The organism is Streptomyces sp. NPDC058576 (assembly GCF_042718715.1).
Lineage (GTDB): Bacteria > Actinomycetota > Actinomycetes > Streptomycetales > Streptomycetaceae > Streptomyces.
Genome location: NZ_JBHXPF010000009.1, coordinates 1 through 54,911, shown reverse-complemented (window position 1 = coordinate 54,911; position 54,911 = coordinate 1). Strand labels below are relative to the sequence as shown.

Annotated in this window: 56 protein-coding genes (1 of these 56 running past the window's edge); 27 read left to right on the top strand and 29 right to left on the bottom strand. The window is 71.1% G+C overall.

Annotation, left to right across the window (positions count from 1 at the left end):
• The 3 genes from ACFWRV_RS10045 to ACFWRV_RS10035 form a co-directional block, all read left to right on the top strand.
• A protein-coding gene (locus ACFWRV_RS10045; RefSeq protein ID WP_384331021.1) for a hypothetical protein crosses the window boundary here: on the top strand, window positions 1-1,003 show its 3' portion. Its footprint begins 191 nt before the window's first position; 1,003 of the gene's 1,194 nt are visible here — the last part of the coding sequence; its start codon lies off the left edge, out of view; it ends in the stop codon at window positions 1,001-1,003.
• A complete protein-coding gene (locus ACFWRV_RS10040; RefSeq protein ID WP_384331018.1) occupies window positions 1,000-1,578 on the top strand; it encodes a hypothetical protein in 579 nt (192 codons plus the stop codon). Before ACFWRV_RS10045 ends, ACFWRV_RS10040 begins: the two co-directional genes overlap by 4 nt.
• 241 nt (window positions 1,579-1,819) lie before the next feature.
• On the top strand, window positions 1,820-2,512 hold the full coding sequence (locus ACFWRV_RS10035) for a transposase family protein (RefSeq protein WP_384331015.1): 693 nt from the start codon (window positions 1,820-1,822) through the stop codon (window positions 2,510-2,512).
• A gap of 67 nt (window positions 2,513-2,579) precedes the next feature.
• Here the strand turns inward: ACFWRV_RS10035 and ACFWRV_RS10030 are convergent, their stop codons facing one another.
• Window positions 2,580-3,149, bottom strand: coding sequence for an SMI1/KNR4 family protein (locus tag ACFWRV_RS10030; protein WP_384331012.1), 570 nt, complete (start codon window positions 3,147-3,149; stop codon window positions 2,580-2,582).
• Window positions 3,150-3,511: 362 nt separating this feature from the next.
• Between ACFWRV_RS10030 and ACFWRV_RS10025 the strand changes: the two genes are divergently transcribed.
• A complete protein-coding gene (locus ACFWRV_RS10025) occupies window positions 3,512-3,652 on the top strand; it encodes a hypothetical protein (protein ID WP_384331009.1) in 141 nt (46 codons plus the stop codon).
• Window positions 3,653-3,682: 30 nt separating this feature from the next.
• A complete protein-coding gene (locus ACFWRV_RS10020; RefSeq protein WP_384331006.1) occupies window positions 3,683-4,021 on the top strand; it encodes an SUKH-4 family immunity protein in 339 nt (112 codons plus the stop codon).
• 6 nt (window positions 4,022-4,027) lie between these two features.
• On the opposite strand, the gene ACFWRV_RS10015 is transcribed toward ACFWRV_RS10020, so the two are convergent.
• The 4 genes from ACFWRV_RS10015 to ACFWRV_RS10000 form a co-directional block, all read right to left on the bottom strand.
• Entirely contained in the window at window positions 4,028-4,309 is a 282-nt protein-coding gene (locus ACFWRV_RS10015; RefSeq protein ID WP_384331360.1) for a transposase, read from the bottom strand.
• Window positions 4,310-4,803: 494 nt separating this feature from the next.
• Window positions 4,804-5,877 (bottom strand): MarR family transcriptional regulator, encoded by a 1,074-nt coding sequence (locus tag ACFWRV_RS10010; RefSeq protein ID WP_384331004.1) that lies wholly within the window; start codon window positions 5,875-5,877, stop codon window positions 4,804-4,806.
• 396 nt (window positions 5,878-6,273) lie between these two features.
• Window positions 6,274-6,780 carry an NUDIX domain-containing protein gene (locus tag ACFWRV_RS10005; RefSeq protein WP_384331001.1) on the bottom strand — a complete coding sequence of 169 codons (507 nt, stop codon included), beginning with the start codon at window positions 6,778-6,780 and terminating at the stop codon, window positions 6,274-6,276.
• On the bottom strand, window positions 6,755-8,035 hold the full coding sequence (locus tag ACFWRV_RS10000) for an XRE family transcriptional regulator (RefSeq protein ID WP_384330998.1): 1,281 nt from the start codon (window positions 8,033-8,035) through the stop codon (window positions 6,755-6,757). The genes ACFWRV_RS10005 and ACFWRV_RS10000 overlap by 26 nt, the downstream gene beginning before the upstream one ends.
• Before the next feature lie 223 nt (window positions 8,036-8,258).
• Here ACFWRV_RS10000 and ACFWRV_RS09995 point away from each other — a divergent pair, with 223 nt between their 5' ends.
• The 4 genes from ACFWRV_RS09995 to ACFWRV_RS09980 all read left to right on the top strand — a co-directional run bounded on the left by ACFWRV_RS09995 (window position 8,259) and on the right by ACFWRV_RS09980 (window position 11,337).
• Window positions 8,259-8,597 (top strand): hypothetical protein, encoded by a 339-nt coding sequence (locus ACFWRV_RS09995; RefSeq protein ID WP_384330995.1) that lies wholly within the window; start codon window positions 8,259-8,261, stop codon window positions 8,595-8,597.
• Window positions 8,598-9,101: 504 nt separating this feature from the next.
• Window positions 9,102-9,269 (top strand): hypothetical protein, encoded by a 168-nt coding sequence (locus ACFWRV_RS09990; RefSeq protein WP_384330992.1) that lies wholly within the window; start codon window positions 9,102-9,104, stop codon window positions 9,267-9,269.
• Window positions 9,270-9,358: 89 nt separating this feature from the next.
• Window positions 9,359-10,555, top strand: coding sequence for a JmjC domain-containing protein (locus tag ACFWRV_RS09985; protein WP_384330989.1), 1,197 nt, complete (start codon window positions 9,359-9,361; stop codon window positions 10,553-10,555).
• Window positions 10,552-11,337 (top strand): aldo/keto reductase, encoded by a 786-nt coding sequence (locus ACFWRV_RS09980; protein ID WP_384330986.1) that lies wholly within the window; start codon window positions 10,552-10,554, stop codon window positions 11,335-11,337. The genes ACFWRV_RS09985 and ACFWRV_RS09980 overlap by 4 nt, the downstream gene beginning before the upstream one ends.
• Here ACFWRV_RS09980 and ACFWRV_RS09975 read toward each other — a convergent pair.
• The 4 genes from ACFWRV_RS09975 to ACFWRV_RS09960 all read right to left on the bottom strand — a co-directional run bounded on the left by ACFWRV_RS09975 (window position 11,325) and on the right by ACFWRV_RS09960 (window position 15,186).
• Window positions 11,325-12,185, bottom strand: coding sequence for a hypothetical protein (locus ACFWRV_RS09975; protein ID WP_384330983.1), 861 nt, complete (start codon window positions 12,183-12,185; stop codon window positions 11,325-11,327). The two genes, ACFWRV_RS09980 and ACFWRV_RS09975, sit on opposite strands and share 13 nt — an antisense overlap.
• Before the next feature lie 44 nt (window positions 12,186-12,229).
• Window positions 12,230-13,429, bottom strand: coding sequence for an alanine--tRNA ligase-related protein (locus ACFWRV_RS09970; RefSeq protein ID WP_384330980.1), 1,200 nt, complete (start codon window positions 13,427-13,429; stop codon window positions 12,230-12,232).
• Between the two features lie 328 nt (window positions 13,430-13,757).
• Complete coding sequence (locus ACFWRV_RS09965) at window positions 13,758-14,504, bottom strand: phosphotransferase family protein (RefSeq protein WP_384330977.1); 747 nt, start codon at window positions 14,502-14,504, stop codon at window positions 13,758-13,760.
• A 43-nt stretch (window positions 14,505-14,547) separates the two neighbouring features.
• Complete coding sequence (locus ACFWRV_RS09960; RefSeq protein WP_384330974.1) at window positions 14,548-15,186, bottom strand: helix-turn-helix domain-containing protein; 639 nt, start codon at window positions 15,184-15,186, stop codon at window positions 14,548-14,550.
• A gap of 99 nt (window positions 15,187-15,285) precedes the next feature.
• Between ACFWRV_RS09960 and ACFWRV_RS09955 the strand changes: the two genes are divergently transcribed.
• Window positions 15,286-15,948, top strand: coding sequence for a class I SAM-dependent methyltransferase (locus tag ACFWRV_RS09955; protein ID WP_384330971.1), 663 nt, complete (start codon window positions 15,286-15,288; stop codon window positions 15,946-15,948).
• Between the two features lies 1 nt (window position 15,949).
• On the opposite strand, the gene ACFWRV_RS09950 is transcribed toward ACFWRV_RS09955, so the two are convergent.
• Window positions 15,950-16,492 carry a VOC family protein gene (locus ACFWRV_RS09950; RefSeq protein ID WP_384330968.1) on the bottom strand — a complete coding sequence of 181 codons (543 nt, stop codon included), beginning with the start codon at window positions 16,490-16,492 and terminating at the stop codon, window positions 15,950-15,952.
• Between the two features lie 125 nt (window positions 16,493-16,617).
• Window positions 16,618-17,718, bottom strand: a complete 1,101-nt coding sequence (locus ACFWRV_RS09945) for a citrate synthase 2 (RefSeq protein WP_384330965.1) — start codon at window positions 17,716-17,718, stop codon at window positions 16,618-16,620.
• Window positions 17,719-18,020: 302 nt separating this feature from the next.
• On the opposite strand from ACFWRV_RS09945, the gene pdxH reads away from it, so the two are divergent.
• Entirely contained in the window at window positions 18,021-18,662 is a 642-nt protein-coding gene (gene pdxH / locus ACFWRV_RS09940; RefSeq protein WP_384330962.1) for a pyridoxamine 5'-phosphate oxidase, read from the top strand.
• A gap of 263 nt (window positions 18,663-18,925) precedes the next feature.
• Here the strand turns inward: pdxH and ACFWRV_RS09935 are convergent, their stop codons facing one another.
• Window positions 18,926-20,296 carry a phytase gene (locus ACFWRV_RS09935; RefSeq protein WP_384330959.1) on the bottom strand — a complete coding sequence of 457 codons (1,371 nt, stop codon included), beginning with the start codon at window positions 20,294-20,296 and terminating at the stop codon, window positions 18,926-18,928.
• Between the two features lie 339 nt (window positions 20,297-20,635).
• Here ACFWRV_RS09935 and ACFWRV_RS09930 point away from each other — a divergent pair, with 339 nt between their 5' ends.
• The gene (locus tag ACFWRV_RS09930; protein WP_384330956.1) at window positions 20,636-22,066 is read left to right on the top strand and encodes a PAS domain S-box protein; all 1,431 of its coding nucleotides are present in this window, start codon (window positions 20,636-20,638) and stop codon (window positions 22,064-22,066) included.
• 67 nt (window positions 22,067-22,133) lie between these two features.
• On the opposite strand, the gene ACFWRV_RS09925 is transcribed toward ACFWRV_RS09930, so the two are convergent.
• From ACFWRV_RS09925 to ACFWRV_RS09910, 4 genes are read right to left on the bottom strand one after another with little or no spacing between them, the layout of a single operon-like run.
• Window positions 22,134-23,351 carry an ABC transporter permease gene (locus ACFWRV_RS09925; protein WP_384330954.1) on the bottom strand — a complete coding sequence of 406 codons (1,218 nt, stop codon included), beginning with the start codon at window positions 23,349-23,351 and terminating at the stop codon, window positions 22,134-22,136.
• Entirely contained in the window at window positions 23,348-24,094 is a 747-nt protein-coding gene (locus ACFWRV_RS09920; protein WP_384330951.1) for an ABC transporter ATP-binding protein, read from the bottom strand. The genes ACFWRV_RS09925 and ACFWRV_RS09920 overlap by 4 nt, the downstream gene beginning before the upstream one ends.
• Complete coding sequence (locus ACFWRV_RS09915; protein ID WP_384330948.1) at window positions 24,091-25,149, bottom strand: efflux RND transporter periplasmic adaptor subunit; 1,059 nt, start codon at window positions 25,147-25,149, stop codon at window positions 24,091-24,093. The genes ACFWRV_RS09920 and ACFWRV_RS09915 overlap by 4 nt, the downstream gene beginning before the upstream one ends.
• On the bottom strand, window positions 25,146-25,670 hold the full coding sequence (locus tag ACFWRV_RS09910; RefSeq protein WP_384330945.1) for a hypothetical protein: 525 nt from the start codon (window positions 25,668-25,670) through the stop codon (window positions 25,146-25,148). Before ACFWRV_RS09910 ends, ACFWRV_RS09915 begins: the two co-directional genes overlap by 4 nt.
• A gap of 128 nt (window positions 25,671-25,798) precedes the next feature.
• Here ACFWRV_RS09910 and ACFWRV_RS09905 point away from each other — a divergent pair, with 128 nt between their 5' ends.
• Window positions 25,799-26,485, top strand: coding sequence for a response regulator transcription factor (locus ACFWRV_RS09905; RefSeq protein ID WP_384330942.1), 687 nt, complete (start codon window positions 25,799-25,801; stop codon window positions 26,483-26,485).
• Window positions 26,482-27,678 carry a sensor histidine kinase gene (locus tag ACFWRV_RS09900; RefSeq protein WP_384330939.1) on the top strand — a complete coding sequence of 399 codons (1,197 nt, stop codon included), beginning with the start codon at window positions 26,482-26,484 and terminating at the stop codon, window positions 27,676-27,678. The genes ACFWRV_RS09905 and ACFWRV_RS09900 overlap by 4 nt, the downstream gene beginning before the upstream one ends.
• Window positions 27,679-27,701: 23 nt before the next feature.
• Here ACFWRV_RS09900 and ACFWRV_RS09895 read toward each other — a convergent pair whose 3' ends face one another.
• Complete coding sequence (locus ACFWRV_RS09895) at window positions 27,702-28,457, bottom strand: SIS domain-containing protein (RefSeq protein WP_384330936.1); 756 nt, start codon at window positions 28,455-28,457, stop codon at window positions 27,702-27,704.
• 255 nt (window positions 28,458-28,712) lie between these two features.
• On the opposite strand from ACFWRV_RS09895, the gene ACFWRV_RS09890 reads away from it, so the two are divergent.
• Window positions 28,713-29,405, top strand: coding sequence for a metal-dependent transcriptional regulator (locus ACFWRV_RS09890; protein WP_384330933.1), 693 nt, complete (start codon window positions 28,713-28,715; stop codon window positions 29,403-29,405).
• Window positions 29,406-29,980: 575 nt separating this feature from the next.
• A complete protein-coding gene (locus tag ACFWRV_RS09885) occupies window positions 29,981-30,847 on the top strand; it encodes an alpha/beta fold hydrolase (protein ID WP_384330930.1) in 867 nt (288 codons plus the stop codon).
• Between the two features lie 63 nt (window positions 30,848-30,910).
• On the opposite strand, the gene ACFWRV_RS09880 is transcribed toward ACFWRV_RS09885, so the two are convergent.
• The 3 genes from ACFWRV_RS09880 to ACFWRV_RS09870 all read right to left on the bottom strand — a co-directional run bounded on the left by ACFWRV_RS09880 (window position 30,911) and on the right by ACFWRV_RS09870 (window position 34,152).
• A complete protein-coding gene (locus ACFWRV_RS09880; RefSeq protein WP_384330928.1) occupies window positions 30,911-32,548 on the bottom strand; it encodes a transporter in 1,638 nt (545 codons plus the stop codon).
• Entirely contained in the window at window positions 32,545-33,372 is an 828-nt protein-coding gene (locus tag ACFWRV_RS09875; RefSeq protein WP_384330925.1) for an ABC transporter ATP-binding protein, read from the bottom strand. The genes ACFWRV_RS09880 and ACFWRV_RS09875 overlap by 4 nt, the downstream gene beginning before the upstream one ends.
• A gap of 93 nt (window positions 33,373-33,465) precedes the next feature.
• Window positions 33,466-34,152, bottom strand: coding sequence for a bifunctional DNA primase/polymerase (locus ACFWRV_RS09870; protein WP_384331357.1), 687 nt, complete (start codon window positions 34,150-34,152; stop codon window positions 33,466-33,468).
• A 290-nt stretch (window positions 34,153-34,442) separates the two neighbouring features.
• On the opposite strand from ACFWRV_RS09870, the gene ACFWRV_RS09865 reads away from it, so the two are divergent.
• Both ACFWRV_RS09865 and ACFWRV_RS09860 read left to right on the top strand, forming a co-directional pair.
• Window positions 34,443-35,825, top strand: coding sequence for a transcriptional regulator (locus ACFWRV_RS09865; RefSeq protein WP_384330922.1), 1,383 nt, complete (start codon window positions 34,443-34,445; stop codon window positions 35,823-35,825).
• Window positions 35,826-36,013: 188 nt separating this feature from the next.
• Window positions 36,014-37,621, top strand: coding sequence for a hypothetical protein (locus ACFWRV_RS09860; protein WP_384330919.1), 1,608 nt, complete (start codon window positions 36,014-36,016; stop codon window positions 37,619-37,621).
• 20 nt (window positions 37,622-37,641) lie between these two features.
• On the opposite strand, the gene ACFWRV_RS09855 is transcribed toward ACFWRV_RS09860, so the two are convergent.
• On the bottom strand, window positions 37,642-38,913 hold the full coding sequence (locus tag ACFWRV_RS09855; RefSeq protein WP_384330916.1) for an ABC transporter substrate-binding protein: 1,272 nt from the start codon (window positions 38,911-38,913) through the stop codon (window positions 37,642-37,644).
• A gap of 174 nt (window positions 38,914-39,087) precedes the next feature.
• Here ACFWRV_RS09855 and ACFWRV_RS09850 point away from each other — a divergent pair, with 174 nt between their 5' ends.
• Window positions 39,088-39,534, top strand: coding sequence for a hypothetical protein (locus ACFWRV_RS09850; RefSeq protein WP_103507901.1), 447 nt, complete (start codon window positions 39,088-39,090; stop codon window positions 39,532-39,534).
• A gap of 28 nt (window positions 39,535-39,562) precedes the next feature.
• Complete coding sequence (gene purU, locus ACFWRV_RS09845) at window positions 39,563-40,459, top strand: formyltetrahydrofolate deformylase (RefSeq protein WP_384330913.1); 897 nt, start codon at window positions 39,563-39,565, stop codon at window positions 40,457-40,459.
• A 54-nt stretch (window positions 40,460-40,513) separates the two neighbouring features.
• Here purU and ACFWRV_RS09840 read toward each other — a convergent pair whose 3' ends face one another.
• Together ACFWRV_RS09840 and ACFWRV_RS09835 are read right to left on the bottom strand one after the other, a co-directional pair.
• The gene (locus ACFWRV_RS09840; protein ID WP_384330910.1) at window positions 40,514-42,103 is read right to left on the bottom strand and encodes a zf-HC2 domain-containing protein; all 1,590 of its coding nucleotides are present in this window, start codon (window positions 42,101-42,103) and stop codon (window positions 40,514-40,516) included.
• Window positions 42,100-42,693 (bottom strand): RNA polymerase sigma factor, encoded by a 594-nt coding sequence (locus tag ACFWRV_RS09835; protein ID WP_384330907.1) that lies wholly within the window; start codon window positions 42,691-42,693, stop codon window positions 42,100-42,102. Before ACFWRV_RS09835 ends, ACFWRV_RS09840 begins: the two co-directional genes overlap by 4 nt.
• A 340-nt stretch (window positions 42,694-43,033) precedes the next feature.
• Between ACFWRV_RS09835 and ACFWRV_RS09830 the strand changes: the two genes are divergently transcribed.
• Complete coding sequence (locus ACFWRV_RS09830; protein ID WP_384330904.1) at window positions 43,034-43,408, top strand: STAS domain-containing protein; 375 nt, start codon at window positions 43,034-43,036, stop codon at window positions 43,406-43,408.
• Window positions 43,409-43,582: 174 nt separating this feature from the next.
• Here the strand turns inward: ACFWRV_RS09830 and ACFWRV_RS09825 are convergent, their stop codons facing one another.
• The 4 genes from ACFWRV_RS09825 to ACFWRV_RS09810 all read right to left on the bottom strand — a co-directional run bounded on the left by ACFWRV_RS09825 (window position 43,583) and on the right by ACFWRV_RS09810 (window position 46,124).
• Window positions 43,583-43,912, bottom strand: coding sequence for a contact-dependent growth inhibition system immunity protein (locus ACFWRV_RS09825; protein WP_384330901.1), 330 nt, complete (start codon window positions 43,910-43,912; stop codon window positions 43,583-43,585).
• Window positions 43,913-44,126: 214 nt separating this feature from the next.
• On the bottom strand, window positions 44,127-44,648 hold the full coding sequence (locus ACFWRV_RS09820; RefSeq protein WP_384330898.1) for a hypothetical protein: 522 nt from the start codon (window positions 44,646-44,648) through the stop codon (window positions 44,127-44,129).
• A 66-nt stretch (window positions 44,649-44,714) separates the two neighbouring features.
• A complete protein-coding gene (locus ACFWRV_RS09815) occupies window positions 44,715-45,116 on the bottom strand; it encodes an RNase A-like domain-containing protein (RefSeq protein ID WP_384331354.1) in 402 nt (133 codons plus the stop codon).
• Between the two features lie 225 nt (window positions 45,117-45,341).
• Window positions 45,342-46,124 carry a hypothetical protein gene (locus ACFWRV_RS09810; protein ID WP_384330895.1) on the bottom strand — a complete coding sequence of 261 codons (783 nt, stop codon included), beginning with the start codon at window positions 46,122-46,124 and terminating at the stop codon, window positions 45,342-45,344.
• A 129-nt stretch (window positions 46,125-46,253) separates the two neighbouring features.
• Between ACFWRV_RS09810 and ACFWRV_RS09805 the strand changes: the two genes are divergently transcribed.
• Entirely contained in the window at window positions 46,254-46,775 is a 522-nt protein-coding gene (locus ACFWRV_RS09805) for an EF-hand domain-containing protein (protein ID WP_030709502.1), read from the top strand.
• 61 nt (window positions 46,776-46,836) lie between these two features.
• On the opposite strand, the gene ACFWRV_RS09800 is transcribed toward ACFWRV_RS09805, so the two are convergent.
• Window positions 46,837-48,408 (bottom strand): class I adenylate-forming enzyme family protein, encoded by a 1,572-nt coding sequence (locus tag ACFWRV_RS09800; RefSeq protein ID WP_384330892.1) that lies wholly within the window; start codon window positions 48,406-48,408, stop codon window positions 46,837-46,839.
• A 179-nt stretch (window positions 48,409-48,587) separates the two neighbouring features.
• On the opposite strand from ACFWRV_RS09800, the gene ACFWRV_RS09795 reads away from it, so the two are divergent.
• The 4 genes from ACFWRV_RS09795 to ACFWRV_RS09780 all read left to right on the top strand — a co-directional run bounded on the left by ACFWRV_RS09795 (window position 48,588) and on the right by ACFWRV_RS09780 (window position 52,888).
• Window positions 48,588-49,787: an amidohydrolase family protein gene (locus tag ACFWRV_RS09795; RefSeq protein WP_384330889.1), complete on the top strand. Its 1,200-nt coding sequence runs from the start codon at window positions 48,588-48,590 to the stop codon at window positions 49,785-49,787.
• A 14-nt stretch (window positions 49,788-49,801) separates the two neighbouring features.
• Window positions 49,802-50,959 carry an acyl-CoA dehydrogenase family protein gene (locus ACFWRV_RS09790; protein ID WP_384330886.1) on the top strand — a complete coding sequence of 386 codons (1,158 nt, stop codon included), beginning with the start codon at window positions 49,802-49,804 and terminating at the stop codon, window positions 50,957-50,959.
• Window positions 50,960-50,966: 7 nt separating this feature from the next.
• Window positions 50,967-51,980 carry an acyl-CoA dehydrogenase family protein gene (locus ACFWRV_RS09785; protein WP_384330883.1) on the top strand — a complete coding sequence of 338 codons (1,014 nt, stop codon included), beginning with the start codon at window positions 50,967-50,969 and terminating at the stop codon, window positions 51,978-51,980.
• Between the two features lie 407 nt (window positions 51,981-52,387).
• Window positions 52,388-52,888 (top strand): ATP-binding protein, encoded by a 501-nt coding sequence (locus tag ACFWRV_RS09780; protein WP_384330880.1) that lies wholly within the window; start codon window positions 52,388-52,390, stop codon window positions 52,886-52,888.
• A 27-nt stretch (window positions 52,889-52,915) separates the two neighbouring features.
• Here ACFWRV_RS09780 and ACFWRV_RS09775 read toward each other — a convergent pair whose 3' ends face one another.
• Window positions 52,916-53,842 carry a cyclase family protein gene (locus ACFWRV_RS09775; protein ID WP_384330878.1) on the bottom strand — a complete coding sequence of 309 codons (927 nt, stop codon included), beginning with the start codon at window positions 53,840-53,842 and terminating at the stop codon, window positions 52,916-52,918.
• Between the two features lie 84 nt (window positions 53,843-53,926).
• Here ACFWRV_RS09775 and ACFWRV_RS09770 point away from each other — a divergent pair, with 84 nt between their 5' ends.
• Window positions 53,927-54,841: an SDR family oxidoreductase gene (locus tag ACFWRV_RS09770; protein ID WP_384330875.1), complete on the top strand. Its 915-nt coding sequence runs from the start codon at window positions 53,927-53,929 to the stop codon at window positions 54,839-54,841.
• Window positions 54,842-54,911 lie beyond the last annotated feature (70 nt).

The window sequence follows — 54,911 nt, the reverse complement described above, 5'->3', positions numbered from 1 at the left end:
CTCTCGAGGTCCTGTGCGCCGGTGGTTGTGGGCGTCCCGACCGGTCTTCGTGCTGCACCTCCTCCTTGTCGTTGGCGCCCTGATCATGACCAGGATGACCGTCGGGGTCTGGCCGAGCACTCCTGGTCTGCTCGCCGTTGGGCACCTGTTGGTAATCCCGTGCGCCTGGATAGTCATCGGCTGGGTGGTTGGGCTGCTGTGTCCACGCGCTGTTGCCGCGTTGATCGCTGCGGTCGGCAGCTGGGTGTGGCTCGCCATTCCGCAGTCCATGAGTGCCCCGGCATGGCGGCATCTGAATGGCTTCATACCTGAGAACTCGACCCTCACCGACACTCTGGACCCACTCGTCTACCTTGTTCCCTGGCTGGTCACTGCCGGACTCACTGTGGCTGTCGTGCTAATCGTGGGCGTCCGCCGCAGGCCTTGGCTGGTCGTGGTGAGCGTGGCCGTTCTGGCAGCGACGATCCTCACGGGCAGGAGTCTTGTATCGGACTGGGGGCACAGTCCGCTCGCGCATGCACGTGTCGGCCATACCGTTTGCGTCGGCAAGTCGCCGACGCTCTGTCTGCCCGAAGAGTACGAGGAGAAGGCCTCCAGTCTGCGCGACAGCTCTCTACCCGCACTGGAAGAACTGCGAGCCTCTGGAGTGCCCTCGCCCCGGACGCTGCGACTGGCCTCCGATGAACTCGATCTCGAACCGGGTACCTGGCCCCTGTACTGGTCGCCGGAGAACAGTACTGAGCAACTCCGTGTCGATCTCGCACGGTCGGCCGTCGCCGGCGTCGCCGCACTCCACGGCGTACGTGACTGCCGCCAGCCGTACTTGGCCGACACCTGGGCGCTATTGGTCGTTGGCGTAGACGAAGAAGACGTGCGGGCGAGCGTCCCTGAGCAGGACTGGAAGCAGGTCGAGCGCATCCGTCAACTTCCTGCTGAGCGGCAGGCCCAGTGGTTCACCAAGGCAGCCCAGGACCAGACCCACTGCGTGGGTGAGACGACGTGAAGCTCTACATTTCCGTCGTGCGACGCTGGTGGGCCGTACCTTTGGCCCTCCTGCTGCTGGCAGTGATCTGCTGGATCCTTGGCGGGACAGAAGTCCCCGTACCGGCATTTCTGGGTGGCATGGTCAGTACGCGTCTCCAGTACTTCACCCCGCTCCTCGTTGTCGGGGCCGTCCTCTACTGCCTTGAGCGTCGCCTGGACGCTCCCGAGAGGACAGCAGTCGTGCGCGTTGACCGCTGGGACCTCGCGGCCGTCACGGCCGCTGTGACGCTGTCCCATCTACTGGGCTTCATATTGGGCATGGACATCCCACGAAACCTGATGCTGCTCCTCGCAGTGGCTCTGGTCGTACGACGGGTCAGTAACGAGGCAGCAGCCGGCGCGGTCTGCCTGCTGCTCCTGTTGATCAGCGCCAGTCTCGGGCGTGCGTACCACCCTTCCGGGAAGCCAGCAGCTGAGTGGTGGGCTCTCACGCTCTATCCCGCCGAGAGTCTGCCCGCGTGGACTGCGGCTCTTGTTCTGTTCGGATGGGGACTACTGGCATCCAGTCGGCGTCATTCAGCAGCGCGTAGCTGACTCGCGGCCAGCATTCAAAACACCTGGTTTGGACCAGTAGGGCTCGGCAAGGAGGTGTTCGCGCTATTGAGCTTGAATCCGTGAGCTCTTTCAGAGTGGCCACCGATCGGGTGACGGGCCAGCGTTCCGCAACGCACGAGGCTCCCGTGCCGTTGAGAGAAATGTTCGACATCTCAACTCATCAACACAGGAGCCCCATTGGTTTGCCGACCTGCCGCACGACCGGGTCGAGTGGGTATCCATGCTCATCGTCACCCGTGAGGGTGACCGCCGCTGCAAGCTCCCGCCCCACCAGTGCGTCCTCGTCGGCCTGGTCTACCTTCGCCGCCACGACACGCTCGCGCAGATCGCCGCCGGCTTCGGCATATCCGTCGGCACCGCCCACGCCTACGTCACGGCCGTCATCGATCACCTGTCCCGACGGGCGCCCGGCCTGCTGCGTGTCCTACGCGAGACTGATCCTGAGCACGTCCTGCTCGACGGGACGCTCGCCGAGTGCGACCGCGTCGGAGACAGCCGGAGCGACTTCTCGCAGAAGCACCGTCGCCACAGCGTGAACGTGCAGGTCATCGCCGACCCCGCAGGCAACCTGCTGTGGATCTCACCCGCGCTGCCCGGCCGCACCCACGACCTGACCGCGGCCCGCACCCACCGCATCATCCGGATCTGCGAACGCCAGGGCGTCCCCGTCCTCGCCGACCGCGCCTACATCGGAGCCGGCTCCTGGGTGACCACACCGATCAGACGGCTCCCGAACCGGGACCTCACCACGACCCAACGAACGATCAACCGGGCCCTGTCAGCAGCACGGGCACCGGTCGAACGAAGCATCGCAAGGCTGAAGTCCTGGCAGATCTTCCGCCGGGCCCGCTGTAGCCCCAACCGCCTGACCGTCAATGCCGCAGCCCTTCTCACTCTGGAACGTCAACGCTGATGAAGCTCATTGCCCTTCCAGGGGGGAGGACGGATCGGCAATGGCCGTCATCCAGTGGGGAACCGTCTCACGACCAGACAAGTCGCCCTTCGGCAACCGAACAGACCGGATTGTCCCCCGCGCCGATCCTCGTCAGCATCTCCGCCACAGAGTCGAAGTAGTGAGCCAGTGACGCGTACTCGCCGGTGACCGTGGGCTCACCCACGAACCATCTGCCGATACGTCCGTCCCTCACGTCGATGAACTTTCCCATCCAGCCGTCCTGGTCCGACAGGAACGGGACCCACTCGTTGCGCCAGAACGGGTAGTCCGGCTGGTCCGGCGGGTCGAATCCGCAGGGCGTGGAACGGTTCGCGCAGAGCCTCTCCATCGCCCGGATGCCCAGAAAGAAGCTCCCCTCGTCGGGGAACCCATCGAAACCGCAACATTGCACTTCGTCGTCGAAATCTTCCTCCGACAGATCCAGATTGTTCTGCAACAGCCACGTCCGCAGGTCCCCATGCAGGGAGATCCTCATCCGCTCCTCGGCTGCCGCGAGCATCTGCTCCGTAGCGGGCCCGGGCAGATCCGCGTGATCGGCCGGCGCGTGCTCCCGAAGCAGACTCATCACACGCGACCAACTCTCGGCCACACTCATCGCCCTCTGTCCTCTCCACAGGGATGCCTCTGTCCGACTACGCCACTGCGGAGGTCGGGAAGTACGGGCCGGAGAACCTTGCAGGGATGATACTTCGATCATGCGTTCCATTCCTCCTGAGATCGTCTTCCGCCCGGAAACGCGGAGCCAGCCCCTCAGCGAAGTGACCGCCTGCGACTGTCCACAGACAACCCACCATGCTCGGCAGGCCCAGCCGAGGAGCTTTCAGGGCTCAAGCGAGGACCATGGCGTCACCCTGGAGTGGCGAAGCTGAAAACGCTCCGTGATGTCGGGGTCTGCCGCATGGTGCTGGGGCCCGGATCGCGGTTCCCGCGACGCGGGAGAACGAGGATGATGTCCGCGTGATGCGAGACCTGCCGCCGTTGTCCTTGCCCCAGTACGTCGTGGTCCGTATCGGCTGCTCACCAGAGGTGCCCACTGAGATCGCCGCCGATCTGCGGGAGATCGGGGTCCCGGCGGGGCTGATCGGCTATGAGTACTAACCGCTGGCCGAGGCGGCGGTCCTCGGCGGGATGGACGAGAGCGGGTTGGTCGTCTTTGGGACCAGCGGCCTGTTTGGACACATCGCCATCGAAGTGGCTTCGCGCCGCATCGTGCACATGCCCATGGCCGAGTCTTCGACCACCAATCACGTGAACAGGGACCTCGAAGCCTTCCACCGGTGCGTCGCGGCCACCATCGCCCGCTTCCCGTTCTACGAAGAAGGCGAGGAGGACAGATTCGAGGAGGCTGCGGGCGACCTCCGCGAGCTCCTGGCCACCCTCGATGACACCGCGCTCGCACACAACGGGCTATGGGAGACCCTGTGTGACGACATCGCGATGGGTGATTACGCGAACTGGGAGGACTGAAGCACGTCAGCCCTCCAGCGTCAGGCCCGTGGCCATCAGGCAGCCGTCGACCAGCTCTGGTCGGTACTGGATCCTTTTGAGGCGACGTTTCACGGCTCGGGTGATCTGGATGAGGTCCGCGGCGGCGAGGTTGCCGATGTCGCGTTTGACCAGCGACCAGACGCCCTCCTGCGGGTTCAGGTCCGGGGCGTAGGTCGGTAGCTGGAAGACGGTGAGCCAGGTGGCGTTGGCTGCGAAAAACTCCCGTAGCGGCGCGACCAGGTGCATGCGCAGGTTGTCCCAGACCAGGACGATCGGGCCGCCGAGCTGCGCGTGGGCACGGACGATCAGGTCGCGAAAGTCCTTCCAGCCGAAACCCTTCGGTTCGTCCTTACGGCCCCGGTACTCGCGGACCGCTCCGATACACGCAACGAGGCAGCGATCTCCCGGTTCTTTGCGCCGGCCTCGAAGCCAGCCACGGCCTGGAGCCGGACCCGCTCGCGCGCGATCCTTTCAGCGTCGGTCAAGCCGCCGCCCTGCGGATATCTCACCCAACCAGGACTACCGGCGCCGCCCGCACGCTGTCCCGCAATCAGCCCGACATCACCCGATCAAGTTCAGTATTGGCGCACGCTGCCCAGATTCCGACCGAACAGAGATCATGCCCAAGAGTCCCTGCCAGGGCCTGACCCTCTACCAGGCCTTGGCCCTCCTCGACACCTCCTAGCCAGCAATATCGGCTCCTGCCCCACCTGCCGACAACCCACCCCATGGCAGACCTACGACACCACCTTCACTGCCAACTAGGGGGCCTTGAGCATGTCGCGGAGCCCGGCGATGTACGCCCCGACGTCGGGGGCGTCGGCCGGTGCCCCGGTGGGGCGGATCGGCGTCGCACCGGGCCCGGACTGGTGGTCTGCGCGGCACGGGCGGCAGAGGCCGTCGGGGAGGGCCTCGGGGCGGCCGGGGACGCCGCACTCGGTGCACTCCATCAGGACGCGGTGGGCGGGGGCAACGGGTGGGGTGCGGTCGGCGGACAGCCGGGGCGGGATCTTGTCGGCGAGGCGGCGGCGGACGAAGCGGACCGGGACGTCGACCCGGTCAGGGAGTCCTGCGGTGAGCGCGGTGATCAGGTACTCGGCGTCCACGCCCCGGTTGAACCATTCGGCTGCCTGCGCCTCCAGCGCGACGCAGTCGTCGGCGGACAACGCCAGGCGGTGGTCCTTGCGGCCGAGGCGGGCCAGGGCGAGGTAGGCCGGGGAGCGGGGTGCGGTCGGTGCCGTCGCTAGCACCGTGCCCTGGTCCGGGTCCGGCGAGGGGGCCGTCTCCTGGGGCTCCGCCGGGACGCGCTGGTCCGGTACGGAGGTGGGGGCGGAGGGCTCCGGGGGCGGTGGGCCTTCGGCCGGGACCCAGGGTGACGGGGCAGCGGTGTGCGGGGCCGGGGTGTCTGGTGCGCGGCTCGTGGCCGGGGCGGCGTTCTCGGTGGCGAGGTAGGTGTTCCACCACTCGTTGTCGCGTGCGGTGCGGGACCAGAAGGTGCGGAAGACCCAACGGGTTTCGTGGCCCGCGTCGACCGCGCACCGTACGCGCCGCAGATGCCCGGCGACGGACAGGGCGGTGAGGGCGGTGCTGATGGCTTGCTGTCCGTAGAGAGGGAGCTGCTTGGCCAGGGTCTTCACGCTCATCGCGGAACCCTCGGGCAGGTGGTCGACAAATCCGGCGACGTAGCGCTCGCGGGTGGGGAGGAGAGCGAAGTCGTAGCGGGTACGGACCTGTTGGTCCGGCGCGGAGCGTTTGCCGTAGCCGGGCTTGGCCATCGGGTGCGCGGCGGAGACTGCGGGGGCTGGCAGGGCGGAGCTAAGGTGCTGGGTAGCCATGGGATCGGCTTTCTAGGGTATCGATCTTGCGGTGAGACCCCGGCCTGGTGCTCCAACACCGCGTCGGGGTCGCTTGGTTCTCGCACCGTAAGCACTCGTGACGCTGCGCCGCAAGCTGTCACGATTAGTCATACTGCCCGGCCGTGACGGGGTGGGGAGGTCAGGGGGGTTTTACCAATCCCCCGCCTGTACCGGCCGGTTAAAGAAGGCGCTCGAATCCCGGGTCCCGCATCCCGAAGCCCGAAGCTGGGGACCCGGGCTTCGGGGCGGGGCTGGGATCGCGTACCCCCGAACGAGTGGACGGGCTGTCCCGAAGCTCGGGTCTCGGGGCCGGGGTTTCGGGTCGCAAGCTCCAAGCGCCGGGTGCGGAGGTCTCGGTATCGGCCCGGGCTCGGCTCACCAGTTGGTGGCACCGTCGCGAAGGTATGTCGGCCGCCCGGCCTCCAGAGCCTTCACCGCTGCATTCAGTCGCCGTCGCATCCGATGGCTGACCAGATCGCGTGCCTTCTCCAGCGGGACGAAGCGAGCCTCGGAGAGTTCGTGATCGTGAGGTTGTAGTGCCTCGCCGTCGCTGAAAGTGCCGCCGTTGAAGATGAAGGCGATCTGGTCGTCCCACGGGCCGTGCGGAGCAACCCAGTCCACGACCAAGAGCCCGAGCAGGTCGATGTCGCGGCCCAGTTCTTCTCGCAGCTCGCGCCTGACCGTCTCTTCGGGCGGCTCGTTCGCTTCGGCCATGCCTCCCGGCAGGTCCCAGCCCGGCTTGTAGGTGGGGTTCACCAGCAGGACGCGTCCGAGTGGATCTCGCAGCAGTACGTCTGCGGCGACCCGTTTGCGGGCCTGCTTGGCGTTGCCCTCGGCGAGGTAGGCGTTCCAGGCGTCAGGGTCGGCGGGGGTGGGACTCACTTCGGGATGCCTCCCCAGGCGAGATGATGTCGGCCAGCAAGAGCATTCTTGCCCGTCGCGCGTCGTCGAATCGCTCCAGGTACTGGCTGACTGGTGCGATGGCCTTGTGGGGTTCCAAGAGGCTTCTTAACACATCGAGTTGGCGTAGCACACGCACGGAACCCAGCGTGGGGCTCGTGCGGAGGAGGTCGTTGCCGACATGGATAGCCTCATCGAGATCCCGGCGGTGCACGTGAATGCTGGCCAGTGTGATGCGGCTCAGGGCCAAGGAACGGGCCCGAGGCTCCTCACGAAGCCGCACGGCGTTCTCCGCGTGCAAGAGAGCCTGGTCGTGCTGCTCAAGGTCTCGCAGAATGAGCGCCGACTCACTGGCCAGGGCGGCCTCGTCGAACGGGCTCAGCCAGGGGTGCTCGTCGTCCGCCCTTGCGACGAGCGCACCGTGGGCGTGCTCCAGGGCACGGTACGCCGCGTAGTGCTGGGAGGCTGCTGCGAGGGCGCGCGCGTGCATGGTGTGCAGGCGGGCGGCAAGGGCGGGTAAGCGGGGGCCTTGCTCCATTAGTTCGAGGCCGGTCTGGGCCCAGTGCACGGCCTGCGCCGCATCGCTGACCTGGAGAGCGAGGTGGCTGTTGCTCGCGGCGACATGTGCGGACAGTGGGAGATCGCCCGAGGCGCGGGCCAGCGGTAGTGCTCTGGTGAAATGCCTTTTGGCCAGGTCGTCCTGGCCGGAGTCGTGAGCCATCCACCCGGCCATCTCCGTAAGGGCCGCCGCTGCGGCGAATACGTGAGGACCTCCGTCGGCAGCGACCAGGCGCGGCGCGATATGGGTGCCGAGGTGCTGCACTACCGCTTGATAGAGCCGCCCACCTCCAGTTTGCCGGTCAGCCGTGCGAAAGGCGTTCATCGCGTTCACATCCCCGCCTTCAGGCTGAGCGTGAACGTGCAACCCGTGCGCCCCAGTAGTCCCAGGCTCCCATTTCCTGCGAGCGAGTCCAAGCAGATGACCGGGGATATGGAGGGCATCCGCGATCTTCTCGAAGAGAACAAGCTTCTCGACCCGGCTTTTGCCGTTCATGTAGTCGTAGAGCCGCCCCTGCGAGATGTCGATTGCCGACGCGAGCCGTCGGGTGCTGACCCCACGGCGGTTGAGCAGGCGGAACAGTGTGCCCATGTCCCTGTCCGCGCAGGCTGCCAGCAGGCGCGCATCGTCGAGCATGCCCGCCACGACCTCGCGCGGGTTCGTTGTCTGGCGATCCATCGCCCGTCCCCCTACACGGCGTTGGTCCGATGTTACGTGCAGCAATCGTTCGGTGACTCCATCTTGGGGTCACCTCTCGGAGTCTCTTCCTGCCCTGCCGAAGCCTTTGACTGAACATCGGTCGCTACCCGGGTTGGCTGATTTCCCGCTCGGCGGCTTGGAGAGAGCCCGGCCTCCTACCCCCGCCGGGGCGGGGCGCCCCACCTCCCGAGGAGACAGGTCCATGAACACGATCGCCGCTCGACCGAGTGCGACGAGTCCGCCTGGCTACAGCGAGATTCTGGCGTGCCGACCCGAATCAGCGCGCGGAGCCCGCCTTCTGGTGACAACGGCGCTGCACATGTGGGGCTTCAGCTCCTTTACGGCCGCGGGCACGCTGATCGTCTCCGAGCTGATCGCCAATGTTGTACCGACCATGGCTTCTCCATCCGGTGATGCCGGAAGTGGCCTTGACCTACTGCTGGTTGACGCCATGAGTGACCGCTGGGGGTGCAGGCCCCACAGTTCGAGCAAGGTCGCTTGGGCGGAACTGAGTATCAAAGCCGACCAGACTGAGAAGTGATGCGGACGGCAAGCGCCCGCAGGGTCGTCATGCGGCACCTGTCCCTGGAGGAGCCGACGCACAATCCTCCACCCGAGGCATGGGGCCAAGTCGCCTCCGGACCAATGCGCCTGTCAAAGACTCCAGGCCTGTCCCTGGTGCCTGAGCCGCTGCGTATCACTCCCGAGGACGTCACCCACCTACGCGTGGAAGCAATGCCGGCCATGGGCGAGATTCGTGCGGAAGCCCTGCTGGCGGAGCTCGCCTGGCAAAGAGCTCTTGGCCACCGGTGCGAGGAGGGGGAAGCCGCAGCCGAGTCTCAGGAGCCGGACGCGGCACTCCTCACACACGCGTCCTGGACGGGCTACGCAAGCAGAACCTTGCTCCCGCTTGACCTCGAAGTTTCCGCGCGGCCGGCGTAGTCCGGCACGGGCGGATTGCCTCAGGTCCTCCTTTCGCGGAGGACCTGAGGAGACCTCCGTCCGGCCCGGACGGAGGAGGGCTCGAAGAAGGAAGGAGCACGAGATGGCAGAGAGCGCTTCTACGCCCCCGGTCAGGAGCGGCCTTCTGGTGACGGTCGAAGAACTGGCCGCCGTCCACGACCGGTACGACAGCCTCCGGTCCGACAACCAGGGGAGTTCCGGCGACTCACCGTGGCCGGGTGGCGACGGAAATCTGAACGACATCGAGTAGGCCCAGAAAAGGCGGGGGACCGGCACGGTCCGCTGTGCCGGGCCCCGCTGATCGTCTGTACGACGAAGCCAACGCATCAGGAGGCAGCGATGGAACACCGAATGATCCAGGCATTGGAGAAGGCTCTCGGGTGGAGCGATGCCAAGGAACTCGGCACCAGCTTCGCACGGGGACACGTGGACGATCCGGATCTCGTCTCCCGCGTCATGACCCCGAACCGCCTCCTCGACATCGCCATGCGCAGGAGTTTGAACCGGCCCCAGCTCAGGTGCTTTCGCCAAGGCGAGGAAGTCCATCCTGCTGTCTACTTCACCGACAGCGTCAGCCCTCGGGGCCAGAGCATCTCCATGGTCAACATGCGCAGCCTGGGGTCTCTGCTCAGGGATGGTGCGACGCTCATTCTGGATCAGGCCAACGTCTTCGATCCGACGATGGAGGTGGCCTGCCGTGCCCTCCAGTGGTGGTCACGTGAGCGGGTACAGGTGAACGCGTACCTCACGACCAACGACGCCGCCGGATTCCCTCTGCACTGGGACGACCACGACGTCCTGGTCGTCCAGCTCGCGGGAGACAAGGACTGGGAGGTACGCGGCACCTCACGTGCAGCCCCGATGTACCGGGACGCGGACCCCAACACCACGCCCAGCGAGGACATCGTCTGGTCCGGAACCATGAGGCCCGGTGACGTCATGCACATCCCGCGCGGGCACTGGCACCAAGCCACTCGCGCTGGTAGCGGGTCAGGCAAGAGCCTGCATGTGACGTTCGGAATCACCAAGCGCACGGGAGCCAGCTGGCTTACTTGGCTGGCCGACTGGTCCCGCGAGCAGGAGATCTTCCGGCACGACCTCGACCGCTCCAGCGGGGTCGACCACCGCTTCCTCGCCGACTCCGCAGCCCGACTCGTAGGCGAGCGCTCCCCCGCCGACTTTCTGGCAGCGTACGAGCAGGAGACGGCCCCCGCGCGGCATGTGCCGTTCCTCGAGATTTTCGGACCGCTGGACTCCGTCGTGTGCATCACCCAGTTCCCGCCTCGAATCCAGCGGAACGGGGAAACAGCCGATGTTCTGACCTCGGGAAAGAAGCTCACCTTCACGGCCGAGGCGCTCCCGTCGCTGCGTCTCCTGCTGAGTGGCCGGCCTGTACACATGGTCCGAGCGGTGTCCGAAATGGGTGCCGAAACGGCAGAGGTTGCGGCGATCTTGGTAGAGGAGGAGATTTGCGCGCCCGTCACCCCGGAATTGTCCTTGGGCTACACCGGTCTCGTCACGAACGCTCTCTCTTGACAACGGCCGTAGATCTCGGGATCACCGCGATCGATACCAGCACCAACTACTTCGGGTTCCAGGCGCACAATGCCCTCGCCGATGTGGCCGGAGATCTGCTGCCGAACTTCACGGTGTCCACCAAGGTCGGCTATTTTCCTGCGGAAGGAACTTCGGAGCATTCCCTTGATCCCGATCGCCTACGTGGCGCCATCGCGGGTGCCGTTCGCGACCTGGGGAGGGAGCCGGACCTCGTCTTCCTCCACAACCCGGAACACAGCCTCGCCCAGGCCGCCGAAAGGTCCGCACCGAACCTGCTGGGTGATGCCTGCTCCGTACTCGTGGACGCCACCGCGCGAGGACTCTGTGGCTCCTGGGGTATCTCGTCGTGGGACCCCCGGCCGCTGGCCGAACTGCAGAGTCGGGAGTACCCCCGCCCCGATGTCCTTATGCTCCGAGCGGGTCTTTTGGTAGGAGCCGAGGTTCTCCGAGCGGGCGATACTCTCGCCTCACGCATGGGCGCCGCAGAGGTGTGGGGGATGAGCCCGTTCGCGGGCGACACACGCGACCCGGTGTGGGAGAAATTCGATCCGCGGCTGTTCCTGCGCGCACCTGAGCAGGCCAGTTGGGCGCAGGCGGCCTTCCGCGTAGCCTTCCACCTCCCCGAAGCAGCCAAAATGGCGGTGAGTTCCAACAACGCGGAGCATCTCAGCGAGCTGGTCGAGTCACTGGCTCACGAAGTGGACTCCACGGCTGTCACCGAGTACCGCCGCCTTCTGACCATTGTCAGTCAGAAGGACTGAAGTTCTCCTACGAGCCGAGTGGCTTTCTCGCGTGCCGGCCACAGCCGTGGATCAGCCTCGTGCGCGTACGGGCCGACGATCTTCGCGCAGATGAACAGAGCCATCAGCCGGCCGGACCTGGACTCCAGGTCCGGCCGCCGCTCGTCCCATACGCGATCCGCGAGCGCCGGGACCGCCAGCGCGTTTCCCCACAGGGTCGCCGCGTCCAGCCCTCGCGGTGCCGTCCCCCAGTCCTCCCAGTCGATGATGCAGAACTCAGGGCCCATGACATTGGCCCAGGTCAAGTCCCCATGTGCTGGGGTCCATTCATCAATGACGAGGTTGGGAACTTCAGGGAAGACCGGCCGGATCGTCGCGTCCACGAGACCCTGCGTGATCGAATCGGTGTCCGGCGTTGCGACGCGCGGAGTGGGCTGTGTCGCTAGTACGTCCAGCGAGGCATTCAGTCCAGTCCACCACTCGTCCGGCAACCGTGGGTCCTCGATTACCAAGGCGGCTTGCCCGACGGGTTTCCCGGTGACAAAGTCCGTCTCGTCGGCCCGCCACATGACCGGTTCGTGCTCGTCGCGCCAAGTCAGTCCTGCACGCCATCGGGGCATGACCACCCCGCGCAGTACGGCGGCCGTCTCCGGCCCATTGCCGCCCTGGGACGCGATCCGCTGGAATGACCGCCGCTCCACCCGCACCCATGTGCCCCGGTCGGTGCGCCCTCCGACGGACCGCCGCTTCCGGATGACCGTGTCCCGGTCGACGCGGACCTGCAGAGACCTCTCCACACGATCGAGCACGTCATCGACTGGCTCGACCCTAAGATCAACAGCACGTGCAGAAGGCACCGACAACGTCATGGCGGGACCGTAGCAAATAGCGCCCATCAGACAGGAAACCGTCCTCACTCCCGGCGCAGGCTCCTGATCAGGTCGCGAGGGAGACCGTGGGTGTCGTGCAGGTAGTGGAAGTCCTCCTCGGTCAGGGGCCCTTGGAAGCGGGGGCGGGTGAGGACGTGCCGTCCGCGTTCCAGGAGGCGGCGGAACCGGTGCTCCTCCTCGCGGAGCATCCGGAGCACCTCGCCCGGGCGGATGTCCTGCCGGAAATGGTCCACGGTGTGCCGGACCAGGTCTTCGGGCAGGTCCCCGAGGCTGCGCGAGGGGTCCTCCCGCCAAAGCACGGTGAGGACCCGTCGTACCAGGCGGCGCAGCACGTAACCCCGGCCGGTGTTGGCCGGGCGTACGCCGTCGCCGAGCACCACGACGGCCGAGCGCAGGTGGTCGCTGACCAGGCGGTGGTCGGGCTCCTCCAGGGGCCACAGGGGTGGTACGAGGCGACGCCACGGGTCGAAGACGTCGCAGGCGAAGACGGACCGCTTGCCCTGGAGCAGGGAGGCCAGCCGCTCCACGCCGAGGCCGGTGTCGACGTTGCGCTGGGGGAGCGGCACCAGGGAGCCGTCCCCGCGTCGGCGGTGGGTCATCGTCACGTGGTTCCACACCTCCACCCAGCGGTCGTCGCGGGTGGGCGTCGACTGCGGCGGGCCTTCGCCGCTCCACAGGAAGATCTCCGAGTCGGGGCCGCACGGGCCGACGGGGCCTTCGGTGCCGCCGCTGCCGGGGTCGTCCAGGCTCTTCGGCCACCAGTTGTCCTCCACCGTGAGTTCCACGGGGACGCCCAGGCCCTGCCACAGTTCGAGGGAATCGGTGTCCGGTCCTGTCCGGTTGTCGCCGGCGTAGACCGTGGCGTGCAACCGGCCGGGGTCGATCCCCAGGCCCTCGGTGAGCAGCCCGTATCCCCAGTCGAGGCTGAGCGGGCCCCCGTAGTCGCCGAGCGACCAGGTGCCGAGCATCTCGAAGACCGTCAGATGGGTGGCGTCCCCGACCTCGTCCAGGTCCGTGGTGCGCAGGCAGCGCTGCACGTTCACCAGCCGCTTTCCCAGCGGATGGGAGCGGCCCTCCAGATACGGGGTGAGCGGGTGCATGCCGGAGGTCGTGAAGAGGACGGAGTCGCCGGGGGGTGGGAGGAGGGTCGAGCCGGTGATCCTGCGGTGGCCGCGTTCCTCGTAGTACTCGACGAACGTGCTGATGAGCTGGTCCGTACGCATGGGGGTGGCTCCTTCGCGTGGCAGCGGGGGGAGGCACCGGAGAACGGACCGTTCAGTCACCCGGCCGGGGCCAGAGGCCACGGCACCGCCGACGGACCGTTTCCGGTCGCCGGGGGTGGAGAGACGAAAGTCAGGCGGCGGCAACCGGCGAGCTGGTCGCTCGCGCGGTCGCGGTGGTGCAGGGGCCGGTGACGTTCATACGGGCGACGTTAGCGCCCACATCCCGCCGAAGCACGCGGATTTCCTGACCCGGGGATGCCCCGGACCCGCTCGGGCGCCGACCGGGCCGCGGGCCTGCTGGCATTCCGTCCGGCGTACCCGCGCAGCCTCACACCCGGGATCGCAGCACGTCGACCTCACAGCCCGGCGCGAACGGGTCGAAGCCGTGCTCGACGAGCCAGCGGACCGCCAGCAGGCTGCGCAACGACCACCACGCGTGGATCACGTCGAGGTCGACGTCGCCCCCATAGCCGGCCAGGACGTCGTCGAGGCGCTCCTCGTGTCCGAGCGTGAAGGTGGCGAGGTCGTACAGCGCGTCACCCCGGCCCGCCTCGGACCAGTCGATGACGCCCGTCACCTCGTCGCCGTCGACGAAGACGTGCGCGATCTGCAGGTCGCCGTGGGTGAACGCCGGAGTCCACGGCCGCAGCGCGGCCTCGGCTACCCGGCGGTTACGGGTGACCAGGTCGGCGGGCAGGAGGCCGTTCGCCACGAGCAGCGCGCACTCGGCGTCGAGCTCCGCCGACAGCTCGGCGGTGCTGCGGCCCGCCCGGCCGGGCCGGGGCGGCGGCGGAGCGTCGTGCAGCTGCCGGATGGCGGCCCCCGCCGCGGCCCACGCCGCCGGTGACCCGGTCGACGGCCCGCCGAGACGCCCGAGCGTCGTCCCCGGGAGCGCGGCGATCGCGAGCACGGGCGGCCGATGCCACAGGACCTTCGGGGTCGGGACCGGCGCGAGGGACATCACCTCGACCTCGGCGTCGATACGTGCCTGATCGGCGTCCACTTTCAGGAACACGTCGCCGACGCGGAGGGTCGCGCGCTCGGAATGGGCGACGACTACTTCGACCTCATCCATGGTCGACCAGTATCCACGCGGTGATCGCCGACCTCGACGTCGGTCAGGTCCCGTCGGCCGCTCCGCGCGGGGATTCCTGGCGGGCCCTCAGATGGGCCCGTTCGCCCTGGTGGCCGAAGAGGACCAGGAGTTCGACCGTCCGGTCGTCGTCGGAGCCGAGCCAGTGGGGGACGTGCGTGTCGAACTCGGCGGCCTCGCCCGGCTTCAGGACCAGCGTGCGGTCGCCCAGGATCAGGCGGAGCCGGCCGGCCAGGACGTACAGCCACTCGAAGCCCTCGTGGGTCCGCGGGGTCGGTTCCGTGCCCGCCGGGGTAGGGCGGATCAGCAGTTTGTGGGCCTGGACCCCTCCCGGGCGGCTCAGCGGTACGTAGGTCAGGCCGTCCCGTGTGACCGGGCGGATGTGAATCCGGGGGTCGCCCGTGCGGGGTGCTCCCACCAGTTCGTCCAGCGGGACCTGGTGGACCTCCGCCAGCGGCAGCAGCAGTTCCAGCGTCGGCTTGCGCGTGCCGCCCTCCAGGCGGGACAGCGTGCTCTCGTTGATCCCGGTCCGCTCGGCCAGCTCGGCCAGCGTCATGCCGTGCCTGCGGCGCAGTTCGCGCAGGCGGGGGCCCACCGCCGCCAGGACGCCGTCCCGGTTCCTGGCGCCCGATGCCGATGGTGGCTGTTCTGCTGTGTCTCCCATACGCCCAGGTTGCCGAAACGGCATGGAATCTTGCAAGTGCGGCAGGCTGCGGCGCACCTTCCTCCCAGAAACAGGCAACGGAAGCGAAAGGAATCCGCCGTGAGCAGCGACACCACCCGTGCCACCGAGACCACCGACTCCGCCGCGTTCTGGGAGAAGCACTACGCCGCCGTCGACCCGACCTGGGGCACCCGGCCCAACGCCGTCCTGGTCGAGGTCATCACCGCCCTGGCCCCTGGGCCGGGCGGCGGCGGTCGTGCGCTCGACCTCGGCTGCGGGCACGGCGGCGACGCCCTCTGGCTCGCCTCGCTCGGCTGGGACGTCACCGCCGTCGACGTCTCGGCGACCGCCCTGGAGCGCGTCGCCGCCGGAGCCGCCGCGGCCGGGCTGGCCGACCGCGTCCACCCGAGCCGGCACGACCTCGCGCGGTCCTTCCCCGACGGGGCCTTCGACCTGGTCACCGCCGGCTACTTCCACACGCCCGTGGAGATCCCCCGCGAGCAGGTCCTCCGGCGCGCCGCCGAAGCCGTCGCCCCCGGCGGTCTCCTCATCCTGGTCGAGCACGCCTCGCTCGCCCCCTGGTCCTGGCGGGACGGCCACGAGGACGTGCGGTTCCCCAGCCCCGACGACGTACTCGCGTCCCTGGAACTGGGCGACGGATGGCGCACCGAGCGGTGCCACGCGCCCGAGCGGACCGCCACCGGGCCCGGCGGTGAGACGGCGACCGTCACGGACAACGTCATCGCCGTCCGCCGGGGCTGAGTCAGGCCAGCGTGTCCGGCTCCTTCTGCCGTGCCGGTGCGGCCGGGTCCGACGGGTCCGGGGCCACCGCGTCCTGGACCGTCACCCGGTCCTGCTCGGCGATCTCCCGGGTCTGCTCGGCCACCCACTCGGGGCTGATCGCCGGGGGCTCGCCCGGGACCTGGTCCGTCACGAACAGGCAGAAAGGGTGGCCCGCCGGGTCGAACAGCACCCGTACGTCGTGCTGCGGCTGGAACTCCGCGGGCGTCGCGCCCTCCGCGACCGCGTGGGCCACGGCCGTCTCCAGGTCCGTCACCTCGAAGTCCAGGTGCAGCATCATCAGCTGGTCGCCGAGGGCGGCGGGCCAGACCGGGGGCACGTACGGCTTCGCGGTCTGGAAGCTCAGGCCGGGGCCGCCGCCGGGCGGGAGGAGCTTCACCCAGTCGGGCTCCTCCTGCACCGGCTGCCACCCCAGGAGCCGGCGGTAGAAGCCCGCCAGCTCCGCCGCGTCCGGGGCGTCGAGCACTGTGCTGGACAGGGTCAGGGACGGGCGGGGCGTGGTCATCGTGTGCCTCCTCGTGCCGGGAGTGCGCCAGGAATGCGCCGGAAACGTGCCGCTACGTCTACCCCGTACCGACGCGTTCACCGACCAGGGAGGCTCCGGACCCGACCGGCCCCCCCGGGCCCGGCTCACCCCACGATGTCCTCGTACCCCTCGATCGCGCGCGGGTCCCGCGTCCCCGGGCCCACGTACGTCGCCGACGGGCGCACCAGGCGGCCCGTGCGCTTCTGCTCCAAGATGTGCGCCGACCAGCCGGCCGTCCGGGCACAGGTGAACATCGACGTGAACATGTGCGCCGGGACCTCCGCGAAGTCCAGCACGATCGCCGCCCAGAACTCCACGTTCGTCGCCAGGACCCGGTCCGGGCGGCGGTTGTGCAGCTCCTCCAGCGCCGCCTTCTCCAGCGCCTCCGCCACCTCGAAGCGCGGCGCTGCCAGCTCGCGGGCCGTGCGGCGCAGGACGCGGGCGCGCGGGTCCTCGGCGCGGTAGACGCGGTGGCCGAAGCCCATCAGCCGCTCGCCCCGGTCCAGCGCCTGCTTCACGTACGCGGACGCGTCGCCCGTACGCTCGATCTCCTCGATCATGCCGAGGACCCGGGACGGGGCGCCGCCGTGCAGCGGGCCCGACATCGCGCCCACCGCGCCGGACAGGGCGGCCGCGACGTCCGCACCCGTCGAGGCGATGACCCGGGCCGTGAACGTCGAGGCGTTCATGCCGTGCTCCGCCGCCGACGTCCAGTACGCGTCGACCGCCTTCACGTGCTGGGGGTCCGGCTCGCCGCGCCAGCGGATCATGAAGCGTTCGACCACCGAGTGCGCCTTGTCGATCTCGCTCTGCGGCACCATCGGCAGCCCCTGGCCGCGCGCCGACTGGGCGACGTACGACAGGGCCATCACGGCCGCCCGCGCCAGGTCGTCACGCGCGGTCGCCTCGTCGATGTCCAGCAGCGGCTTCAGGCCCCAGACGGGGGCGAGCATCGCGAGCGCGGACTGCACGTCGACCCGGATGTCACCCGAGTGCACGGGGATCGGGAACGGTTCGGCGGGCGGCAGGCCGGGGTTGAACGCCCCGTCCACCAGGAGGCCCCAGACATTGCCGAAGGAGACGTGACCGACCAGGTCCTCGATGTCGACTCCGCGGTAGCGCAGCGAACCGCCTTCCTTGTCCGGTTCGGCGATCTCCGTTTCGAACGCGACGACTCCCTCAAGACCGGGTACGAAGTCGGACATCAGGCGGCTCCCTCAGTTCGGCGTGCGGCGTGCGGTGCGCGGCGTGCTGGGCTGTGCGGAGGCCACAGCGGCCTGCCCCAAGATATTGGCGGGTTCCTCCGACGCGGGGAAGCGTGACATCCGGCACAGGAGCCCATTTCGACGGCGCGTGGTTACGGCCCCTCAGCGCCGGGCAGACTCGGCCGCTGCGGCAGGATGGGCCTGTGACCCCATCAGATCACTCCGTGCCGCATCCGGATCACCCTGTGCCCGCACCGGGCCAGAGGGATCCCCGGGCGGCTTCGCCCCTCGACCCGGCCGCCATGCGGGAGCAGTACCGCTCCGAGGACTTCACCGAGCGCGACCTCAGCGCCGACCCGATGGAGCAGTTCGCCCGCTGGTTCCGCCAGGTCGCCGTCGGCGGGGTGCTGCACGAGCCCAACGCGATGATCGTCTCCACCGCCGACCCGGACGGCCGCCCTTCCGCGCGCACGGTGCTGCTCAAGCAGTACGACGACCGCGGCTTCGTCTTCTTCACGAACTACGACTCCCGCAAGGGCCGCGAGCTGGCCGCCAACCCCAGCGTCTCGCTTCTCTTCCCCTGGCACCCGATGGCCCGCCAGGTCATCGTCACCGGCACCGCCTCCCGTACCTCCCGCGAGGAGACCGTGGGCTACTTCCGCACCCGGCCGCACGGCTCCCAGCTCGGCGCGTGGGCCAGCGCCCAGTCCAGCGTCGTCGGCTCCCGGGAGGAACTGATCGCCCGGTACGAGGAGCTGGCCGCCCGCTACCCCGAGGGCGAGAAGGTCCCGGTCCCGCCGCACTGGGGCGGCTTCCGGGTGGCGCCCGAGACGATCGAGTTCTGGCAGGGGCACGAGAACCGGCTGCACGACCGGCTGCGGTACGTCAGGGAGGGCGAAGGCGCGTCCGGCGGTACGTGGCGGGTGGAGCGGCTCTGCCCGTAGGGCGGCCGGAGGAGGCCGGACAACGCAGAAACCCGCAGGCTCTGGTTCCTCCGTGCACAGAGGAGCCGGCCGGACTTACCGGCGAGCCTGCGGGTCGGTGACTGCTGGGAATTGGCCGGCGACCGGCCTGCACTGCAAAAGAGTGCGACGACGGGCGTCAGCCCGCAGCCACCTCACGAGTCCGAAGAGAAATCACTTCCGGAACACCTCCTTTCCTGTGTGCTCCACAGCCTACGAGCGCCCCGGATCGCGGTTCAACCGATTTATTCGGTGACCTTCCCGCCGGCCTTTCCCCCGGCGGCCGTGAGGCCGAGCGCGCCCCTGACCTTGCGCAGATCGACGAACTTGAAGCCGGTGGCCTCGCGTCCGTCCTGCGCCGGGGTGGCGCTGCCGTCCTGGACGACGAGCAGGCCGCCCGGGTACCGGCTGCCGAGCGGCTCGTTCAGCACCGCCGCGCCGTCGCAGACCTCGGACCCGTCCAGCGTCGGCGAGGCCGCCGTCACGCGGAAGCCGCCCGCGTACACGGGGAGGGGCCGGTTCTCGCGGCCGGTCCTTCGGGCGTACGCGGCGAAGGTGTCGTCGCCCTGGCTGGAGGCCAGCAGATAGCGGTCGCCGTTCCGCTCGGGGAGCAGTGTCAGCCCCTCCACGTCGGCCGAGATCCGGGTGCCGCCGAAGCCCGGGTCCTTCCCCGGGGCGCACTCCTCGCTCTCCTCGTCGTACGTGCCCGGGACGCCGTACTCGCGGACCTTGTCGACCAGCACCGGCCTCCCCCGGAGATCGGCGGGGATCCGCCAGATGCCCACGTCTTCCTGGCCCGCGTAGAGCGTCCCGTCGGCCGGGTCGACCACCATGCCCTCGACCTGGGGCAGCTCGCCCGGCTCGCCGCAGGGCGACCAGGCCGTGCCGTCGGGCAGCCGGAACGCGGAGGGCAGGTCGATGCTCCGGACCTTGCGGTACGTGACGGTGCCGGACCGGGTCGGGAGCAGCTCCAGCAGCGCGACGGACGTGCGGTTGCGCCGACTGGCCAGGGCGTACGCGCGGCCGCTGCGGCGGTCGGTCCAGGTGGCCAGTCCGTACGCCGTCGTTTGCTCGTTGACCTCGTCCTGACCGGTGGAGAACACCCGGGGCGCGGCCGGCTCCGTGACGTCGGTCAGCGGGCCGCCCGGCCGGGACGGGTCGATGCGGTGGATGCGCAGCCGGTCGTGGCCCCGGTCCGAGGTGACGGCCAGGTCCGCCGGGCCGCCCGCGGACAGCCGCAGACCGTGCACCAGGTCGACGTTGTTGAAGCGGCCCGGGGCGTCGTCGGGGCCGGGCGCGGCGGGTGCGGGGACCGACTGCACCAGGCGGGCGTCCAGACCGTAGACCCGCAGCCCGCCCTCCTTGGCGGTGGCGATCACCAGGCTGCGGTCCGGATCGGCGGGGTCGCGCCAGATCGCCGGGTCGTCCGCGTTGGCGTTGCCGCCCCGCTCGTCGTCGTACAGCGTGGCGGTCTCGGCCCGCGGGGTGATCCCGGGGAGTGGCCGGGAGCCGTCCTGCCGGGCGGCGGGCGCGGGGGCCGCGGCGACCAGTGTCGTGAGTGCGGCGCAGACGGCGAGCGCGGCCGCCGTCGGACGTGCGGTGCGGAAGGGCGTCACGGAGGAGCTCCTTGCGGTCGAGGGGCGGAGGAGCGGCCGGGGCCGAGGGTGTGCGAGGGCGACCCAAGGATGGGCGCGGCCGGTGGACTTGGTGTGACGTCGTCACCACGAACCGCCGTGCCGCCGGTGAACTCCCCACGCCCGCGGACTCGACGGGGTCCCGCCGCGTTCACGGTGTGGCGAGAGCGACGGGAGGCGCTCGGGAATCCGCCGGTGGGAGAAATGATTTCGGCGAAGTTGATGTGTGCTGGGTCACGTTCGAGTTGAATGGTCTGACGTGCAGCAATACACGCGGCGACGCGTGGGGAAACGGCCGACACGTTCTGCGGGGGGTGCGGAGTGGGTGCTTCCAGGAGCAGCGGGACCACCGACGAGCTCGGACCGGACGAGGATTCCGGCGGCGGGCCCCCGGGGCTCTCCGTGGACCCCGGGGGCCGGGCCGGCGAGGACGCGATCCCCGGGGCGCCCGCCGGGTCCGAACTGCTGGCGGCGCTGCTCGACGGCATGGACGCCGCGCTCTGCGCGTTCGACGCGGCGGGCACGGTCACCCACTGGAACCGCGAGGCCGAACGCGTCCTCGGCTGGTCGGCGGACGAGGCCGTCGGCCGGAGCGGCTTCGCCGGCTGGGCGGTGCGGCGGGCCGACGCGGACGAGGTGCGGGCGCGGCTGATGTCGGCCATGGACGCGCCGGGGCGGCAGGTGCACGAGTTCGCGCTGCTGCGCAAGGACGGCGGCCGGGTGCTGGTGCGGACCCAGTCCGCCGGGGTGCGCGGCGCGGACGGCCAGCCGGCCGGGGTCTACTGCGCGTTCAGCGAGGTGCACGCGCAGATCGACCTGGAGCGGGCCATCGCGCTGAGCGAGGCGCTGCTGGAGGACGCGTCCTGGGGCGTGGTCCTCGTCGACGTCGACCTGCGCCCGACGGTCGTCAACGCGTACGCCTCCCGCGCGCTCGGCGGGGGCCGCACCGGTCTGCTCGGCCGCCCGCTCGGCGAGCTGGTCGTCCAGGGCGTCGAGGAGCTGGAGGCGGCCCTGCACCATGTGCTCGCCGAAGGGGCCCCGAGCGCCCCGGCCGAGCTGTGGGTGACGCTGCGGACGGCGGAGGGCGAACGCCGCCGGTGCTGGCGCAGCGGTTTCCTGCGGCTGGCCTCGCCGCTGACGGAGGAACCGGTTCCGCTCGGGGTGGGGTGGCTGTTCCAGGACGTCACCGCCGCCCGGCTCGCCGAGCAGGAGGCCGACCGGCTGCGGTTCCGGACGAGCCAGCTGCACCGGGCCGCCGGGACGGCAGCCGAGTGCGAGGACCCGATGGAGGCGGCGACCTCCCTGCTGGACTTCGCGCTCGCCGGGTTCGCCGATCACGTCCTGGTCGATCTGGTCGCGGGCGAGCGCCTGGTGCGGACGGCCGCCACGCCCCTCGACGCGCCCGGCCCGTGCCTGCCCGTCGCGGGGGGCTCCATCCCGGCCCGTTACGGTCCCGGGCACCCCGCTCTCCAGTCCGTCGAGCGCACCGGAACCGTCCGGACGAGCGCGTCCGCCCGGGCCGCCGATCCGGCCGCCTGGGCCGAGGAGCGCCGCTGGCCCCGGGACGCGGCGCACGCGCTCTGCGCGGTGCTCCGGAGCCGGGGCCGGACGCTGGGTGTGCTGACGTTCCTGCGCGCCGCGCACCGGGCCGCGTTCGAGCGCGGTGACGCGGCGTACGCGGAGACGGTCGCGGCCCGGGTCGCGGGGGCGGTCGACCTGGCCCAGGTGACCGGGGCGGCGGACCGTCCTTAGCGCGTGTCGTTCGGATCAGGTCGGGCTCGCGGGCCCCGGCACGCGCGCCCCCGGGCCCCGCCCCCCCTCACGCCGCGTGCAGCGCCAGCGTCGGGGAGAGCCGGGACGCCCGGACCGCCGGGTACAGGCCCGCCACCGTGCCGATCACCAGCGTCGCGCCGAAGCCGCCGCCGACCGCCCAGAGCGGGACCACCCAGGGCAGCCCGCCGGAGTGTGCGTACACCCCCGTCGCCGCCGCGCCCAGGGCCACGCCCGCCAGGCCGCCGAGGCCCGACAGCATCAGCGACTCCGTGACGAACTGGATCCGGATCTGGCCCCGGGTCGCGCCCAGCGAGCGGCGCAGGCCGATCTCGTACCGCCGCTCAAGCACCGAGATGATCATGGTGTTGGCGACGCCGACGCCCCCGACGAGCAGGGCGATGCCGCCGAGGCCCAGCAGCAGGCTGCTGAACGCCCCCTCGGTCGCCGCCTTCGCGCGGAGCGCCGACGACGGGTCGGTGACCTTCACGTTCTGCGGGTTTTGCGGGTCGATCGTCGCCGCCATCACCTTGCGTACGTCCCCGACCGCCGCGTCCGTCGAGCGCTCGTACACCGACGTCGGGTGGCCGTCGAAGTCCAGCAGGCGCTTCGCGCCCTCCCAGCCGACCAGGGCGGAACGCTCGATCTCCGGGGCGAGGGGGAGCGGGGCGAGGATGCCGGTGACGGTGAAGTAGCGGTCGCCCAGCCACACTTGCTCGCCCGGCTTCGTGACGCCCAGGCGTTCGGCGGAGACATGGCCGAGGACGACGGAGGGGTAGCGGCCGGTCGCCGCGTTCAGCCAGCCGCCGCTGCTGACCTCGCCGCGTAGGACGCGCAGCAGGTCGGCCGTCGTCGCCCTGACCGCGATCCCGCCCGTGTCGTCCTCGTCGACCTTCTCGTTGCGCCGTACGGTCGCGTCCAGATCGGCCGTCGCGCCGACGTCCCGCACGCCTTCGATCCGGCCCACCATCCCGACCGATTCCTCGGGCAGCTTCACGTCCTCCCCCGCGAACATCGACTCACCGGGGGAGGCGACGAGGAGGTTGGTTCCCAACTTGTCCAGCTCGCGCAGGAGTTGCGCCTGGCTGGAGGCGGAGATGCCGACCACCGAGATCATCGTGGCGATGCCGATGGCGATGCCCAGGGCCGAGAGCACCACCCGCATCGGGCGGCTGCGCAGACCGGACGAGCCGACGTGGGCCACGTCCCGGGGGCTCAGGCGGGCCGCCTTCAGCCGGTCCCGTCCGCGGCCGCGCGGGGCGCTCACAGCTCCGCTCCTGTCGTCACGGCGACCCCGTGGGTCACGTCCGCGACCACCTGGCCGTCCCGGATCCGCACCTCGCGCGGCAACCGGGCCGCGATCTCCGTGTCGTGCGTGATCACCGCGATCGTGGCCCCCTCCCGGTTCAGGTCGCGCAGCAGCCGCATCACCGCCTCCCCGGACGCCGAGTCGAGCGCCCCGGTCGGCTCGTCGGCCAGCAGCAGCGCGGGCTCGCCGACGACGGCCCGGGCGATGGCGACCCGCTGCTTCTGGCCGCCGGACAGCTGGTGCGGCTGGTGGTCGAGGCGGTCCGCGAGGCCGACCCGCTCCAGGGCCTCGGCCGCCCTGCGGCGGCGCACCGAGCGGGGGAGGCCCGAGTAGAGCAGGCCCTCCGCCACGTTGTCGCGGGCGCTGACGCCCGGTACCAGGTGGAACGCTTGGAAGACGAAGCCCACGTGCTGGGCCCGCAGCGCGGAGAGCCTGCGGTCCGAGAGCGCCGCCACGTCGTGGCCCGCGATGTGGACGGAGCCCGCGGTGGGGCGGTCCAGGGTGCCGATGATGTGCAGCAGCGTGGACTTGCCGGAGCCCGACGGGCCCACGATGCCGAGGAGTTCGCCCTCCTCGACGGTGAGGTCCACCCCGCGCAGCGCGGCGACCGGGCCCGGGTACTCCTTGGTGACGCCGGTGAGGGCGACGACCGTACGGGGGTGGGGCGCCGGGCCGGTGGCGGTGGCGGCGTTGGTGCTCATATCTTCGGCACCCCGACCTTCATGCCCTCGCGCAGACCCCCGCCGGACACCTCGACCCGGCCCTCGGCGAACATGCCGAGCTCGACCTTCACCTCACGGGCCGTGCCCCCCCGGACGACCTGGAGGCCGAAGCCGCCGCCGGGCAGGGCGAGCAGCGCGTTCACCGGGACGGTCAGGACGTCCTTCCTGGTCTCGCCCGTCAGGTTCACCGTCACCGGCGACTGGTCGAAGCCGCCGACCTCGTCCGGGTCGTCGAACGAGACGGTCAGCGTCACCTTGGGGCTGTCGTCCTGCGGGTCGTCTCCGGGCTTCGCGGTGCGGCCCACCGATGAGACCTTCCCGGGCGCGGTCGTGCCGTCCGGCAGCTCCACCTCGACCTTCGTGCCCGCCTTCGCCACCTGGCTCTCCGCGACGTCCAGCCGGAAGGTGACGATGCGCTCGGAACCGGTGGTGACCAGGACCGGGGCGCCCGGCTGGGCCTGTTCGCCCACGCCCGCCCCGACGCTCTTGATCCGGACCTTCCCCGGGGCGAACGCGACGTCCCCCGGCCCGACCCTCCCCGTCTGCTGCACGTCGTGGGACTTCTGCCAGCGCTTGACGGCCGCCGCGGTCAGCTCGGTGTACTCCGCGTCCGGGGTGAAGCCCGTGTAGCCCAGCTCCGCGAGATTGCGCTCCAGCTGCTCCACGTCCCGGCCCTTGTCGCCCGGCTTCAGCGTCCGGTACATCGGCCCGGAGCCGTACATCAGGCGGACCGGCCGGCCGTCGATCTCGTACAGCCGCTCGTTCCGCTCCACGGTCGAGCCGGTGCGCGGTGTCCAGGTCATGGTGCCCGCCGCGCCCGCGTTGACCTTGCGCTCCCTGTCGTAGCCGAGCGTTCCGTCGGCCTGGGCGCGCTCGCGCAGGTCCCCGCGCTCGACCGGGGCGGTGGCCGGGGGCAGCCCGGTGTTCTTCGCCCCGCCGGTCTCCTCGCCGGACCCGAGCTGGGTGAGGGCGAGGGAGCCGGCCGCCACGGCGAGCACCGCCACCGCCGCCGCCACGGCCCGTCCACGCCTCATCGGCCGACGCTTTCGCACGCCTTGTTGGCCTTCTCGAACTTCTGCATGTCCTTCTGCTTCAGCGCGGGCGCCGCCTGCATCGCCCCGCCGTCGAACTTCGGGTCGGGCATGTCGAAGCCGTTCTTGCGCATGCACCGGGCGAAGGCGACCATCTTGTCCTTCTCCGCCTGCGTCAGCTCCTTGGGCCCGCCGCCGACCGCCTTGTCCTCGCAGGCCTTGAACGCCTTCTCCATCTTCTCCTTGCCCATCGAGCCGCCGTCGATGGTCACGCCCATGCCGTTCTCGCCCGGCTTCGGCTCGGGGATGTCCAGACCCTGGTCGCGCAGACACTTGCGGTGCTCCAGCGCCTGGTCCTCCTCCGTCTTCTTGGTGTCGGATGCCGATCCGCCGGCCTGCGTCCCGCCGCCGTCGCCCGAGCACGCGGTGGCGGTCAGGGCGAGGGCGGCGGCGAGCGCGCAGGCCGCGGCGAGGGAACGCCCGCGCGAGCGCGCGGCGGTCCGGCCGGAAGGGGTCTGGTTCATGGGGGGCTCCTCGTCGGTTGCTGACAGGCCGGGTACGAACGGCCCGAGCGTGCGCGAGGACGCGGTTTCGTTTCTGTCGGCCCGGATGCTTACACCGGCGAAACATCGCTTTCGGGTACACAGGGCCCATGCGCGTGCTGGTGGTGGAGGACGAGGAATTCCTGGCGGAGATGATCGCCGAGGGACTGCGCCGCGACGCCGTCGCCGTGGACATCGCCCCCGACGGCGCGGCGGCGCTGGAGCGGCTGCGGTTCGGCGCGTACGACGTGATGATCCTCGACCGCGATCTGCCGGGGCTGCACGGCGACGAGGTGTGCCGGAGGGTCGTCGCGATGCGGCTGCTCACCCGGATCCTGATGCTCACCGCCGCGGGGACGGTACGGGACCGGGTGGCCGGCCTCGGCCTCGGCGCCGACGACTACCTGACCAAGCCGTTCGCGTACGACGAACTCCTCGCCCGGGTTCTCGCCCTGGGCCGCCGCGCCCGCCCGGCCCTGCCGCCCGTCCTGGAACGGGCCGGGCTGAGACTCGACACCGCCCGCCGCCAGGTCTGCCGCGACGGCCGCTTCCTCTCCCTCTCCCGCAAGGAGTTCGCCGTGCTGGAAACCCTGCTGCGGGCCGAGGGCGCCGTCGTCAGCGGCGACGACCTGATCGAGGAGGTGTGGGAGCAGGACACCAGCTACCGCACCAACGCGGTCCGCGTCACCCTCTCCAAGCTCCGCGCCAAGCTCGGCGCGCCCCCGGTGATCGAGACCGTCCCGGGAGCCGGCTACCGCATCGGGGAGCGCCCGGCGGGCGGGGGGAACGCCCGGTGAACAGTGAGCGCACCCGTCTCGCCGCGCTGTACGGCGGACTGCTGGTCATGGCCGGCGTCCTGCTCCTGGCCATCGTCTACCTGCTGGTCAGCGAAGGCGTGTACGCCGGGATCGTCACGGCCGTCGCCCCGGCCGTCCCCACGGCCCGGATGGACGTCGGCTCCGTTCCGGCACCCGCCCTCCCCACCTCGGACTGGGCGCAGACCGCTGTCCTGGAGCCCGGCCAGTACGCCGTCGCGCAGAAGGTCAGCACCGCGGCCGGGGACGCGGCGCTCAGCCAGCTGCTGACCGTCTCCGGGGTCTCCCTCGCCGTCTACTCCGCGCTCTCCGTGGCCCTCGCCTGGTGGATGGCGGGCCGGGTGCTGCGGCCGGTCGGCGTCATCACCGCCCGCGCCCGCCGGCTCTCCGGCTCCAACCTGCACGAACGCCTCGCGCTGAAGGCCCCGCCCGGTGAGCTCAAGGAGCTGGCCGACACCTTCGACGGGATGCTCGACCGGATCGAGCAGCTCGTCGCCGCCCGGCAGCGGTTCGCCGCCAACGCCGCCCACGAGCTGCGCACCCCGCTCGCCGTGCAGCGGGCCGCCGCCGAGATCGGGCTCGCCGACGACCCGCCGCCCGAGAAGGTCGCCTGGATCCGGGACAAGCTCATCGACACCGCGGCGAACAGCGAGCGGCTCATCGAGGGGCTGCTGCTCCTCGCGGTCTCCGACGAGGGGCTGCGGCGGCGGGAGCGGGTCGCGCTGGACGAGACCACCGCCACGGTCACCGAGGCGCTGGCGGCCGAGGCGGAGAAACGGGACATCACCGTGGAGGTGACGGCCCGGCCGGTGACGGTCGAGGGCGACGCGGTCCTGCTCGACCACCTCGTGCACAACCTGGTGGCCAACGCGCTGCGCCACAACCACCCCGGCGGGACCGTGACCGTCCGGGTCGGGCCGGACGGCCTGGAGGTCGCCAACACCGGGCCCGAGGTGGACCCGGCGACCGTGCCGCTGCTGTTCGAACCGTTCCGCCGGGCGCGGGCCCGCCGCCAGGCACCGGGCGAGGGCGCGGGCCTCGGGCTCTCCATCGTGGCGTCGGTGGCGCGGGCGCACGGCGGGGACGTCGGCGCGCGGGCCAACCCGGGCGGCGGCCTGACGGCCCGGGTCACCCTGCCCACGCGCCTCCCGGTGGCGCGGGCCCAGCGGCGGTAGCCGCGCCCGCCGGAGGTGCTCGCTCAGTGGCGGTAGAAGATCCGGTCCCGGTACTCCGTCATGACCCGGCCGTTCCACTCGTGGCCGCCGTCGACGTTCCCCGAGCGCAGCATCGGCGGCTCGACGCCCCGGGCCACCAGCCGCTCGACGGCGGCCGCCAGCATCGCCTGCATGATCGCGCTGGTCACCACGGTCGAGGCGGGGGCGAACGGGGCCTCGACACCGGAGACCGTCAGCTCCGCGTCGCCGATCGCGATCTTGCTGTCCAGGACGATGTCGCAGTGGTCCCGCAGGAAGCCGCCCGAGGTGTGCCGGGAGCGGGTGTTCTCCGCGTACGCGACCGACGTGACGCCGATGACCTTCAGCCCGAGGGCGCGCGCGTTCTGCGCCATCTCGACCGGCAGGGCGTTGCGTCCGGACAGCGAGACGATCACCAGGAGGTCCCCGGCGGTGGCGGGGCTGGAGTCCAGGACGGCCGAGGCGAGCCCGTCCACCCGCTCCAGCGCCGAGCCGAGCGTGGCGGGCATGACGTCCACGCCGACCACGCCGGGCACGGTGAGCAGGTTCATCAGGGCGAGGCCGCCCGCGCGGTAGACGACGTCCTGGGCGGCCAGCGAGGAGTGGCCCGCGCCGAAGGCGAAGAGCCGTCCGCCGGCCTCGACGGTGTCCGCGACGGCGGCGCCGGCGGCGGCGATGCTGTCCGCCTCCTCGTCCCGCACCCGTGTCAGCAGGCCGATCGCCGCATCGAAGAACTGACCGGCCAGCTTGCTGTCGCTCATCGGGGAGAGCCCTTCTCGACGGGTGTGGGGCAGCGGTGGAACGGGTGGTGCGCAGCGCGTTCGGCGGCTCGGGAATGCCCGTGCCGCCGATCACGTTGCGGTCTGGACCAGTGGACTGTCAATACCGCCCGGCGCCCTAGCGCGCACGCTCTTCCACCGGTCTTCCACCGAGGCGGCACGGTTGTCGGCGCTATGCGTCAGAATTGGGCAGGGCCATCGCACGACGTTTTCTAGTCACAGCATCGAGGGGCACGTATGTCCGGACTGATCGACACCACGGAGATGTATCTCCGCACCATCCTCGAACTGGAAGAGGAAGGCGTGGTCCCCATGCGCGCCCGCATCGCCGAACGGCTGGACCAGAGCGGTCCGACCGTCAGTCAGACGGTGGCCCGCATGGAGCGCGACGGACTGGTCCAGGTCGCGGGGGACCGCCACCTGGAGCTGACCGAGGAGGGCCGCCGCCTCGCCACCCGCGTGATGCGCAAGCACCGGCTCGCCGAGTGTCTGCTCGTGGACGTGATCGGCCTGGAGTGGGAGCAGGTCCACGCCGAGGCCTGCCGCTGGGAGCACGTGATGAGCGAAGCGGTGGAGCGGCGGGTGCTGGAGCTGCTGCGCCACCCGACGGAGTCGCCGTACGGGAACCCCATCCCGGGCCTGGAGGAGCTGGGCGAGAAGGCCGGGGCCGAGTCGTTCCTGGACGCCTCCATGGTGAGCCTGGCCGAGCTGGACCCGGGCGCCGAGGGCAAGACCGTGGTGGTGCGGCGGATCGGGGAGCCGATCCAGACCGACGCCCAGCTGATGTACACGCTGCGCAGGGCCGGGGTGCAGCCCGGGTCCGTCGTGAGCGTGACCGAGTCGCCCGGCGGGGTGCTGGTCGGCTCCAGCGGGGAGGCCGCGGAGCTCGACTCCGAGGTCGCCTCGCACGTGTTCGTCGCCAGGCGCTGACCCGGTGGCCGGCCCCGCGCCGGCCACGGCAACACAACCGTGATGTGCGCTCGCCGATTTCCGTCCGGAATCGCAGCGGCCGGACGCGTCGCGTGCCAGGCTGAGGCCAGGCAGAGGACCTGAGGGTGTCGGCCGGCCACGGCCGGCACGGTCGGGGAGGGAGCAGGGAATGCGCCCGTCGTACCGTCACGCGCACCGCGCGGCGCCCGTCGCGCTTCGGAACGCCCTGATCCCGGCTGGTGCGGGGAGCCTCGCGTCGCCGCTTGCCATCGTTGTCGCGTCCGTCGGCGGCCGTCCCCGGACAGGGGGCGGCCCCGGCGTCCGAAGACGCCGGGGCCGTTCCTCCCCGGTGCTGACCCGGAGCCCCGAGCTCTCAAGGTCATCTCCCGCGGGCCCCTGTCCCCGAGCGGCCCGCCTCCCGCTGAAGATCTCCCCAGGCCGGCCGGCATCAATCCTTGACGGGTGTCACTCGAACGTGGGGTGTTGGGTGGCGGAACCCCGTTTTCGAATACAAGTTCGATAGCCTGGCGGCGCGACCACACGGTGATCGAGGACCAGAAGGGGGTGCCAGGACTATGGTGCGGCGCATCGACGTAACCGGAACCGACGGCGTACGCCTCGCGGCATGGGAGTTCGCCGACCCGCCCAAGGAGCGTGCGGAGGCGAACGGCGCTCCCGGGGTCTTACTGCTGCACGGGCTGATGGGCCGGGCCTCGCACTGGGCCCCGACCGCCCGCTGGCTCACCGAGCGGCACCGCGCGGTCGGCCTCGACCAGCGCGGCCACGGCCGCAGCGACAAGCCCGCCGACGGCCCGTACACCCGCGACGCCTACGTCTCCGACGCCGAGGCCGCGATCGAACAGCTCGGGCTCGGCCCGGTCACCGTCGTCGGCCACGCCATGGGAGCGCTCACCGGCTGGCAGCTCGCCGCCAAGCGCCCCGACCTCGTCCGCGCCCTCGTCGTCTGCGACATGCGGGCCTCCGCCCTCGGGGCGGCCTCCCAGCGTGAGTGGAGCGACTGGTTCGACTCCTGGCCGCTGCCCTTCGCCACCCTCGCCGACGTGCGGAAGTGGTTCGGCGAGGACGACCCCTGGGTGGAGCGGCCGAACCCCGCGCGCGGCGAGTTCTACGCCGAGGTGATGGCCGAGTGCGAGGACGGCTGGCGCCCGGTCTTCTCCCGCACCCAGATGCTCCGCTCCCGCGCCACCTGGGTCTTCGACGCCCACTGGGAGGAGCTGGCCCAGGTCCAGTGCCCCGCGCTGGTGCTGCGCGGCCTCGACGGGGAGCTGGGCCGCGCCGAGGCCCAGGAGATGGTCCGCGTCCTCCCGCGCGGGCAGTACGCGGAAGTGGCGGACGCGGGCCACCTCGTCCACTACGACCAGCCGGAGGGCTGGCGGGCCGCGGTGGAGCCGTTCCTGGAGCAGCTGAGGGCCGTCCCGTAATCCCTGGCGGGCGCGCGACGACCGGGAGCCGGTCTCCCCGTGGTCCTCGGCGAGGGCTGCGGCTCAGCCCTTGCTGACCGCCGCCAGGATCTCCGGCAGCCGGTTCGCCGTGCGCCCGGCGGCGATCCTCAGTCCCGCCCACCCGATGAGCGCCCCGTACACGAGCCCGCCCGGCACCATGAGCCACAGCGCGTCGTGGTGGTCCGTGACGTGCATCCAGATGGTCGGCACGATTACCGGCGCGGACAGCAGCGCGGCGGCCAGCATGCCGCCGAGGATCGAGATCCAGGCCAGACCGCCCTGCCCCGGCACCACGTTCTTGAACGCGCCCTCCTGCGGGATCGAGTACGGGAACAGCGCCGAGGCCACCGCCCCCGTCGCCAGCATCGAGCCCAGCAGCGCGAAGGACAGGCCCATCGCCCCCGGCAGCGACCGCCAGTCACCGATCATCGCCGCCGTCACCGCGCACACCAGCAGCGTGAACGGCAGGGTGAGCAGCAGCAGGACCAGTGCCCGCGCCCGCAGTTCGACGTACGCGTCCCGCGGCGAGGAGATCGTCAGCGCCACCATCCAGAAGGCCGAGGTGTCCTGGCCGAACTGGTTGTACATCTGCATGCCGAGCATCCCGGCGGCGAAGCACGCGAAGTAGACCGAGCCGGTGCCCTGGACCGCGTTGAGCAGCGGCACGATCGCCCCGATCGCCAGCGCCGTCACCCAGGCCGCCTTGGTCTTCGGGTCCCGGGCCACGTACCGCAGGCTGCGCTGCATCACCGTCGCCGTACGGCCTTCCGGCAGCAGCGACGGGAGACCGCCCCGGCCGGACTTCTCGCGGGTCGGCTCCGCCGCCGCCAGGGTCGAACCGTCCGGCGCGGTCATCAGCTTCACCAGGCTCCGCTGCCACATCCACATCAGCGCCGCCAGGGCGCCGACCGTGATCAGCAGCTGGAGGACGGCGACCCCGTACGAACCGTCCGATGCCGCGTCCACCGCCGCCACGGCGGAGGCGCCGGGCAGCCAGCGCACCACGTCCGCCGCCGGGTCCAGCGTGGAGAGGCCGCCGGCCTGGCCGAGCCGCTGCGCGCCGAAGTTGACGAACTGGATGCCCACCGCGATCACCAGCCCGCTCAGCACCGCGAGGTCGCGGCCCTTGCGGGAGTTCAGCAGCCGTACGTTGGCCGTGGCCACCGCCCGGGACAGGGCCACGCACAACAGCATCGTCAGCGGGACCGCGAGCGCCGCGAACAGCACGCCCGCCGCACCGTGCGCCAGCGCGAGAACCGAGCCGACCACCAGGCACAGGGTGAACAGCGGGCCGATGCCGATCATCGAGGACACCAACAGGGCCCGGATCAACGGCTTCGGCCGCAGCGGCAGCATCACCAGCCGGGTCGGGTCGAGGGTGTCGTCACCGCTCGGGAAGAACAGCGGCAGCACCGCCCAGCCGAGCGCCACGACCCCCGTGAGCAGCACCACGACGGTGGCCGCGTGCTCGTTGCCGCGCAGCAGCACCAGGCCGAGCACCTGGCCCGCGGCGAGCAGCAGGGTGAAGACGAGGGAGGCGATGAACGCCGCCTTGCGCCCGGAGGACTGCCGCAGCCCGTTGCGCAGCAGCGTCAGTTTGAGCCGGACGAAGATCGGGGTGAGGCCCGCGGTCGGCGCGGCCGGGGCGGCGGCGGTGACCGGGGCGTCCAGCACGCTCATCGGGCGCCGCCCAGCCAGTCGAGGGAGTCGCCGGTGTCCCGGCCGCCCGCGCCGACCAGTTCGAGGAAGGCGCTCTGCAGAGACGCCGCGTCGCCGCGCACCTCGGCCAGCGTGCCCTGCGCCTTGATCCGGCCCGCCGCCATCACGGCGACCCAGTCGCACAGCGACTCGACCAGCTCCATCACATGGCTGGAGAAGACCACGGTCGCCCCGGACCGGGTGTAGCGCTCCAGTACCCCGCGAATGGTCTGCGCCGAGACCGGGTCGACGCCCTCGAACGGCTCGTCCAGGAACAGCACTTCAGGATTGTGGAGGAGGGCGGCCGCGAGCCCGATCTTCTTCCGCATGCCGGTCGAGTAGTCGACGACCAGCTTGTGCTGCGAGCCGGCGAGATCCAGCACGTCCAGCAACTGCGTGGCCCGCTTGTCCACCTCGTCGCCGGGCAGCCCGCGCAACCGGCCGTTGTAGGCGAGCAGTTCACGCCCCGAGAGCCGCTCGAACAGCCGCAGCCCCTCCGGCAGCACCCCGATCCGGGACTTCACCTCGACCGGATCCGTCCACACGTCGTGGCCCGCGACCTCGATCTTCCCCAGGTCGGGCCGCAGCAGCCCGGTGACCATCGAGAGCGTCGTCGTCTTGCCCGCCCCGTTGGGCCCGACCAGGCCGATGAACTTCCCCGCGGGCAGCTCCAGATCGATCCCGGCGACGGCGACCTGCTCCCCGAACCGCTTCCACAACCCCTGTACGCGAACGGCGGGTCGCGCCTCCCGCGCACCACCCGCCGCCGCGTCTGTCTCCGTACGCGCATCTGCCCGGTCCGGCATGGCACAGCCTCTCGATATCCCCACGTGGTGGGGACCACCCTACGAAAGGCGCCCGGCGAAGGCCTCCGGCGTCCTGCGAGCCCTGACGAGGCCCTACGAGGTCCGGGCGCGGGCGTCGGCCGCCTCCCGGGCGCAGGCGTACGCCAACGGGCTGATCAGCTCGTCCACATCGGGCAGCCAGCGGTTGGCGTGGGTGGGCCTGCGGGCCCACTGGACGGCGCCCCGGCCGCCGACCCGGGTGGGCGGCGCGGCGATGTAGTGGCCCTCGCCGCGGCCGGTCAGATCGATCGTCTCCGCGTTCCAGCCGAGCGCGCGCACCAGCTCGGCGGCCTTGGCGGCGGCCCCGGGCAGCACGAAGAACAGCATCCGGCGGTCGGGGGTGCGGGTGACCGGGCCGAGGGTCAGGTCCATCCGCTCCATCCGGGCCAGCGCCAGGAAGCCCGCGGACTCGGGGACCTCCAGCGCGTCGAAGGCCCGGCCGGCCGGCAGCAGCACCGATGCGCGGGGCTGCCGGGTCCACATGCGCCGGGCCGCGGCCCCGCTGCCGGTCGCCTGGCCCGCCCAGTCCGGCCGGTCCGCGTGGGCGCCGGGCAGGACGCAGCCGGCGTCGCCGCACGAGCACCGCTCGCCGCCGCCCACCGCCTCCAGCCAGGTGCCGGGGAACACGTCCCAGTGACGCTCTTCCGCATACCGCACCGCGGCGTCGAGCAGCGGCTCGCTCCGCTGCTGGGGGACCTGTGCGGCTTCCGTGACTTTGATGGGCTCTTCCACGCCCAGCACAACTCCCGCCGTCACCTGGGGTTACGGCCTCCCCTGAACCGGGGCCCGGCGCATCGATCCTGCACGCGGGGCGCACCGGTGCACGGGCGGGGGCGCGCGGGAGGCGTCGCACCGAAGGGCGGGTAACCACCTCCAGGACCGCCGCCCAGGACCGCTCCCGGGCCCGCGCGACGGTGCAACGCGCCATGTCCGTACCGAATGCCGATGGAATATGCGCATTTCTTGTGTATGTGCCGGGCAGTGATCCCTTCCACCGATCACTGCACATAACCGATGCTTCAGGGGGACATATGGCTGCAAGGCCTCTCGTAGCCCGCCAGCCCAACGAACGGCTCCAGACGCTCATCCAGGAGGCCGCCTGCTCCAACGCGGGCCTCGCGCGCCGGGTGAACATGGTCGGGGCCGAGCGGGGGCTCGATCTGCGCTACGACAAGACCTCGGTCGCCCGGTGGCTGCGCGGGCAGCAGCCCCGGGGCCGCGCCCCGGGGATCATCGCCGAGGCGCTGGGCCGCAAGCTGGGCCGTACGGTCACGATCGACGAGATCGGCATGGCCAACGGCAAGAACCTGGCCTCCGGCGTCGGTCTCCAGTACGCGCCGACCGTCGCCGGGGCCGTCGAGCAGGTCTGCGAGCTGTGGCGCGGCGACGTGGGCCGCCGCGATCTGCTCGCCGGGTCGGCGGTCGCCGCGTCCGCGCTGGTCGAGCCCAGCCGGGACTGGCTGATCTCGGGGCCCGACGCCCAGGTCGAGCGGGCGGCGGGGGCCCGGGTCGGGATGTCCGACGTCGAGGCGGTGCGGGCGACGACCGCCGCGCTGACCGACCTCGACCACCGTTTCGGCAGCGGCCACGTGCGGCCGGTGCTCGTGCACTACCTCAACAGCGTGGTCTCCGGGCTGCTTTCGGGGGCGTACCGGGAACAGGTGGGGCGGGAGCTGTTCGGCGCGGTGGCCCGGCTCACCGAGCTCGGCGGCTACATGGCGGTCGACACCGGGCAGCCCGGCCTCGCCCAGCGCTACTACATCCAGGCGCTGCGCCTCGCCCAGGCGGCGGGCGACCGGGCGTACGGCGGCTATGTGCTCGCCGCCTCGATGAGCCATCTCGCCGCCCAGCTCGGCAACCCCCGCGAGATCGCCCAACTGGCCCGCGCCGCGCAGGAAGGGGCCCGGGGCCAGGTCACCCCCCGCGCCCGGGCGATGTTCTACGCGGCGGAGGCCCGGGGGCACGCGCTGCTCGGGGACGCCCGCACCTGCCACGCGGTGACGGGGCGGGCGGTCGCCGCGCTGGAGCAGGCCGACCCGGACACCGGCGACGACCCGGTCTGGATCCGGCACTTCGACGCGGGCTACCTCGCGGACGAACTGGCCCACTGCCACCGGGACCTGGGGCAGCCGCACGAGGCCGCCCGGCGGGCCAAGGAAGCGCTGGCGGCGCTGCCGGAGACGCGGGCCCGGCGGCGGGGCATCGCGCTGGTGCTGCTCGCCTCGGCCCAGGTGCAGCAGCGGGAGGTGGAGCGGGCGTGCCATACGGGGACCCGGGCGATGGAGCTGCTGTCCACGGTGCGCTCCAGCCGGGGCGCCGAATACCTCGACGACCTCCAGCAGCGGCTCACGCCCTACGGCGAGGAGCCCGCGGTGCGGGAGTTCGGCGAGCGCCTGGAGCTCCAGGCGGCGTGAGGAACAGGTGGTCGTCGGCGCGGTCCGGGCCGTGTTCGCGGCGGTCCGGCCATTAACAGCGTCGTGGGGCCACGGGGTGTTACCCGCCCTGTGAAGGGGTCGTGAGGGGCACCACGCGCTTGGCGGAGGCGGGCGACCACCCGATAGCGTGAGCCGACGATTCCGTAGGTTCACACGTAGGAGTCCCGGTGACGCAGAGCGGACAGGGCGGACAGGGCGGCGAGCACCAGCTCCCCGCCGCACGACCCGCGCACGAGGGTGTCGTGCTGCCCGCCGACGGCGGAGCCCCCTGGACCCCGGGGACCCCCGCGGCCGGGCAGGGTGGACAGGGCGAGCAGGGGGCTCCCGCGGGCGGCGAGCCGTGGGGGCAGCAGTGGGGGCCGCAGGCCGCCGGGGCGCCGCAGCCGGAGCAGCAGACGGGCTACGGCTACCCGCAGCAGCCGGAGCAGCAGGCGCAGGGGGGCTACGGCTACCCGCAGGCGCAGGGGTCCTACGGCTACCCGCAGGCGCAGCCCCTGCCGCCCGCGCAGCAGCAGCAGGGCCCGGAGGCGTACCAGCAGCCGCAGCAGCCCGGCTCGTACCCGCAGCAGCAGCAGGCGCACCAGCAGCCCGGTGCGTACCAGCCGCACGGCTACCAGCCCCAGCACCAGCCGCAGCCGTACGCGCAGCCGCTGCCGCCGGAGGCCGGGCCCGGCGCGCAGGGCGCTCAGGGCGGCGGTCAGGGCGGCCACGGTGCTCCCGGCGGCGACGCGGACGCCACGCAGTACATCGCGCCCGTCCCCGGCGGCCCCGGCCCCGTGGGGCCGCAGCCGGGCGGCGGGGACGCCGACGCGACCCAGTACATACCCCCGGTTCCGGGCGGAGCCCCGTACGGGATCAGGCCGGGCGCGCCGGGGGACCGGCAGCCGCCCGCGGAGTTCGACAACCTGTTCCGCAACGACGAACCGGCGGGCGCCACGCAGCAGATGCCGCAGTTCGACGCGGGGCAGCCGCCCCCGTCCCCGTACCAGCAGCAGGGCTACCAGCCCCAGCAGCAGGCCCAGGGCGGCCCGTTGCCGCCGCAGGCGCCCGGTGGCTACCAGTCCGGTCTCCAGGGCTTCCAGGGCCGCGCGGAGCAGGACGGGCCGGTCCCGCAGCAGAGCGGCGAGGCCCCGCGCCGGCGGTCCGCGCACGTTCCGCTGATCGCCGCGGTCGTCGTCGCCTGTGCCGTCATCGGACTCGGCGCGGGCGCCCTGTGGAGCCTCGGCGGCGATTCCGAGGGGGACGACAAACAGCCGGTGGCCGCGCAGAGTTCACCGGCCGGGACGGAGCCCACGACCAAGGCGGCGCCGCCGGACCCGGCGAAGCCGCAGGCCGAGGCGCTGGACAAGCTGCTGGCCGACAGCAACAACAGCCGGGCCGCGGTGATCAGCGCGGTCGAGAAGATCAAGTCCTGCAAGGACCTGGACCGGGCCAACACCGACCTGAAGGGCGCCGCCCAGCAGCGCCGCGACCTGGTGACCCGGCTCGAAGGCCTGACCGTCGACAAACTCCCGCAGAACGCGGAGCTGACGGCGTCGCTGAACCGGGCGTGGAAGGCCTCGGAGGCGGCCGACGAGCACTACGCCACCTGGGCCCGGCAGGCCAAGAAGAACAAGTCCGTCTGCAAGGGCGGCCAGGCCCGGTCGACGAGCGAGACGGCCAAGGCCAACCAGCAGAGCGGGGTGGCCACCGAGGCCAAGCGCGAGGCGTCCAGGCTCTGGAACGCGATCGCGGCGAAGTACGCCCTGACCAAGCACACGCCCACGGAGCTCTGACCCCGAGGGCAGGACACCCTCTAGCTGCGCGGGGCGTCCGTCAGGGTGTCCGCCACGTCCACGAAGCCCTTCTTCTGGGCGGTGAGACGGCCCTCGCGGACCACCTGGAACGTCACCTTCGTATTGACGATGCGCGGGTAGCTCAACGTGCCGACCAAGTCCTTGAAGCGCCAGCGGAGCGTCGGGGTCAGGCCGCCGGTGTCGACCTCGACGCCTCCGTTGAGGGTGGCCACGACCCGGCCCGACGTGACGTCCTCGTCGCCGATCGCCCGTACCGCCGCCCGCAGCGCCGTGTACGCGATCCACGTCGTCTGCACGGCGGTGTCGTCCGCGTCGATGCGGTTGTCCCCGAAGGCGTACTTCCCGATCACGTCGCGCATCTCCTGCCAGCGCGCGTTCCTCGCGTCCGGGTACCAGCCGGTGACGTAGGCGCCCTCGAAGGGGCTGTTCCGGCCGCCCGTGCGGTCGATGAGCGGCTGGCTGACGCTGCCCAGCACGGACGAGATCCTGACCTGCTCGCCGTCCGGCTCCAGACGGCGGAAGGAGTCGAAGAACGTCTCCGTCCGGGCGCCGAGCACCGCCGTCACGCAGCCGCCGCCGGACCGCTCCAGCGCCTGCGCGGCCTGCTCGTCGTAGGACGTGGCGTCCAGGGGGGCCAGGATGTCGGTGGAGGCGGGCCGGTCGGCGGCCATCAGTCCGTTGTTGAGGAGCGGCGGCATACCGTCACCGCTGATCGAGTCGGGCCGCACCAGCGAGACGCGCTCGCAGCTGCCGCCCAACTGCCGCCCGTGACCGGCCAGCAGGGCCGACTGGCCGCCGTTGACCGGGTAGGAGAGGTAGCTGCTGAACTCCTCGGTGGAGGCGCCGTACCCGCCGATGTACGGGACGCCGCCCGCCTCCAGGGCGGGCATGAAGCTCTGGCCGTGGCGGCTGTAGGAACCGACGACGGCGGCCACCTTCCTGTCGACGGCCTCCCGCGCGCACCGCTCGGCGCCGAGCGGGGTGTCGCCCTCGTCGCAGACGACCACCCGCAGCTCGCGCCCGTCGATGCCCCCGGTGTCGTTGACCCAGCGGGCGTACGTCTGCGCCATCGCGGGCACCCCGGCCATCTTCACCGCGTTGATGTCCTCCGACCGGTCGGGCGCCCAGGTCATCACGGTGACGGGCTCCCTGGACCCCCCCGAGGCCCCAGGGAGCACACCGCAGCCGGACAGCAGCACCGCCCCCGCCGCCGCCGCGCTGATGACGCCAGGGAAGGGGCGGGGAAAGGTGGGGCGTCGCCGTCCGGTCATGGACCTGGACCTTTCCGGGCCCCGGGTAACGGCGCGGTGTGCGCCCCTCAACGGTCGGTGACATCCAGGTGAATTGCGGGGGCCCGTGCGGGGACGGTGTGAAGGAACGTACGATCGAGCACCGTGCAGCAAGGTTCGGAGAACTCTTCCCGTCGCGGCCGTCGCTCCTCCACCATGGGCGGCATGCCGCTCACTGACATGCCGTGGTGGCGCTGGCGCACCAACGTGCGCTCGGCGCTGCACATGCTCTCCGACCCCGTCTTCCACCACGAGTGCTGGCTCGCCGGCCGGGAAGGGTACGGCGACGTCACCGACGCCGTGTACCGCCTGGTCGAGGACACCTGGCTCGACAACTGGTCCGCCGAGAAGTACGTCGGCACCATATTCAGGGACTCCGCCGAGGCCGCCGCCGTGGACGCCGCCGCCCTGCGGGTGCTGCGGATCATGCACCAGGTCGGCGCGGACGCCCCCGTCTCCGCCTATCTGGAGCACCACGGCTGGCCCGAGGCCGTCCGCGCCGCCCGCGAGGCGCATGTGATGCTCGCCACCAACGACGCGGAGGATCCGGACATACCGCCGCGCTCGCTGGACGTCATCCGCATCATGACCAGGGCCGCCTAGCCGGCTGCGGGTGTGGCACGCTACGAGGATGACCGCGCCACAGCCCGCCTCCGCCGCCATCCCGGACGCCGCCGCGACCGAGCAGTACGTCCTCACGCTCTCCTGCCCCGACAAACAGGGCATCGTGCACGCCGTCTCCAGCTTTCTCTTCATGACCGGCTGCAACATCGAGGACAGCCAGCAGTTCGGGGACCACGACACGGGTCTGTTCTTCATGCGCGTCCACTTCTCGGCCGACGCCACCGTGACCGTGGACAAGCTGCGCGCCAGCTTCGCCGCGATCGGGGAGGCCTTCCGGATGGAGTGGCAGATCCACCGGTCCGCGGAGCGCATGCGGATCGTGCTGCTGGTCAGCAAGTTCGGCCACTGCCTCAACGACCTGCTGTTCCGTTCCCGCACCGGCGCGCTGCCGGTCGAGATCGCCGCCGTCGTCTCCAACCACACGGACTTCGCCGAGCTCGTCGCCTCGTACGGCATCCCTTTCCGGCACCTCCCGGTCACGAAGGACAACAAGCCGGAGGCGGAGGCGCAGCTGCTGGAGCTGGTCCGCGAGGAGGACGTCGAGCTGGTCGTCCTGGCCCGCTACATGCAGGTCCTCTCCGATGACCTGTGCAAGCAGCTCAGCGGCCGGATCATCAACATCCACCACTCGTTCCTGCCGAGCTTCAAGGGCGCCAAGCCCTACCACCAGGCGCACGCGCGCGGCGTGAAGCTGATCGGCGCGACCGCCCACTACGTCACCGCCGACCTCGACGAGGGCCCGATCATCGAGCAGGAGGTCGAGCGCGTCGGCCACGACGTGACCCCGGACCAGCTGGTCGCCGTCGGCCGGGACGTGGAGTGCCAGGCGCTGGCCCGCGCGGTGAAGTGGCACGCGGAGCGGCGCATCCTGCTCAACGGCCGCCGTACGGTGATCTTCGCGTAACCCCCGGGGGCGCGTCGGAGCCGGCTGAGCGACCGCGTAACCCCCGGGCGCGCGTCAGAGCCGGCTGAGCGAGGCCGTCGCGAACAGCACGTCGCGGATGGCCTCGCGGTCGCCCTCCTGGCCCGCCGCCGCTTCCACCGGCGAGATGCGGCCCGCGACGAGCCGGCAGAACTCGACCCCGTCCAGAGCCACCTGCGCCACCGCGAGCTCGGGTGCGCCGACGGCGGCCGGTGAGTCCAGGGCGATGTACCAGTCGCCTCCGCCGTGGCCCTCGATTTCCAGATGGAGCGAGCGGCCCGGTGCCCCGGCCGTGACCAGGTCCTTCGCCGGTCCCGCCAGTCCGGCGCGGCGGCGCCCCGCGAGCGCGGCCGGGAGCAGCCGGGCCGCCAGGTCGATCATCCGGTGCAGATGGGCCGCGGACGGGGCCTGATACGGGTAGTCGACGGCGTCGGCGATGTCCCCGCCGTGCACCCAGCACTCGAAGGCCCGGTCCAGCAGCGCGTCCTGCAGCGGCAGGGCGAAGGCCCCGTAGGAGACGGACGTCTCGGCGACGTTCCGCCCGCCGAAGGACGCCGTACGGATCAGCTCGTGGCTCTGGGCCCGCCAGGGCTCGTGGACGGCCCGGGTGGGCGGCCGGCGCGTCGCCGACCAGTACGTCTCGGTGCGCTCGGTGGGGTCGAGCGGAGCTTCGCCGCCGTCGAGCGGGTCGTCGAGGCCGAGTGCGGCGGACAGCAGCCCGTCGACCGCCATCAGGTGGCCGATCACGCCGGCGACCGTGGTCCTGCGGTTGACCTGGCGTTCCTCCTCGAACCACTGAAGGCGCACCGGCGCATGCCATTCGGAGTCCCCGAAGTCGCGGAGCAGCGCGTCGATCCGGGCGGTCTCGGCGTCGTACGGGGCGGCCCACTCCGGCACCGGGATCCGGGCCGGGCGGCGGCCCAGGCAGCCGTCCATCACCCGGGTGCGCAGCGTCGGGTCGAGGTCCAGGGAGCCGTCGGTGTGCAGCAGCCCCACCGCGTCCCGCAGCCGCAGCGCCTCGTCCGCGCACGGGGCGCACCCGGTGAGGTGGTCCTCCACTGCGGCGGTCTCCTCGGCCGAACAGGCGGACAGCGCCCAGGCGCCGAGGAGGGCCTTGAGCACCTGGTGGGGGAGGACCGGGTCGGAGGTCATGGACGGCTCCGGGGCGAGACCAGGCCAGGACGGCGGGGTACTGCCCGGCCAGGACTCGTGACTGGGCTCGGGCCCATGACTGGGCTCGGGCTCGTGGCGCGGCTCGGGCCCGGGACCGGTCGGCTCCGTGGCGGCAGACCGGGGCTGAAGCCCCGGTTCTGGCTCGGGCTCACGCTCCGGTCCCGGTTCCGGCTCCGGGTGACGGCGGGCAGGATCAAGGATGTCCCGCTGGCCGTCGCCCGCATCAGGGGTCTCCGGGTGGCCGTCGCCCGCATCAGGGGTCTCCGGGGCGAGGCTCGCCGGGGCGTCGCCCGGTACGGCCTCGTCCGAGGTGGTCCCGCCGGGCGGCGGCAGCGGCGGCAGCGGCACGGACTCCAGGTCGAGGTCGTCCGCGGCCCAGCGCGGGCCCGGTATCCGGCGGGCGCGCCGCACCTCCTCGTCGCCGCCCTCGCTCTCGCGTCCGCCGCCCGTCACCGGACCCGTCCGTAACCGGGTGGCGAGGACCCTTCGAGCGGGCGGGCGTTCGCCGTGGAGAGGAGCTGGAGCCCCAGCCGGAGCCGGCGGCGCGCCTCGTCCTCGGTGACCCCGAGATCGGCGGCGGTCTGCCGGTAGTCCCGGCGATGGATGTAGGCCAGCTCCAGGGCCTGCCGCAGCGGTGTCGGCATCGAGGAGACGATGTAGTCGGCGCGGGCGGCGGCCGTGGCGCTGCGCACCCGCCGCTCCAGCTCCTCCGGGTCGGGCACCGCACCCTCGCCGTGCTCCGCCTCGTAGCTGGAGGCCGCCGCGCGGCGCAGCCGCTGGACGGACTGGCGGTGGGTGAGACGGGCCACCCAGGAGCGCATGGAGCCCTGCTTCGGGTCGTACGCCTCCGGGTTCTCCCAGACCTGGGCGAAGACCTCGCGGGTCACCAGGTCGGCGGCGTCCTCGTCGTCGAGCATCCGGTGCGCCTGGCTGTGGACGAGGGCCGCGAACCGGTCGTAGAGCTCGCCGAGCGCCGCCGCCTCGCCGCGGGCCAGCCTCTGCTGCATCCTGCGGTCCCAGCGGGGCGCCGTGTCCTTCGCCATGAACCCCCCAGCTCCCGGCTCTGTCGCCCGGCTGTCGCCCGGCTCCGTGATCCACCCTGTGCCCGTGAGGACCGAATGTAGTCCGCCGGGTGTGCGACGCACGTGCCTTTGAGGCAACTCTTTTCCCGCGGTACGTGGCCGACGACGGTAGTCGATTTTCGGCCCGGATGCCTCCCTGACCGCTCTGAGCAGCGGAAACGGGCCGAAGTGCGCCTTTCCGCCGGAAACCCCCTGGGCCTGGATGGGCGCGTCGGTGTTTCATGGCGGTGCGGTTGGGCAGCCGCGAGGAGGAACGGAAACTTCCGGTACTGCCGGGAGCCCCGGAACGAGAGGTCCAGTCGTGACGCTCAAGGTGGACGAGGCGGAGCAGGGCTCCTGGGCCGTGCTGCGCATAAGCGGTGAACTCGATCTGGTGACCTCGCCCGTCGTGCGGCAGTCCGTCCACGAGGCGGTGGCGGAGGGGCAGCACGATGTGGTGCTCGATCTGTCCGAGGTGTTCTTCTGCGACTCCAGCGGCGTCGGTGTGCTGATCGCCTCGCGCCGGCTGATGAAGTCCTGCGGCGGCCGGCTGCGGCTGATCCTCCCGGCCCGGGGCGCGGAGGACGGTTCGCACGTCAACAAGGTGCTCGGCGCACTCGGCGTGCGGCGCCTGTTCGACGTGTACCCCGACGCGCTGTCGGCCACCGACGAGGAGTGCAGGCCGCTGAGCGCCTGAGCGTACTGGAGATACCGGACTCGGCGCGCGTCCTGGGCGTCAGCTCGTCCTCCGATACGTCCGGGCCGCCATAAGGAAAGGGAAATCTACGCCTCGCTACCCCTCCAAGCCCCACCCGCGCCACAAAGGTGGAAACGTTCCCTGACAGACAGCGGGACGTCCGCCTGGGGTGATTCACTTGTCGTATTCGGGCCTGGCCGCCGCTAGCTGCTCCACCACATCCTGGAGCCAGCCTTCAACACTCAGTGGGACCGGGGGCTCGACCTCCATGCCGAGTTCGCCCACACCGACTGCGTAGTCGTGATCCTCTAGCCTCAGGGCCAGCAATTCATTGATCTCGCCGACCAATCGGGCGGTGAGCTGAGGATCAACATGTGCCCTGTAGTCGCGGATTGCGTCATCGTGGCCCGGGAATTCGTCGGGCATGTCCTGCGAGAACCAACCGCCGAGGAACTGCCCCAGCTCCGCGAAGCGGGCGTGCCACTCCCAGTGAGTCTGAGGCATGGTCGGCCGCGGCACGTTGCCGGACTCGATGCTGCCCGCGCCCGACGGGTTCCTCGCGGGATGGCCAAGCAGCCTCGATGGTGAGCCTCGGGCGCGTGTCCTGGGCTAGCCAGCGATGTACGGCCTGCTCGTTACGCGTGACCACCTGCTGGGTGCACCACTGTGCGGTCGCGCGGTCGGGATAGGTGGCAGAACGGGTACGCACGGGAGATCCTCAGTCGATGGTGAAGCCCCAGAAAATGCCGACTTCCGTGGCGGAGACAGCGATTACACCGCAATCCATTACATGGTCGGTGAAGCCCTCGTATACCCCCTCTCGGCGGAACATGTCGGCGTGGGGGTTATTTCGCGCCGACACCGCATTGGTGAAAAACAAGGCGTCTTCCCCGAACCTTGCCAGGATCGCCTTCGCGTGACCGGTCAGTTCAGCCTCGCGTTCATGAAAATCTGGGATGTCGTTCGCTTGGAACCACTCACCCTGGAGGGTGTCCATGATCTGTTCGGCACCCCTCCTGGCCACAGGGAATGCGCCGATGAAGTCGTTGTGCGTGACTGCACCGAAGGGGCCGTTCGGCCCGGAGCCGTAAATACCCCCTTCAGGGCCCAAGACCCGTCTCGACCAGCCACGCGGGTCTTCCGTCACCAATTGCATCACGCCGAGGGCGTCCAGTCGCCAGTCGGCGTGTCGCCGCGCGCCCGCAGCTGCGAACATCCCTTCTCCGAAGAGTGCATGCAAGGAACGGCTCCACGAAGCAGCGTCAATCCGAGTCAACAGTGGTACCTCAGTCTGCAAAATCGCGCATTACGGGTGTTGGGTCTTGTCCGTAGGCATTGAAGTGAGGACGACGAACGGCGGGGTGCTTCCCGGGTTGGGCCTCAGGACGACCCGAACATTGGTTACGTCACGCGCGCTGGTGTCGCCTCGGTCCCATGATCTACCTACTGTGTCGTTCGTCGTCAGGAGGAGTGATCGGGACGAGTTGGGTCCAGGGTTACCCGCGAGCCAATTGTCGATCTTCCTCTGGTTCGATGGTTCGTCCAAGGCTGCCTGAGTATACCGTTGCGCGTCCGAAAGGGTTTCGAACGAAGAAACGGCCTCGGGGCGAATGCCCGAAGGTCGGACGATTTGCTGGTCCCTCAATCTTTGTTCGAGTTGCTCATCCGTTTTCCCCACGTGCTTGTCCACGACATGAGAACCGACCATGCCTTCCTGGTTCGCGAGGTCGAGCGGGTATTTGTGATTGCTTTCATCGTCCCCTGCTACGGTGTAGAGCGGATCATCCTTGAAATCGGTCAACGCGCGGGCGCCAAAAGAATCCGCCCGCGCCGACTCCGCCTGGAACGTAGGGGCGCTATCGTATGCTTCATCCAAAGCTTCGTGCAGCTTTTTTAGCTCGACGACTTGGCGTTGTACGCGGTTGTTGTATGCCTAGACCGTCGCGTTCATTGCTGCCTCGTCCACCTCAAGGGCGAAACCCTCCGCAAAACCTTTTCCGATATTAAGGAGGCCCTTGCCGAGACCGTCACTCGTGTCGATGAGCGACAAAGCCTTGACAACGGCCTCGTAGTAAAGCCTGCGAATGTCGTCCCGCACATCCTCCGCGGCAATCGCCCAAGCACCCAGAGCGTCGCTCACGACGTCACAGGTCTTGACCATCACGTCCATGACGGGGTGGCTACCCGGTTGACCGGGCTGCGCGGAGTCATGTCTCCACCCGTAGCCCTCGCGGTTCTTTCCCCTAGCGCTCGTGCCCCAGACAGCGCTGCAGAATTGCCGCATCGCCGCGGCCCACTCACCGTTCGATCGATCGGTGTAGTTGTGCACGGCGCTGCTCAGGTTTCCGTCCGTAGTGGTGACGGCCATGCTCGCGGACACCCAGGCAACGGACAGGTTGTCCAGGCCCAGGTAATCGGGCAGCGGCATGATCTCAGCCGCCTTACCCATGCGGTAGGCGTCCTCCAGAAGGGGCCTGATGATTGCCAGGGCGCCGGTCTCTACTGCTTCCAGTGCCAACTGGAAGACGTCCTGACTTTGGTCGATGTCCGCCCACTTCAGGTCTGTTACGGACCCGTAGTTCGGCGGCGTGTCTATCACGGTCGGTGGAGGCCGGGTCTGTGCCGGGGCACCCGACGGATCCGTGGCGGCGTCGGCAGTCGCATAGTTGTTCGCGGTCAGGGCGAAGCCGACCGCGGCACCTCCGACGCTCGCCACCGACTTGGCCCACACCTCGATGAAACGGTCGCCCGCCCCCGCGGGCCCGGCCGCCTCCGATGCGAGGTTGTCACAGAGGAACAGCTTCTCGGTGACACGTGGGGCCCTCCGGCGACGTACGCTCCCCGCATGGACAGCGCAGAGTACGAGCGAAAGATCGCGCACCGCTTCGCCGCCTTCGACCAGGACGGCAACGGCTACATCGATCGCGCCGATTTCAACGCCGCAGCAGCCCGTCTGCTCACCGAGTTCGGTACGACGGCCCGCTGCGACAAGGGGCAGGCGCTCTACACCGGGGCCGAGGCGTTCTGGCAGGGCATGGCGGGGATCGCCGATGTGGACGGGGACCAGCGGGTCACCCGTGAGGAGTTCGTGGGCGGGGCGGTGAAGCGGCTCCGGGACAATCCCGAGCGGTTCGCCGAGATCGCGCGGCCGTTCCTGCGGGCGGTCATCGCGGTCGCGGACGGCGGGAACGACGGCAGAGCGTCGGTGGCGGACGTGGAGCGGGCGCTGCGGGTTCTCGGCGCCAGCGCCGAGATCGCGGGCGTCGCCGCACAGAGCCTGGACACCGACCGGGACGGGAAGGTCGCGGAGAGCGATGTGGTGTCGGCGCTCGCCGTGTACTTCACGGTGATCGAGCCGGACGCGTAGCGAACCCCGGGCGTTACGGGGACGGCGCGCCGCCCCCGTAACGCCCCCTGCGCCGCCTCCCTCACCCGCCGAACCGTTCCCGCAGCTGGTACTTGAGCACCTTGCGCAGGGTCTCGTTGCGGGGCAGGGCGTCCAGCAGCTCCAGCTGCTCGGGCATCTTGTGGACGGAGAGCCCCGCGCCGCGCAGGTGGGCGGAGAGCCCGGCCAGGGTCAGCGGCGGAGCGCCGGGCGGCTGTTCGACCACCGCGCAGACGCGTTCGCCGCGTTCGGCGTCGGGGAGACCGATCACCGCCGCGTCGGCCACGCCGGGGTGGGTGTGGAGCAGGTCCTCGATCTCCTTGGCGGAGATGTTCTCGCCCTTGCGGATGATGATGTCCTTCAGCCGCCCGGTGAGCGTGAGGTGTCCGCTCTCCCGGAGCCGGCCCAGGTCCCCGGTGATCAGGAACCCCTCGGCGTCGAAGGCCGCCTCGCCGGCGGCGGCGTCCAGATAGCCACGGCAGACCGCCTCCCCGCGCAGCCGTACCTCGCCCTCCACGCCGCACGGGAGCGGCTTGCCATGCTCGTCGGTGATCCGGATCTCCATGCCCTCCGGTGGCCGCCCCTCGGTCAGGGCCAGGTGCTCCGGGGTGTCGTCCGGGGCGCCCATGGTGATCATCGGGACCTCGGTCATGCCGTAGCCGTGGGTGAGCTGGACGCCCATCTCCCGCACCACAGCGTGGTAGACCTCCGGCGGCTTCGGCGCCCCGCCGCCCGCGAGGAGGCGGAGGGAGGGGATGAGCGGCGTGCCCGGCTCCTTGCGCTGCTCGGCCAGGAACATCGCGTAGAACGCTGTCGAGCCGCCCGCCACGGTCACCCCGTGCCGTCGGTACTCCGCCAGCGCCTCCGGCAGCGCGAACTGCTCGAACATCACCGCCGGGAACCCGTACAGCAGCAGCATCACCGTGTAGTCGGGCCCGGCGACATGGGCGTACGGGAACGCCATCGAGCCCACGTCGTCCGCCAGGAGTCTCAGCGCGTGGGCCAGGCACGAGCCGCCCGCGATCAGCGAGCGGTCGGTGTGCAGGACGCCCTTGGGGTCGGACGTGGTGCCTGAGGTCCAGTAGATCCAGCGGACCTCCTCGCCGGAGGGCTTCTCCGGCGGGGGCGGCAGGATCGTCGGGTCGCCGTCGGGGAGGATGTCGTAGGCCTCGAAGACCCTTGGCGGGTCCGGGAGTTCACCGGCGATCCGCTCGGCCATCGCGGTGTGGTCGAAGCCGCGCCAGACGCCCGGCACGGCGAAGAACGCGGCGCCCGACTCCCTCAGCGCGAACCGCACTTCGCGGTCCCGGTAGAACGGGATGACCGGACTCTGCACGGCCCCGAGCCGGGTCAGGGCGAAGGAGAGCAGGGCCGTCTCCAGCCGGGTCGGCAGCTGCCAGGCGACGACGGTTCCCGCCCGTACGCCCATCCCGTACAGCCCGGCGGCCACCCGCTCCGCGCGGTCCCGCAGCTCGCCGAAGGTCAGGCTCCGGTCCTCCTGGAGCAGGACCGGGCGGTCGGGGGTGAGGGTGGCGCGGGCCTCGATCAGCTCCCAGAAGGTGCGGGAGGCGCCCAGGGTGCGGGCGAGCGCGGTCACGTCGTTCACGGCGGTCACAGGGGTCCCTCCGAACTGACGATCAGTCAGATATTGCGGAGAGCGTAGGGCTCCGCGCCTTGTCGGTCCAGGGGTGCGGGGCTAGCCTGAGTGCCGCCAGTGCATCTGACGGACCATCAGAAAGTGCCCGCACCCGGGGAGTCGCCCGGTGCGCGGGTGCGCGGAGGGGACGGCACACCATGACGGACACGGAACTGCCTCGGATCGTCAGCGTCGACGACCATGTGATCGAGCCCGCGCACCTCTTCTCCACCTGGCTCCCCGCGAAGTACCGCGAGCGCGGACCGCAGCCGCTGACGGCGGGCATCGGGGAGCTGGCCTACACGGGCGGGAAGTACGTCATCACGATGGACCAGGACGGGCCGCCGACCGACTGGTGGATCTACGAGGACCTGAAGTTCCCGTACAAGCGGAACATCGCCGCCGTCGGCTTCGACCGCGACGACATGACCCTGGAGGGCATCACCCGGGCCGAGATGCGCCCCGGCTGCTGGGACCCGGCCGAACGCCTCAAGGACATGGACCTCAACCACGTCGAGGCCTCCCTCTGCTTCCCGACCTTCCCGCGCTTCTGCGGGCAGACCTTCGCCGAGGCGCACGACAAGGAGGTCGCCCTCGCCTGTGTGCGCGCCTACAACGACTGGATGGTCGAGGAGTGGTGCGGCGACAGCGGCGGCCGGCTGATCCCGCTCTGCATCATCCCGCTCTGGGACATCGGCCTGGCCGTCGCGGAGATCAAGCGGAACGCGGCCCGGGGCGTGCGCGCGGTGACCTTCTCCGAGATCCCCACCCATCTCGGCCTCCCGTCCATCCACACCGGCTACTGGGACCCGTTCTTCGCCGTCTGCCAGGAGACCGGCACGGTCGTCAATATGCACATCGGGTCCAGCTCCCAGATGCCCGCCGCGTCCCCGGACGCCCCGCCCGCTGTGCAGGCCTCGCTCTCCTTCAACAACGCGATGGCCTCGATGATGGACTTCCTCTTCAGCGGGGTGCTGGTGAAGTTCCCGACGCTGAAACTGGCGTACAGCGAGGGCCAGATGGGGTGGATCCCGTACGCCCTGGAGCGCGCCGACGACGTCTGGGAGGAGCACCGGGCCTGGGGCGGGGTGCGCGATCTGATCCCCGAGCCGCCGTCCACGTACTACTACCGGCAGATGTTCTGCTGCTTCTTCCGCGACAAGCACGGCATCTCCGCGCTCGACGTCGTCGGCCGCGACAACGCCACCTTCGAGACCGACTACCCGCACGTGGACTCGACCTTCCCGCACACCAAGGAGGTCGCCCTCGACCACGTCAAGGGACTGGACGAGGAGACCGTCCACAAACTGATGCGCGGAAACGCGATCCGGATGCTCGGCCTGGACCTGGACAAGTAGGCGGGGGCAGGGCGGTGGATCTCGTGTACACGGAGGCCGAGGAAGAGTTCCGGCGGCGGCTGCGGGAGTGGCTGGCCGCTGTCCTTCCCGGCCTGCCCGCGAAGCCCCCGCCCGACGACTGGCCCGCGCGCCGGGCGTACGACAGCGCCTGGCAGCGGATGCTGTACGAGGCCGGGTACGCGGGTCTGCACTGGCCGGTGGACGCGGGCGGGCAGGGGGCCACCCCGACCCAGCACCTGATCTACCTGGAGGAGACGGAGAAGGCGGGCGCGCCCTACGTCGGGGCCAACTTCGTCGGCCTGCTGCACGCCGGGCCGACGATCGCCGCCGAGGGCACGGCCGAGCAGCGGGCCCGCTGGCTGCCCCCGGTGCTGCGCGGCGACGCGATCTGGTGCCAGGGGTTCAGCGAGCCGGACGCGGGCTCCGACCTGGCCGCCCTGCGGACCCGGGCGGTTCGCGACGGCGACGACTACGTGATCAGCGGCAGCAAGATCTGGACCTCGCACGCCGAGGTCGCCGACTGGTGCGAACTGCTGGTGCGCACCGACCCGGACGCGCCCAAGCACCGGGGGATCAGCTGGCTCGCCCTGCCCATGGACGCGCCCGGCATCACGGTCCGGCCGCTGCGGACGCTCGCCGGGTCCGCGGAGTTCGCGGAGATGTTCCTCGACGAGGTCCGGGTGCCGGTACGCAACCGGGTCGGGGCCGAGAACGACGGCTGGCGGGTCACCATGGTCACCCTCTCCTTCGAGCGCGGCACCGCCTTCGTCGGCGAGGTCGTCGCCTGCCGCCGCACCCTGGACGGGCTCGCCGACGAGGCCCGCCGCAACGGGCGCTGGGACGATCCGGTGCTGCGCCGGCGGCTCGGGCGGCTGAACGCCGAGTTCCGGGCCCTGTGGCGGCTCACCCAGTGGAACGTGGCGGAGTCCGAGCGCACGGGAGGCGTCCCCGGCATCGGCGGCTCGGTCTTCAAGCTGCGCTACTCCGGGGCCCGCCAGGAGCTGTACGAGGCGGCGGCGGAGGTGCTGGGCGCGGCGGACGCCTTCGACCTGGACCGGGAATGGGTCCTGGACCGGCTCTCCTCCCTCTCCTACACGATCGCCGCGGGCACCTCGCAGATCCAGCGCAACATCGTCGCCGAGCGCATCCTCGGCCTGCCGAAGGGGCGCTGAGGCCACCGTGGACTTCCAGCTCTCGGACGACCAGCGGGCCCTGCGGTCCGGTATGCGCGACCTGCTCGGCGCGGTGTTCGACCGGGACCGCCTGCGGGCTGCGGTGGACCGGGGCGGGGCCCTGGACCGTTCGCTCTGGCGGGAGCTGGGCGCGGCCGGGTTCTTCGCGCTGCGGCTGCCGGAGGAGGCGGGCGGAGTGGGTCTCGGGCTGCCCGAGGCGGTGCTGCTCTTCGAGGAGGCGGGCCGGGCGCTGCTGCCCGGCCCGCTCGTCGCCACGCACCTGGCGGCGGGCCTGGTGAAGGGGGCCGCGGAGGGCGAGGCGGTGGTGACGGCCGTGGACGGCGACCTGCCGGTGGCGCATCTGGAGGGGGCGGACGCGGTGCTGACAGGCGCCGACGCGCTCACCGGGGAGGCGCTGCGGGACGTCGTGGCCGCGGCCCGGCCCGTACGGTCGATGGACCCGCTGACACCGTTGCACCGGGTGGCGGGGCGTGCGGCAGCCACGGAAGCGCACCCCGGCGCACTCCGCCAGGAGACCGCACTCCGCGACGAGGCAGCGCTGCTCACCGCCGCCGAGCAGCTCGGCAGCGCCGCCCGGTCGACCGAGGCGGCCGTTCAACACGCCGGGGAACGCGAGCAGTTCGGATCACCCGTCGGATCGTTCCAGGCGGTCAAACATCTCTGCGCCGACATGCTCGCCCGCACCGAACCGGCCCGCGCCGCCGTGTACGCGGCCGCCGTGACCGGTGACCCGGTGGAGATCGCGGCGGCCAAACTGCTCGCCGACGACGCGGCCGTACGCAACGCCCGCGACTGCCTCCAGATCCACGGCGGGATGGGCTTCACCTGGGAGGCAGATGTTCACCTCCACCTGAAACGGGCCTGGCTCCGGGCCGCGTCCTGGCTCACCGGGGCCGGGGCCGAGGAGCTGCTCGCGGCCGATCTGGGGGTCGCGGGACCGCGTCCCGGCAGCTCGGGGGCGTACGGCCGGGGGGTTCCGGAAGCAGGGGGCGGAGGGTGACACAGCGCATCCGCCCGGTGTCGATACCGGCTTGTGTCCTTTGCGTGATTCGTCACCGGGTGGAGTCGGGGCCCGGCTCGGGTACGCTCCGTGGGATGCGAGTGGTTCTGGAACCGGGCGATCCGGGGGCGGCCTGTGCGGCGGCTCCGGTCCGGAGCGAGGGCTCTCGCCGGAGATGTGCCGGGCCTGCCCGAAGAGCGTTTCTCGCAGTCTCTGCGCGCTCCTGTTCGACTCCCCGCAGCGTGCGTCGCACAGTATGCACCACGCGTACTCCTTCGCGCTGGAATATGCCCGAAGCGCTTGTTGCGGTGACTGTACGTCAACCATGCTGTCGCGTAAGGGAATCACGTTCCGTGACCCTGAGGAGGCGCGAGGCGATGTGTCCGCCGGTTCGGATGGTGTGAGCGGTGCAGGTGCTTCAGGTTCAGCTGGAGGTCGGTCCGGATCCCGCAGAGGTGGGGCGGGCCCGTAGATGGGCGCGGTCGCGCCTGGTCGGTTCCGGGATAGGGGATGACGAGCCGCTCGCCGAGACGCTCATCCTGCTGATCTCGGAGCTGGTCACCAACGCCGTCGTCCACACGGGCTGTCCCGCTGTGCTGCGGATGCTCTTCGGCGGGGCCGGGGCCTCCGGAGCGGCCGGGACCGTCCGGGTCGAGGTCGCGGACGCCAGTGACTGCCCGCCGCTCCAGCGGCACGCGGAGGGCGAGGACACGGGCGGCCGGGGCCTGGAGCTGGTGGACGGGCTCGCGGACCGCTGGGGCTGGCTGCCGGAGGGCGCCGGGAAGCAGATCTGGTGCGAGGTCGACCGGAGCGGCCCGGTCCGGGCCGCGGACGTGCCGGCGGTCGTGATCCAGGGCGGCGAGGCGTGCGAACCGCCCTCCTGCCTCTTCACCGACAACCTGGCCTGAGACCCGCGGGCCCTTCCCCGGGGCCGTTCACAGGACCGCGACCGGGGCGACCGGCGAGCCGGTGGCCCCGGCGAACGGCTCCGGCGCCGCGCTGAGCAGGAAGGCGTACCGGCCCTCCTCCGCACAGGCGTCGGACAGCGCCTCCAGGTCCCAGTTCTGGCCCTGGAGCATGCCCATCTCTACCAGGTGCAGCGCGTGCACCGGCATCCACAGGTCCTCGATCTCCGGCGGGAAGATCTCGAAGGTCAGGGTGTCGTTGGCGACGGCCGCCACATCCCGGGCGTGGAACCACTCGGGCGTGCGCACCGAGAGCCCCGGCGACGGATAGCCGTAGGCGCTCCGGTCCCCGGCCAGCGCGAGGCGCACCTGCCCGGTCCGTACGAGCACGATGTCCCCGGCCCGTACGGTCACACCCCCGAGTTCCTCCGCCGCGACAAGGTCCTCCGGAGTGACGGCATGATCGCCCGGCAGTTGGTCCACCTCCCGGGCGCGGGCCACGTCCAGCAGCACCCCGCGCGAGACGAGGTGCGCCACGGAGGCGATCGAGGAGTACCGGGCCCCGCCGTGGGCGGTGATCGTGTCCGCGGGGCGGCCGTTGTAGATCTTCCCGCTGTGCGAGACGTGCGTCAGGGCGTCCCAGTGGGTCGAGGCCTGAAGCCCCATCGTGACGGCGTCGTCGCTGGTGGCGACCGTGCCGGGGCCGAAGATCTCCTGATTGATCTGGACCATCGTGTGCAGCGGATTGATCCGGCCCGGGATGAGCCCGCTCTGCACCCCGTCCTGCCGGAGCGGCAGGGCGAGCGGTATCCGGCGGCCGGTGCGGACGGTGGTGACGGCCTCCCGGACGACGGCGTCGGTGATCAGGTTGAGCGTCCCGAGCTCGTCGGCCTCCCCCCAGCGGCCCCAGTTGTTGACGCGCTTCGCGATCTCGTGGAATTCGGCCGGCAGGGACATGGGGGCCTCCTGGGTCTTGTGCCGGGGTGTCCGACTGCCCGTAAAATCTAACGGTCCGTCAGAAACCGCGGGAAGGGGCCGGGCATGGGGAACTTCTTGGCAGGCAGGGTGGTCGCCGTGACGGGGGCCGGCCGGGGCATCGGCCGGGCGGTCGCGCTCGCCGCGGCGGCGGAGGGGGCGCGAGTCGTCGTCAACGACTACGGCGTCTCCGTCGAGGGCTCCGAACCGACCAGCGAGGTCGCCCGGTCCGTCGTCAAGGAGATCGAGGCGGCGGGCGGCGAGGCGGTCGCGGTCGCCGACGACATCTCCACGATGGCGGGCGGGCAGCGGATCGTGGACACGGCTCTGGCGGAGTACGGCCGGCTCGACGGGGTCGTCTGCGTGGCCGGGATCCTCCGTGAGCGGATGCTCTTCAACATGTCCGAGGAGGAGTGGGACCCGGTCCTCGCCACCCATCTCAAGGGCACGTTCACCGTCTTCCGGGCCGCGTCGGCGGTGATGCGGAAGCAGGAGGGCGGGGGCACGCTGATCGGCTTCACCAGCGGCAATCACCAGGGCAGCGTCTCCCAGGCCAACTACAGCGCGGCGAAGGGCGGGATCATCTCGCTGGTCCGCAGCGCGGCGCTGGGCCTGCACAGGTACGGGGTCACGGCGAACGCGGTCGCGCCCGTCGCCCGGACCCGGATGTCGGCCGGGGTGCCGATGGAGCTGAAGGAGATCGGGGAGCCGGAGGACGTGGCCGCGCTGGTCGTCTACCTGCTGAGCGAGCGGGCGCGGGCGGAGCGGATCACCGGGCAGGTCTACACGATCGCGGGCCCGAAGATCGCGGTCTGGGCCCAGCCGAGGGAGTTGCGGGCGGCGTACGGGGAGGGGCCGTGGACCCCGGAACGGATCGCGGACTTCCTGCCGGGGACGGTGGGCGCCGATCCGATGCCGATGCTGGCGCGGGTGGAGGAGATGGCGGCGGCGGCGAGGTCGGGGGACCGGCCGAACCGGTGACCTCCCGCGGGGGTCCGCCCCCGCGCCCCGGGGGGGGGCTACGCGGGGCGGGGGCATAAACTGGCCACAC

Bases quoted from the DNA above. Each gene is read 5' to 3' on its own strand.
- ACFWRV_RS09910 (WP_384330945.1), bottom strand. From the start codon at position 25,670: ATGAACCAGACCCCTTCCGGCCGGACCGCCGCGCGCTCGCGCGGGCGT.
- ACFWRV_RS09795 (WP_384330889.1), top strand. From the start codon at position 48,588: ATGACGGACACGGAACTGCCTCGGATCGTCAGCGTCGACGACCATGTG.
- ACFWRV_RS09945 (WP_384330965.1), bottom strand. From the start codon at position 17,718: ATGTCCGACTTCGTACCCGGTCTTGAGGGAGTCGTCGCGTTCGAAACG.
- ACFWRV_RS09805 (WP_030709502.1), top strand. From the start codon at position 46,254: ATGGACAGCGCAGAGTACGAGCGAAAGATCGCGCACCGCTTCGCCGCC.
- ACFWRV_RS09855 (WP_384330916.1), bottom strand. From the start codon at position 38,913: ATGACCGGACGGCGACGCCCCACCTTTCCCCGCCCCTTCCCTGGCGTC.
- ACFWRV_RS09880 (WP_384330928.1), bottom strand. From the start codon at position 32,548: ATGAGCGTGCTGGACGCCCCGGTCACCGCCGCCGCCCCGGCCGCGCCG.
- ACFWRV_RS09895 (WP_384330936.1), bottom strand. From the start codon at position 28,457: ATGAGCGACAGCAAGCTGGCCGGTCAGTTCTTCGATGCGGCGATCGGC.
- ACFWRV_RS09920 (WP_384330951.1), bottom strand. From the start codon at position 24,094: ATGAGCACCAACGCCGCCACCGCCACCGGCCCGGCGCCCCACCCCCGT.
- ACFWRV_RS09885 (WP_384330930.1), top strand. From the start codon at position 29,981: ATGGTGCGGCGCATCGACGTAACCGGAACCGACGGCGTACGCCTCGCG.
- ACFWRV_RS10000 (WP_384330998.1), bottom strand. From the start codon at position 8,035: ATGGATCGCCAGACAACGAACCCGCGCGAGGTCGTGGCGGGCATGCTC.
- ACFWRV_RS09890 (WP_384330933.1), top strand. From the start codon at position 28,713: ATGTCCGGACTGATCGACACCACGGAGATGTATCTCCGCACCATCCTC.
- ACFWRV_RS09815 (WP_384331354.1), bottom strand. From the start codon at position 45,116: ATGGTCGGTTCTCATGTCGTGGACAAGCACGTGGGGAAAACGGATGAG.
- ACFWRV_RS09970 (WP_384330980.1), bottom strand. From the start codon at position 13,429: ATGCGTACGGACCAGCTCATCAGCACGTTCGTCGAGTACTACGAGGAA.
- ACFWRV_RS09950 (WP_384330968.1), bottom strand. From the start codon at position 16,492: ATGACCACGCCCCGCCCGTCCCTGACCCTGTCCAGCACAGTGCTCGAC.
- ACFWRV_RS10010 (WP_384331004.1), bottom strand. From the start codon at position 5,877: ATGGCTACCCAGCACCTTAGCTCCGCCCTGCCAGCCCCCGCAGTCTCC.
- purU (WP_384330913.1), top strand. From the start codon at position 39,563: ATGACCGCGCCACAGCCCGCCTCCGCCGCCATCCCGGACGCCGCCGCG.
- pdxH (WP_384330962.1), top strand. From the start codon at position 18,021: ATGCGGGAGCAGTACCGCTCCGAGGACTTCACCGAGCGCGACCTCAGC.
- ACFWRV_RS09835 (WP_384330907.1), bottom strand. From the start codon at position 42,693: ATGGCGAAGGACACGGCGCCCCGCTGGGACCGCAGGATGCAGCAGAGG.
- ACFWRV_RS09985 (WP_384330989.1), top strand. From the start codon at position 9,359: ATGGAACACCGAATGATCCAGGCATTGGAGAAGGCTCTCGGGTGGAGC.
- ACFWRV_RS09825 (WP_384330901.1), bottom strand. From the start codon at position 43,912: ATGCCTCAGACTCACTGGGAGTGGCACGCCCGCTTCGCGGAGCTGGGG.
- ACFWRV_RS09850 (WP_103507901.1), top strand. From the start codon at position 39,088: ATGGGCGGCATGCCGCTCACTGACATGCCGTGGTGGCGCTGGCGCACC.
- ACFWRV_RS09775 (WP_384330878.1), bottom strand. From the start codon at position 53,842: ATGTCCCTGCCGGCCGAATTCCACGAGATCGCGAAGCGCGTCAACAAC.
- ACFWRV_RS09905 (WP_384330942.1), top strand. From the start codon at position 25,799: ATGCGCGTGCTGGTGGTGGAGGACGAGGAATTCCTGGCGGAGATGATC.
- ACFWRV_RS09915 (WP_384330948.1), bottom strand. From the start codon at position 25,149: ATGAGGCGTGGACGGGCCGTGGCGGCGGCGGTGGCGGTGCTCGCCGTG.
- ACFWRV_RS09875 (WP_384330925.1), bottom strand. From the start codon at position 33,372: ATGCCGGACCGGGCAGATGCGCGTACGGAGACAGACGCGGCGGCGGGT.
- ACFWRV_RS09865 (WP_384330922.1), top strand. From the start codon at position 34,443: ATGGCTGCAAGGCCTCTCGTAGCCCGCCAGCCCAACGAACGGCTCCAG.
- ACFWRV_RS09995 (WP_384330995.1), top strand. From the start codon at position 8,259: ATGAACACGATCGCCGCTCGACCGAGTGCGACGAGTCCGCCTGGCTAC.
- ACFWRV_RS09990 (WP_384330992.1), top strand. From the start codon at position 9,102: ATGGCAGAGAGCGCTTCTACGCCCCCGGTCAGGAGCGGCCTTCTGGTG.
- ACFWRV_RS09975 (WP_384330983.1), bottom strand. From the start codon at position 12,185: ATGACGTTGTCGGTGCCTTCTGCACGTGCTGTTGATCTTAGGGTCGAG.
- ACFWRV_RS09965 (WP_384330977.1), bottom strand. From the start codon at position 14,504: ATGGATGAGGTCGAAGTAGTCGTCGCCCATTCCGAGCGCGCGACCCTC.
- ACFWRV_RS09960 (WP_384330974.1), bottom strand. From the start codon at position 15,186: ATGGGAGACACAGCAGAACAGCCACCATCGGCATCGGGCGCCAGGAAC.
- ACFWRV_RS10035 (WP_384331015.1), top strand. From the start codon at position 1,820: ATGCTCATCGTCACCCGTGAGGGTGACCGCCGCTGCAAGCTCCCGCCC.
- ACFWRV_RS10020 (WP_384331006.1), top strand. From the start codon at position 3,683: ATGGACGAGAGCGGGTTGGTCGTCTTTGGGACCAGCGGCCTGTTTGGA.
- ACFWRV_RS10030 (WP_384331012.1), bottom strand. From the start codon at position 3,149: ATGAGTGTGGCCGAGAGTTGGTCGCGTGTGATGAGTCTGCTTCGGGAG.
- ACFWRV_RS09770 (WP_384330875.1), top strand. From the start codon at position 53,927: ATGGGGAACTTCTTGGCAGGCAGGGTGGTCGCCGTGACGGGGGCCGGC.